55 protein-coding genes, 1 other RNA gene and 1 pseudogene (1 of these 57 only partly in view) are annotated in these 56,092 nt (G+C 61.6%); 25 read left to right on the top strand and 32 right to left on the bottom strand.

From position 1 onward, the window contains the following. Positions 1 to 185 precede the first annotated feature (185 nt). Positions 186 to 1,115, top strand: a complete 930-nt coding sequence (locus RHEC894_RS00580) for a hypothetical protein (protein ID WP_125460932.1) — start codon at positions 186 to 188, stop codon at positions 1,113 to 1,115. 4 nt (positions 1,116 to 1,119) lie between these two features. Beyond that, on the top strand, positions 1,120 to 1,722 hold the full coding sequence (locus RHEC894_RS00585) for a hypothetical protein (protein WP_085735504.1): 603 nt from the start codon (positions 1,120 to 1,122) through the stop codon (positions 1,720 to 1,722). On the opposite strand, the gene RHEC894_RS00590 is transcribed toward RHEC894_RS00585, so the two are convergent. Then, on the bottom strand, positions 1,719 to 3,146 hold the full coding sequence (locus RHEC894_RS00590; protein WP_085735506.1) for a DUF6538 domain-containing protein: 1,428 nt from the start codon (positions 3,144 to 3,146) through the stop codon (positions 1,719 to 1,721). The two genes, RHEC894_RS00585 and RHEC894_RS00590, sit on opposite strands and share 4 nt — an antisense overlap. Before the next feature lie 223 nt (positions 3,147 to 3,369). Here RHEC894_RS00590 and RHEC894_RS00595 point away from each other — a divergent pair, with 223 nt between their 5' ends. The 3 genes from RHEC894_RS00595 (at position 3,370) to RHEC894_RS00605 (ending at position 5,459) form a co-directional block, all read left to right on the top strand. Continuing rightward, positions 3,370 to 3,663, top strand: a complete 294-nt coding sequence (locus RHEC894_RS00595; RefSeq protein WP_010067460.1) for a GIY-YIG nuclease family protein — start codon at positions 3,370 to 3,372, stop codon at positions 3,661 to 3,663. A 216-nt stretch (positions 3,664 to 3,879) separates the two neighbouring features. Next, positions 3,880 to 4,602: a YoaK family protein gene (locus RHEC894_RS00600; RefSeq protein WP_085735508.1), complete on the top strand. Its 723-nt coding sequence runs from the start codon at positions 3,880 to 3,882 to the stop codon at positions 4,600 to 4,602. Positions 4,603 to 4,670: 68 nt separating this feature from the next. After that, positions 4,671 to 5,459 (top strand): YdcF family protein, encoded by a 789-nt coding sequence (locus RHEC894_RS00605; protein WP_085735511.1) that lies wholly within the window; start codon positions 4,671 to 4,673, stop codon positions 5,457 to 5,459. A gap of 19 nt (positions 5,460 to 5,478) precedes the next feature. Here RHEC894_RS00605 and RHEC894_RS00610 read toward each other — a convergent pair whose 3' ends face one another. After that, positions 5,479 to 5,952: a hypothetical protein gene (locus RHEC894_RS00610; protein ID WP_085735512.1), complete on the bottom strand. Its 474-nt coding sequence runs from the start codon at positions 5,950 to 5,952 to the stop codon at positions 5,479 to 5,481. A gap of 175 nt (positions 5,953 to 6,127) precedes the next feature. On the opposite strand from RHEC894_RS00610, the gene RHEC894_RS00615 reads away from it, so the two are divergent. Next, a complete protein-coding gene (locus RHEC894_RS00615; RefSeq protein WP_010068690.1) occupies positions 6,128 to 6,763 on the top strand; it encodes a trimeric intracellular cation channel family protein in 636 nt (211 codons plus the stop codon). 15 nt (positions 6,764 to 6,778) lie between these two features. Here the strand turns inward: RHEC894_RS00615 and irrA are convergent, their stop codons facing one another. After that, positions 6,779 to 7,198 carry an iron response transcriptional regulator IrrA gene (gene irrA, locus RHEC894_RS00620; protein WP_085738804.1) on the bottom strand — a complete coding sequence of 140 codons (420 nt, stop codon included), beginning with the start codon at positions 7,196 to 7,198 and terminating at the stop codon, positions 6,779 to 6,781. Positions 7,199 to 7,499: 301 nt separating this feature from the next. Between irrA and fabA the strand changes: the two genes are divergently transcribed. The 5 genes from fabA to RHEC894_RS00645 all read left to right on the top strand — a co-directional run bounded on the left by fabA (position 7,500) and on the right by RHEC894_RS00645 (position 10,796). Further along, positions 7,500 to 8,015 carry a 3-hydroxyacyl-[acyl-carrier-protein] dehydratase FabA gene (gene fabA / locus RHEC894_RS00625; protein WP_085735514.1) on the top strand — a complete coding sequence of 172 codons (516 nt, stop codon included), beginning with the start codon at positions 7,500 to 7,502 and terminating at the stop codon, positions 8,013 to 8,015. 44 nt (positions 8,016 to 8,059) lie between these two features. Further along, the gene (gene fabB / locus RHEC894_RS00630; protein ID WP_085735516.1) at positions 8,060 to 9,292 is read left to right on the top strand and encodes a beta-ketoacyl-ACP synthase I; all 1,233 of its coding nucleotides are present in this window, start codon (positions 8,060 to 8,062) and stop codon (positions 9,290 to 9,292) included. Positions 9,293 to 9,296: 4 nt separating this feature from the next. After that, complete coding sequence (gene fabI / locus RHEC894_RS00635) at positions 9,297 to 10,103, top strand: enoyl-ACP reductase FabI (RefSeq protein WP_010068842.1); 807 nt, start codon at positions 9,297 to 9,299, stop codon at positions 10,101 to 10,103. 91 nt (positions 10,104 to 10,194) lie between these two features. Then, positions 10,195 to 10,404 (top strand): type II toxin-antitoxin system HicA family toxin, encoded by a 210-nt coding sequence (locus RHEC894_RS00640; RefSeq protein WP_010068843.1) that lies wholly within the window; start codon positions 10,195 to 10,197, stop codon positions 10,402 to 10,404. Further along, positions 10,401 to 10,796, top strand: coding sequence for a type II toxin-antitoxin system HicB family antitoxin (locus RHEC894_RS00645; RefSeq protein WP_085735518.1), 396 nt, complete (start codon positions 10,401 to 10,403; stop codon positions 10,794 to 10,796). The genes RHEC894_RS00640 and RHEC894_RS00645 overlap by 4 nt, the downstream gene beginning before the upstream one ends. 3 nt (positions 10,797 to 10,799) lie before the next feature. Here RHEC894_RS00645 and RHEC894_RS00650 read toward each other — a convergent pair whose 3' ends face one another. The 10 genes from RHEC894_RS00650 to rimP all read right to left on the bottom strand — a co-directional run bounded on the left by RHEC894_RS00650 (position 10,800) and on the right by rimP (position 23,123). Then, entirely contained in the window at positions 10,800 to 11,816 is a 1,017-nt protein-coding gene (locus RHEC894_RS00650) for a class I SAM-dependent methyltransferase (protein ID WP_085735520.1), read from the bottom strand. 132 nt (positions 11,817 to 11,948) lie between these two features. Continuing rightward, positions 11,949 to 14,087, bottom strand: a complete 2,139-nt coding sequence (gene pnp, locus RHEC894_RS00655; protein ID WP_085735522.1) for a polyribonucleotide nucleotidyltransferase — start codon at positions 14,085 to 14,087, stop codon at positions 11,949 to 11,951. A 352-nt stretch (positions 14,088 to 14,439) separates the two neighbouring features. Further along, entirely contained in the window at positions 14,440 to 14,709 is a 270-nt protein-coding gene (gene rpsO / locus RHEC894_RS00660; RefSeq protein ID WP_029531690.1) for a 30S ribosomal protein S15, read from the bottom strand. Between the two features lie 151 nt (positions 14,710 to 14,860). Continuing rightward, positions 14,861 to 15,712: an alpha/beta hydrolase gene (locus RHEC894_RS00665; protein WP_085735524.1), complete on the bottom strand. Its 852-nt coding sequence runs from the start codon at positions 15,710 to 15,712 to the stop codon at positions 14,861 to 14,863. Positions 15,713 to 15,794: 82 nt separating this feature from the next. Continuing rightward, a complete protein-coding gene (gene truB, locus RHEC894_RS00670; RefSeq protein ID WP_085738805.1) occupies positions 15,795 to 16,727 on the bottom strand; it encodes a tRNA pseudouridine(55) synthase TruB in 933 nt (310 codons plus the stop codon). Between the two features lie 13 nt (positions 16,728 to 16,740). Next, complete coding sequence (gene rbfA, locus RHEC894_RS00675; protein ID WP_010068765.1) at positions 16,741 to 17,145, bottom strand: 30S ribosome-binding factor RbfA; 405 nt, start codon at positions 17,143 to 17,145, stop codon at positions 16,741 to 16,743. Between the two features lie 154 nt (positions 17,146 to 17,299). Further along, the gene (gene infB / locus RHEC894_RS00680; RefSeq protein ID WP_085735526.1) at positions 17,300 to 20,056 is read right to left on the bottom strand and encodes a translation initiation factor IF-2; all 2,757 of its coding nucleotides are present in this window, start codon (positions 20,054 to 20,056) and stop codon (positions 17,300 to 17,302) included. 102 nt (positions 20,057 to 20,158) lie between these two features. Next, positions 20,159 to 20,854: an RNA-binding protein gene (locus RHEC894_RS00685; RefSeq protein ID WP_206427888.1), complete on the bottom strand. Its 696-nt coding sequence runs from the start codon at positions 20,852 to 20,854 to the stop codon at positions 20,159 to 20,161. Beyond that, complete coding sequence (nusA, locus tag RHEC894_RS00690) at positions 20,851 to 22,458, bottom strand: transcription termination factor NusA (RefSeq protein WP_085735528.1); 1,608 nt, start codon at positions 22,456 to 22,458, stop codon at positions 20,851 to 20,853. The genes RHEC894_RS00685 and nusA overlap by 4 nt, the downstream gene beginning before the upstream one ends. Before the next feature lie 59 nt (positions 22,459 to 22,517). Further along, positions 22,518 to 23,123 carry a ribosome maturation factor RimP gene (rimP, locus tag RHEC894_RS00695; protein WP_085735529.1) on the bottom strand — a complete coding sequence of 202 codons (606 nt, stop codon included), beginning with the start codon at positions 23,121 to 23,123 and terminating at the stop codon, positions 22,518 to 22,520. A gap of 196 nt (positions 23,124 to 23,319) precedes the next feature. On the opposite strand from rimP, the gene RHEC894_RS00700 reads away from it, so the two are divergent. Beyond that, positions 23,320 to 24,999 carry an MFS transporter gene (locus RHEC894_RS00700; RefSeq protein WP_206427889.1) on the top strand — a complete coding sequence of 560 codons (1,680 nt, stop codon included), beginning with the start codon at positions 23,320 to 23,322 and terminating at the stop codon, positions 24,997 to 24,999. A 21-nt stretch (positions 25,000 to 25,020) separates the two neighbouring features. Continuing rightward, positions 25,021 to 25,477 (top strand): annotated as a pseudogene (locus tag RHEC894_RS00705) (GNAT family N-acetyltransferase). Between the two features lie 6 nt (positions 25,478 to 25,483). Here the strand turns inward: RHEC894_RS00705 and RHEC894_RS00710 are convergent. Continuing rightward, entirely contained in the window at positions 25,484 to 26,755 is a 1,272-nt protein-coding gene (locus RHEC894_RS00710; protein ID WP_085735533.1) for a lytic murein transglycosylase, read from the bottom strand. Positions 26,756 to 26,851: 96 nt separating this feature from the next. Here RHEC894_RS00710 and RHEC894_RS00715 point away from each other — a divergent pair, with 96 nt between their 5' ends. Beyond that, a complete protein-coding gene (locus RHEC894_RS00715; RefSeq protein ID WP_010069694.1) occupies positions 26,852 to 27,928 on the top strand; it encodes an ISAs1 family transposase in 1,077 nt (358 codons plus the stop codon). Positions 27,929 to 28,145: 217 nt separating this feature from the next. On the opposite strand, the gene recR is transcribed toward RHEC894_RS00715, so the two are convergent. Further along, positions 28,146 to 28,751 (bottom strand): recombination mediator RecR, encoded by a 606-nt coding sequence (gene recR / locus RHEC894_RS00720; protein WP_010066370.1) that lies wholly within the window; start codon positions 28,749 to 28,751, stop codon positions 28,146 to 28,148. A gap of 57 nt (positions 28,752 to 28,808) precedes the next feature. Here recR and RHEC894_RS00725 point away from each other — a divergent pair, with 57 nt between their 5' ends. Next, complete coding sequence (locus RHEC894_RS00725) at positions 28,809 to 29,426, top strand: MOSC domain-containing protein (protein ID WP_206427890.1); 618 nt, start codon at positions 28,809 to 28,811, stop codon at positions 29,424 to 29,426. Between the two features lie 12 nt (positions 29,427 to 29,438). Here RHEC894_RS00725 and RHEC894_RS00730 read toward each other — a convergent pair whose 3' ends face one another. The 3 genes from RHEC894_RS00730 to ffs form a co-directional block, all read right to left on the bottom strand. Next, on the bottom strand, positions 29,439 to 29,762 hold the full coding sequence (locus RHEC894_RS00730; protein WP_004676719.1) for a YbaB/EbfC family nucleoid-associated protein: 324 nt from the start codon (positions 29,760 to 29,762) through the stop codon (positions 29,439 to 29,441). Positions 29,763 to 29,784: 22 nt separating this feature from the next. Next, on the bottom strand, positions 29,785 to 31,641 hold the full coding sequence (locus tag RHEC894_RS00735; protein WP_085735537.1) for a DNA polymerase III subunit gamma/tau: 1,857 nt from the start codon (positions 31,639 to 31,641) through the stop codon (positions 29,785 to 29,787). A gap of 46 nt (positions 31,642 to 31,687) precedes the next feature. Further along, positions 31,688 to 31,784, bottom strand: an RNA gene (gene ffs / locus RHEC894_RS00740) — signal recognition particle sRNA small type. Between the two features lie 89 nt (positions 31,785 to 31,873). Here ffs and RHEC894_RS00745 point away from each other — a divergent pair. The 5 genes from RHEC894_RS00745 to RHEC894_RS00765 all read left to right on the top strand — a co-directional run bounded on the left by RHEC894_RS00745 (position 31,874) and on the right by RHEC894_RS00765 (position 34,845). Further along, positions 31,874 to 32,284: an HIT family protein gene (locus tag RHEC894_RS00745; protein ID WP_085735539.1), complete on the top strand. Its 411-nt coding sequence runs from the start codon at positions 31,874 to 31,876 to the stop codon at positions 32,282 to 32,284. Further along, on the top strand, positions 32,281 to 33,240 hold the full coding sequence (nudC, locus tag RHEC894_RS00750; RefSeq protein WP_010069686.1) for an NAD(+) diphosphatase: 960 nt from the start codon (positions 32,281 to 32,283) through the stop codon (positions 33,238 to 33,240). The genes RHEC894_RS00745 and nudC overlap by 4 nt, the downstream gene beginning before the upstream one ends. 4 nt (positions 33,241 to 33,244) lie before the next feature. Further along, positions 33,245 to 33,940 carry a YafY family protein gene (locus tag RHEC894_RS00755; RefSeq protein ID WP_010069687.1) on the top strand — a complete coding sequence of 232 codons (696 nt, stop codon included), beginning with the start codon at positions 33,245 to 33,247 and terminating at the stop codon, positions 33,938 to 33,940. A gap of 143 nt (positions 33,941 to 34,083) precedes the next feature. Beyond that, positions 34,084 to 34,344, top strand: coding sequence for a hypothetical protein (locus tag RHEC894_RS00760; RefSeq protein ID WP_010069688.1), 261 nt, complete (start codon positions 34,084 to 34,086; stop codon positions 34,342 to 34,344). Between the two features lie 132 nt (positions 34,345 to 34,476). After that, positions 34,477 to 34,845, top strand: a complete 369-nt coding sequence (locus tag RHEC894_RS00765) for a VOC family protein (protein ID WP_085735541.1) — start codon at positions 34,477 to 34,479, stop codon at positions 34,843 to 34,845. A 21-nt stretch (positions 34,846 to 34,866) separates the two neighbouring features. Here the strand turns inward: RHEC894_RS00765 and RHEC894_RS00770 are convergent, their stop codons facing one another. Further along, complete coding sequence (locus tag RHEC894_RS00770; RefSeq protein WP_085735542.1) at positions 34,867 to 35,721, bottom strand: prephenate dehydratase; 855 nt, start codon at positions 35,719 to 35,721, stop codon at positions 34,867 to 34,869. A gap of 123 nt (positions 35,722 to 35,844) precedes the next feature. After that, entirely contained in the window at positions 35,845 to 36,600 is a 756-nt protein-coding gene (locus tag RHEC894_RS00775; protein ID WP_085735545.1) for a 3-deoxy-manno-octulosonate cytidylyltransferase, read from the bottom strand. A 154-nt stretch (positions 36,601 to 36,754) separates the two neighbouring features. On the opposite strand from RHEC894_RS00775, the gene RHEC894_RS00780 reads away from it, so the two are divergent. Then, positions 36,755 to 37,321 (top strand): cytochrome c family protein, encoded by a 567-nt coding sequence (locus RHEC894_RS00780; protein WP_085735546.1) that lies wholly within the window; start codon positions 36,755 to 36,757, stop codon positions 37,319 to 37,321. Between the two features lie 67 nt (positions 37,322 to 37,388). On the opposite strand, the gene RHEC894_RS00785 is transcribed toward RHEC894_RS00780, so the two are convergent. After that, a complete protein-coding gene (locus RHEC894_RS00785) occupies positions 37,389 to 38,336 on the bottom strand; it encodes an AEC family transporter (RefSeq protein ID WP_010069720.1) in 948 nt (315 codons plus the stop codon). A 415-nt stretch (positions 38,337 to 38,751) separates the two neighbouring features. Here RHEC894_RS00785 and RHEC894_RS00790 point away from each other — a divergent pair, with 415 nt between their 5' ends. Continuing rightward, a complete protein-coding gene (locus RHEC894_RS00790; protein ID WP_085735548.1) occupies positions 38,752 to 39,744 on the top strand; it encodes an adenosine kinase in 993 nt (330 codons plus the stop codon). Here RHEC894_RS00790 and RHEC894_RS00795 read toward each other — a convergent pair. Then, entirely contained in the window at positions 39,737 to 40,276 is a 540-nt protein-coding gene (locus tag RHEC894_RS00795; protein ID WP_085735550.1) for an SH3 domain-containing protein, read from the bottom strand. The genes RHEC894_RS00790 and RHEC894_RS00795 overlap by 8 nt on opposite strands. A gap of 185 nt (positions 40,277 to 40,461) precedes the next feature. On the opposite strand from RHEC894_RS00795, the gene RHEC894_RS00800 reads away from it, so the two are divergent. Continuing rightward, positions 40,462 to 41,463, top strand: coding sequence for a D-glycerate dehydrogenase (locus tag RHEC894_RS00800; protein WP_010069722.1), 1,002 nt, complete (start codon positions 40,462 to 40,464; stop codon positions 41,461 to 41,463). A gap of 9 nt (positions 41,464 to 41,472) precedes the next feature. On the opposite strand, the gene RHEC894_RS00805 is transcribed toward RHEC894_RS00800, so the two are convergent. The 3 genes from RHEC894_RS00805 to recF are packed head-to-tail and all read right to left on the bottom strand — an operon-like array spanning position 41,473 to position 43,903. Beyond that, positions 41,473 to 41,961: a GNAT family N-acetyltransferase gene (locus tag RHEC894_RS00805; protein WP_010069723.1), complete on the bottom strand. Its 489-nt coding sequence runs from the start codon at positions 41,959 to 41,961 to the stop codon at positions 41,473 to 41,475. Beyond that, entirely contained in the window at positions 41,958 to 42,782 is an 825-nt protein-coding gene (locus tag RHEC894_RS00810) for a molybdopterin-synthase adenylyltransferase MoeB (protein ID WP_010069724.1), read from the bottom strand. The genes RHEC894_RS00805 and RHEC894_RS00810 overlap by 4 nt, the downstream gene beginning before the upstream one ends. Next, positions 42,779 to 43,903, bottom strand: coding sequence for a DNA replication/repair protein RecF (gene recF / locus RHEC894_RS00815; RefSeq protein ID WP_085735553.1), 1,125 nt, complete (start codon positions 43,901 to 43,903; stop codon positions 42,779 to 42,781). The genes RHEC894_RS00810 and recF overlap by 4 nt, the downstream gene beginning before the upstream one ends. 464 nt (positions 43,904 to 44,367) lie before the next feature. Between recF and RHEC894_RS00820 the strand changes: the two genes are divergently transcribed. Continuing rightward, a complete protein-coding gene (locus RHEC894_RS00820; protein WP_010068934.1) occupies positions 44,368 to 44,727 on the top strand; it encodes a helix-turn-helix transcriptional regulator in 360 nt (119 codons plus the stop codon). A 133-nt stretch (positions 44,728 to 44,860) separates the two neighbouring features. Here RHEC894_RS00820 and RHEC894_RS00825 read toward each other — a convergent pair whose 3' ends face one another. The 7 genes from RHEC894_RS00825 to RHEC894_RS00855 form a co-directional block, all read right to left on the bottom strand. Further along, entirely contained in the window at positions 44,861 to 45,061 is a 201-nt protein-coding gene (locus tag RHEC894_RS00825; RefSeq protein ID WP_010068933.1) for a hypothetical protein, read from the bottom strand. Positions 45,062 to 45,377: 316 nt separating this feature from the next. Then, positions 45,378 to 46,508, bottom strand: a complete 1,131-nt coding sequence (gene dnaJ, locus RHEC894_RS00830; RefSeq protein WP_085735555.1) for a molecular chaperone DnaJ — start codon at positions 46,506 to 46,508, stop codon at positions 45,378 to 45,380. An 85-nt stretch (positions 46,509 to 46,593) separates the two neighbouring features. Continuing rightward, positions 46,594 to 48,510 carry a molecular chaperone DnaK gene (dnaK, locus tag RHEC894_RS00835; RefSeq protein ID WP_085735556.1) on the bottom strand — a complete coding sequence of 639 codons (1,917 nt, stop codon included), beginning with the start codon at positions 48,508 to 48,510 and terminating at the stop codon, positions 46,594 to 46,596. A 385-nt stretch (positions 48,511 to 48,895) separates the two neighbouring features. After that, positions 48,896 to 51,220, bottom strand: a complete 2,325-nt coding sequence (locus RHEC894_RS00840; RefSeq protein ID WP_085735558.1) for a transglycosylase domain-containing protein — start codon at positions 51,218 to 51,220, stop codon at positions 48,896 to 48,898. A gap of 144 nt (positions 51,221 to 51,364) precedes the next feature. Continuing rightward, positions 51,365 to 51,586, bottom strand: coding sequence for a hypothetical protein (locus RHEC894_RS00845; protein ID WP_085735560.1), 222 nt, complete (start codon positions 51,584 to 51,586; stop codon positions 51,365 to 51,367). A gap of 437 nt (positions 51,587 to 52,023) precedes the next feature. Then, positions 52,024 to 52,686: an SH3 domain-containing protein gene (locus tag RHEC894_RS00850; protein WP_010064952.1), complete on the bottom strand. Its 663-nt coding sequence runs from the start codon at positions 52,684 to 52,686 to the stop codon at positions 52,024 to 52,026. 390 nt (positions 52,687 to 53,076) lie between these two features. After that, positions 53,077 to 54,465 (bottom strand): dipeptidase, encoded by a 1,389-nt coding sequence (locus RHEC894_RS00855; protein ID WP_085735562.1) that lies wholly within the window; start codon positions 54,463 to 54,465, stop codon positions 53,077 to 53,079. Between the two features lie 225 nt (positions 54,466 to 54,690). Here RHEC894_RS00855 and RHEC894_RS00860 point away from each other — a divergent pair, with 225 nt between their 5' ends. Further along, positions 54,691 to 56,092, top strand: partial view of an EAL domain-containing protein gene (locus RHEC894_RS00860; RefSeq protein WP_085735564.1) — the 5' portion only. It continues 983 nt past the right edge of the window; 1,402 of the gene's 2,385 nt are visible here — the first part of the coding sequence; its start codon is at positions 54,691 to 54,693; its stop codon lies beyond the right edge, outside the window.

The raw sequence follows: 56,092 nt of genomic DNA on the forward strand, positions 1-56,092 counted from the left end.
GAAAGCCGCTTTGCGCCTTCAGCAACTAGACAATTAGCGCTGTTGCTGTTCAACCTCGCATTATGTCTGACCAAGTGATTCTCATCAACGATAATGGCGCGCGGGTCCAAGCTAGTATCACGATGGACGAGCGGGGAATCAGCCTCCACAGTAGAGGCCGAACCATCCGAAACGTTGATTACCGGGTGGCGCTTGAATTGATGATATCTCGGCTGGACAATGCTGGGATTGATTACAATATATTTTTCGATGGCATTGCTAAACAGAACCTCCCGCTGTCTTCGCGGCAACATTTCTTTGATCGTAAGGCCACAGTTCAAGAGCGTTTTGATGCAATTGCCGAAGCCGGCGGTGCGTATCGAAGGCTATTAATCACGGCACCGGGCGTTAGCCCCGTCGAGTTGCGGGTCGCGATTGGAGCGGTGGCAGTGGCAAACGAGATTGTCCGCCTGTCTGCCCGCGATTTAAGAAAGGTTACGACGACTCACATCCAAAGTGCTGTCCAGAGGCTCCTCAACGGCGACGACGCTCCAAACTTCGCCCCGTCTCGCGACTATGATGCTTTCACCGAAACAGGCACTCCACTTGCGCCCAAAAAGGTGTTCGGTCTGGCCCTTGAGGAAGCGCTTGGAATAGAGGCTTATCCTGGCCACTTTAGCGCGGGATGGGGTCAAATCTGCTTCGAGTTGCTCGAAGAAGCTGGCCTCTGGATCACGCCGAAAAAGGAGGGCGTTGCCCGCCCCAAGCCTGACCCCAAGAAGGTCGAATCAGAGCTGGTTGGTTTTGCGCCGACAGAAGAAGAGCGCAGTTGGATCGAGGGTAACCCGAAAATCGTCTCGCACCTGCAGCGTGAAAGAGCCGCCGGTTTGGCAAAAGAAAAGCGGGACGCCTTCATTGCAGAGCATAAGCGGCTTTTCTGTGAGGATTGTAAGCTTGATCCTGTTGAGCGATATGGCACTGCAGGGGCTGCGTGCATCGAGGTTCATCACCACGGAACTCACATTGCGAACATGCAGCCTGGACACAAAACCAGTATGGAAGACCTAAAGTGCTTATGCGCGAATTGCCACCGGGTGCTACACCGCAAGCTAGCGCTTGGCATTCATTTAGGATGATGAAATGTTTTATATAACGTCACTGCCTGAAGAGCCTGAAGGCTATGTCAATATATCCACTTCTTCGCAGTGGGAACGCTGGGTCCGTCGGTCTTTGCCCGAAGGACTAGAGGTCGAAGTTCAACGACGGCTGATCTCAAATCTGAAGCACGTCCTAGTGGGCTTGGAATTAAAGGCTGCGCTAATTGTTCCTCATGCGCGCCGTGGTCCAGGCCCGTCTGTCCTATTCGAGCCTTATATGCATATAATGAGTTTCGAATTCTGTGTCGGGGCTTTTTCCGTGTTTGAGGGAATCGGATCGGCACTCTGGCTGCGTGAAAATGGCTTTGATGGTTCAGCAGCAAATCGGGTCGGCTTCGAGGAATGGAAGCCACCGCTGATTTCCACTTTTGATCCTGAAGGACAATTCTCACTTGAAGCCGGCCTCGATCGCGTTAAGAGCGTCAGGGACAAGCTGCATCAAGATCGACTTGGGGCTCGGGAAAACATCGACTGGCATGCATTTTCCTTCGAAGAAGCCTTCGTTCCCGCTTTCACAGCGCTCCAATGTCTGCTGCTACAAAGGGAGGGAGACCTTCCTGAAGGCACCAATCTTAGAGCTTTCTAGCTGAATTTCTGGGCATTAGCCTGCGAGAGACTGTCGCATGCGGCAGCGCCATCGCGCAGCACAGGAAGCTTCACCGATTGGACACATTCGCGTGCCTGTTCAAGGAGCGGCCCTCCAGAGTAAACCCCAAAGGTCATCCCTTGCCGCTTGTGCCCGACCACAACCGCTATGGTGCTCTCAGGCTGCCCCGCCTGCTCAGCTTTGGTGATGAACCAGCGTCGGAAGCTGTGAAAGTTTACTAGACCCCTGCGCTTGCCCTCGCGCCTGTCCTCCACGCCGACACTACGGCGATATTCGGTGAACTCGTTGGAGGTCTTGAAGGAGCGCTCACGCAGCGAATCCGCTTTCTTCACGCCAGGCCACTCAGGGAAAATGTCATCCTCAGGCTGCTTCCCCTTTTTCCTCCGCTCAACGATCTCGATTAGGTCAGGGTGGATGGGGCAGAGGCGCGGCCCCGGTTCTTTCTTCTGGGGCTTGAACACGAAAACCCCGTCGTCACGGCAGTCCTTTGCCTTGAGGCACACGATGGCATCCAACCGGGCACCGGATAGGGCTGCAACCCTCATAAGGTCGTCCATTTCTGGCTCAGCAGGACCTTGGAGCAAAACCCGGACCTCATCGTCGGTGAAGGGGCGTTCCTTCTGGTCAGTTGTCTGTTGGGGTTCACGCAGTCGGCGGCCCTTCCAGATATTGGATTCGACCTCATGCCTGTTCTCCAGCCAAGTCCAATAAACTGAAAGGCGGCTTACGTATTTGTTGAGAGTGACGGGGGTCAGATTGGCGGTGACGTTCGGAAGTTCGTCACAGAACCGAACGGCCTCCTTTTTGGTGATAGCCTGTAGATAGGGCGGCACACCAGCGCGGCTGCACCACTCCTTCAAGAGGTTCATCGCTCGCCTATCGTCCGCCAGGGTGCGAGCCTTCACGTGCGACATCGAAAGGAACTTCTCATGATGGAGGTCGACCGGTGTCTTTTCTCCTCGCGCCAATTGCGAAAAGTCGGTAGCGAGTCGCAAACGTTCCGGATCGAAGACATCATGCCCACGCTCATCAACCGCGAGGGGGCGACCTGCGAGAGACTCTGCCTGCCAATCGATCTCTTCATCAATTACATCTCGCCGCGCCGGATCAAAAGCGGCTCTCCGCTGCTCTGCAAATTTAATAGCCTGCTGTATGGCCTGTTCACGGCTTACGGCTCGCGCGGCCTCCAGTGAGAGCGACGGATCTTCTGCGTGTGCAATGGTCGCCTTGAGTTCTGCCAGTGCATCCCACTTGAGCCGGTTTGCCTCTTTAAGGCTATCTGTCCCGAGCGCTTTCTTTAGCTTCGTGCCAATTTTCGCATGAAGCTTCCTCGGGACATTGACGACCACGCGCCACTGGTTCCCGTGAAGCTCTAGATATTTGCGGTCGGATGAGAGGGACAAGAAAGCCTCCGAGTACCCAAGAAAGTACCCATATGTAGTCCCACAGTTAATTGATTTTCAATAACTATTTGACAGAAAATAAAAATTTATTGGGCGAGGTTGTCTCCCGCTTAGCTCCACCACGCTTCGCCCTTACGGGCTTCGCGTGGCGCAGCCGCGAGAAACCGTTAGGCCGAAGCAGTGCCCGGCATAGCCCGAAGGGCGACGACGGGCTGAAGCGCTGATGTGGTACGTCTATATTCTCCGCAGCGTCGATTTTCCCGATCAGGAATACACCGGCTCTACCGCCGACCTGAAACAGCGGCTTACTGCTCACAATACACGCAAATCCAACCACACTGCCAAATTCGCACCATGGAATTTGCTCTGGTATTGCGCCTTCCCCGACAAGCACAAAGCCCTTGAATTCGAAAAATACCTGAAATCGCATTCAGGCAGAGCTTTCGCCGGCAAGAGACTGGTCCAGCCGAACCCGGATACCGGTCGCTCGGCGGGTGGGATGACCGATTCCGATTAAGTGCTGGCTGCTGCGGTGCCGAAAGCCACTCAGTTAAGTCGTGCAGTCAACTCCGGCAGGCTTGCCCCCACACCCGCCGACGCGCCTCGTTCTCTTCACATCTCTTCCGAAGCACAGGCCGCACCCCATCCCTTCCAATCGCCTTTGCCAATTCCTCAATGAAACGAATTATCCTCGTTGCTGCAATCCCAGCGATTCGCCTCCAGGACCTCGCCCATGACCAGAGCAAGACGCCGCCGCCTCATTCGGACCCGACGAACCCTGACAGGGGTTGGCCTCGTCGGCGCGATCGCATTTCTCGCCGGCATGACCGATGCGACCGGGCTGCTGCTGACCGGCGATTTCGTGTCCTTCATGACGGGGAATACGACGCGGGCGGCCCTCGCCCTGAGCGAGGGCAATCTTCATCATGCGGCGGTGCTGATCTCGGCCATCATCGTTTTTGTGCTCGGCAATGCGGCCGGCATCGTCATCGCCCATGTTTCGCAACGGCGCATTTTCGTCGTGCTCGGCTGCGTCGGCCTCGTCCTGGCGCTCGCCTCGGTGATGACGGCGCAGGACATGTTATTCGTCCGGTTTTATCTGATCGTTTTTTCCATGGGCATGGTGAACGCCGCCGTCGAGCATATCGAGGGCCTGCCGATCGGGCTGACGTATGTCACCGGCGCCCTGTCGCGCTTCGGCCGCGGCATCGGCCGCTGGATCATCGGCGACCGCCGTGTCGAATGGACGATCCAGATCGTGCCCTGGGGCGGCATGGTGCTCGGCGCCGTCGTCGGCGCCGTGCTGACGCGACTGACCGGAGCCTATGCGCTGTGGCTGGTCTCCCTTTTTGCCATGGTGCTGGCGCTCGCCGCGATGTTCATCCCGCGGCCGCTGCAGCGGCGCTTCAACCAGAAGATCGCACCGAACCGGCACGTCGTCGCCCGCACCAAATGAAACCGTCGCATTCCTGTCATCGTCGAATCGGATAGGAAGGACCGCCGCCAATCCCCAAGGAGCAGGTCTTGTTCGTCATTTCGAAGCTTGTCTGGATTTTCGCTCAGCCGCTGTCGCTGGCATTCTTCCTCGTCTTCCTTGCCCTCATTGCCGGCCTTCTGCGCTGGCGGACCTTGAGCATTCTCGGCGCGGCCGGTTCCGCCCTCATCCTGTTCATCACGCTCTACACCACGGCCGGCAATCTGCTGATGCAGGGTCTCGAGCAGCGCTTCACAAAACCCGCCGCCGATCCGGAAAATCTGCAATGCATGATCGTGCTCGGCGGCGCTTTCGAAAACGAGGTGAACACGGCGCGCCACGGTATTGAATTCAACGCCGCGGCCGACCGCTTCGTCGAAGCCCTGCGGCTCGCCCAGAAATTTCCGCAGTCACGCATCCTTGTGTCGGGTGGCGACGGTTCCCTCTCGGGCGTCTACGAGGGCGATGCAGCGGCATCCGAGCGCTTCTTCCCTCTCTTCGGCATCGGCAAGGATCGCCTGATCGAGGAGACGCAGTCGCGTACCACCTTCGAAAATGCCGTCAATACCAAGGAATTCCTGGCAAGCCAGGGGTTGTCCCATTGCCTGCTGATCACCTCGGGCTTTCACATGCCGCGCTCCGTCGGCATTTTCCGCAAGCTCGGCATCGATACCGTGCCCTGGCCGACCGATTATCGCACCGATGGTGCGGTGAGGCCGGGGTTGGATTTCACCCAGCCGAACCTCAATGCGCAGAACATGGCGACCGCCATCCGCGAATGGTATGGCCTGGTCGGCTATTATCTCGCCGGCCGGACGTCGGAGCTCTATCCGCGCTAGATCACATTGAATTTGGGATCTATTTCTTCGAGATGGTGACGAATTTCGTGCCGCGCACACGGGCTGTGACGATGCAGGGATCACCTTCGGTGCGGTCGCAGAAACGTGGATGCATCTTCATCGCCAGCACCATGTTGCCGAAGCGCTGGACGAAGTCGTAGCCGTAGATCTGCGCCGTCGCGATCATGAAATAACCGCCTTCGGCGACCTGCAGGTAGAAATTATAGGTGCAGCCGTCGTCATTGCACTGCGGCCCCTTCTGCCCGTCGCAGGTCAGTTGGCCCTCATTGACCACCGCATCGATCAGGCCGTCATTGTTGATATCCTGGCGGGTGACGAAGCCATCGGCGAATTCGGCCGTCTTGCACTGCTCCTGGAAATGTTTCTTCTCGTAGATCTCCGGATCGGAGATCAGCGATTGCTGGCCGAAGGCCACAGCCGGCATGATAACCAGCAGGAGAATGTTCAGAACGGCGAGCACCAGCGTTTTCACGGCTTTCCTCTTTTGGACAAAGGCTCTGCAGCCTGATGCATGTCGCCCGGAAGTGCGCAGCGGTTTGGGGTGACGACATGCATCGAATAAAGACATCGGCTTTATGGCTGTACCGCCTTGCGCCGCGCTTGCCGCCGTGGTTTTTGGTGAAACATTCCGCGGTTCCGGGGCTCGCATGTCTTTGCTCGTCTATCTCGATTATGCCGGCATTGCGCTGTTTGCCGCCACAGGCGCGCTTGCCGCCTCGCGCAAGCAGCTGGATCTGATCGGTTTTCTGTTTTTCGCCATGGTGACGGGAACGGGCGGCGGCACCGTGCGCGATATCGTGCTCGGCCGCGTGCCGGTCTTCTGGGTGCTGAACCCTGCCTATATCCTCGTCTGCTGCATCGTGGGCGTCATCGTCTTCTTCACCGCCCACCTGCTGGAATCGCGCTATCGCCTGCTGATCTGGCTGGATGCGATCGGCCTTGCCGCCTATTGCGTGCTCGGCGCCGCCAAGGGCCTTGCCGCCACCGGTTCGCCGACGATCGCGATCGTGACCGGTACGCTGACGGCAACCTTCGGCGGCATTCTGCGCGATCTGATGGCAAACGAACCTTCGGTGCTCTTGCGGCCGGAAATCTACGTGACTGCGGCCCTCATCGGCGCCGGTGTGTTCACGCTCGCCAATGCGCTCGGAATGCAGCTCTATCTGGCGTCTGCCTGCGGCGTCGCCGCAGCCTTTGCGGTGCGCGGCGGAGCCCTATGGTTCGGCTGGACCTTTCCGACTTACAGACACAAGCCCGGTCGGCACCCCGACGATGTCATGTGAAGGCGCTCGAGGGCGTCAGCCCTGCTTTGCCCGCAGGCGGATCACCACGTCGACATGGGCGATCTCCATGCCCTCAGGCGGTTCGGGCAGATTGCCGATCGTCAGGTTGCTGACGGGAATGTCGAGCACCTCGTTCTGACCTTCGACGAAGAAATGGTGATGATCGGAAACATTGGTGTCGAAATAGGTCCTGGCGCTCTCGACGGCGAGAACGCGGATGAGGCCGGCTTCGGTGAACTGGTGCAGCGTGTTGTAGACGGTTGCCAGCGAAACCGGCACGCCGGCGGCAACCGCCTCTTCGTGCAGTTCTTCGACGGTCAAATGCCGGTCGCCCTTGGCAAACAGGAGGTCGCCGAGCGCGACGCGCTGGCGGGTGGGGCGCAGGCCCGCGCCGCGCAGCCTTACCTCTATTGCGATCGGGAGTGCACCCGTCATCAAGACCAACTCCGGTTATTCCTGCATAAAGCAATCATGTTTCTTCAAGCGGTATAACTTTTGCATCGGAGCCTTTCAATAGTTCAATGGGGACAAGAGCCTGATAAACCCGGCAAAAACGGGCTTTTGGCGTAAATAGGTCTGGTCGCGGCCCTGGCCTTCCTGTATTCGACCACCAAATAATGGCGTAAGCCTGGTCCGGGACGATGAAGGAAGCCGCCTTGCTCGTGCTTCATTTTCTGAGGAACTTGGACTAAATGTTGACATCCATCGGCTTCACGCGGGGGGAAAAAGAAACTTTATGACGACCAGACAGTCCAGCTTCTCGTACGACGAACTCATTGCCTGCGCACATGGCGAGCTGTTCGGCCCCGGCAATGCGCAGCTTCCCCTGCCGCCCATGCTGATGGTTCACCGTATCACCGATATTTCCGAAACCGGCGGCGCCTTCGACAAGGGCTACCTCAGGGCCGAATACGACGTACGTCCCGACGACTGGTATTTCCCCTGCCATTTCGAAGGCAATCCGATCATGCCGGGTTGCCTCGGCCTTGACGGCATGTGGCAGCTGACCGGGTTCTTCCTCGGCTGGCTCGGCGAGGAAGGTCGCGGCATGGCGCTTTCAACCGGCGAAGTGAAATTCAAGGGCATGGTCAAGCCGCATACGAAGCTGATCGAATATGGCATCGACTTCAAGCGTGTCATGCGCGGCCGCCTGGTCCTCGGCACCGCCGACGGCTGGCTGAAGGCGGACGGCGAGACCATATATCAGGCGGCCGACCTTCGCGTCGGTCTCTCGAAAGACAAGACGGCCTGAAACCGCATTTCAGGCGGTTCACGAAACAAAAAAGGTTTGATCAGATGAGACGGGTAGTTGTCACGGGTCTGGGTATCGTGTCCTCGATCGGGAACGACGCCGCCGAAGTCACCGAGTCGTTGCGCCAGGCAAAGTCGGGTATTTCCTTCTCCAGCGATTTCGCCGAGCACGGCTTCAAGTGCCAGGTTTGGGGCAGCCCCAAGCTCGGTGCGGCGGAGCTGGCCGAACTGGTCGATCGCCGCGCCATGCGCTTCCTGTCGCAGGGCGGCGCCTGGAACCATGTGGCCATGAAGCAGGCGCTCGCCGATTCTGGCCTGGAAGAGAAGGACTACGCGCAGAATGAGCGCGCCGGCATCATCATGGGCTCCGGCGGTCCGTCGACCCGCACCCTGATCGAGGCGGCCGAGATCACCATGAAGAATAACAGCCCGAAGCGCATCGGCCCTTTCGCCGTGCCGAAGGCGATGTCTTCGACCGCATCGGCCACACTCGCCACCTGGTTCAAGATCCACGGCGTCAATTATTCGATCTCGTCTGCCTGCTCGACATCGGCCCATTGCATCGGCAACGCTGCCGAGATGATCCAGTGGGGCAAGCAGGACGTGATGTTTGCCGGCGGCCATGAGGATCTCGACTGGACGATGTCCAACCTCTTCGACGCCATGGGCGCCATGTCCTCCAAGTACAACGACACGCCCGATACCGCCTCGCGCGCCTATGACGCCAACCGCGACGGTTTCGTCATCGCCGGCGGCGCCGGCGTGCTGGTGCTCGAGGAACTGGAGCACGCCAAGGCCCGCGGCGCCAAGATCTACGCCGAGATCGTCGGCTACGGTGCAACCTCGGATGGTTACGACATGGTCGCCCCCTCGGGCGAAGGCGCCATCCGCTGCATGCGCCAGGCGCTCGCATCAGTCAAAGGCGATGTCGACTACATCAACACCCACGGCACCTCGACGCCGGTTGGCGACAGCAAGGAAATCGGCGCCATCCGCGAGGTATTCGGCTCGAAAATCCCGCATATCCAGTCGACCAAGTCGCTGACCGGCCATTCGCTGGGTGCTGCCGGCGTGCAGGAATCGATCTATTCGCTGCTGATGATGCAGCAAGGCTTTATCGGCGAAAGCGCTCACATTTCCGAGCTCGATCCCGAATTCGAAGGCGTGCCGATCGTGCGCAAGCGTATCGACGATGCGAAGATCGATATCGCCCTCTCCAACTCCTTCGGCTTCGGCGGGACAAACGCCACGCTGGTCTTCCAGCGTTATAACGGATAACAAAATGACGGGAATCATGCAGGGTAAGCGCGGCCTCATCATGGGCGTCGCCAACAACCACTCGATCGCCTGGGGGATTTCAAAAGCTCTCGCCGCACAGGGTGCGGAACTCGCCTTCACCTATCAGGGCGACGCGCTCGGCAAGCGTGTCAAGCCGCTGGCTGCCGAAGTCGGCTCGGATTTCGTGCTGCCCTGCGATGTCGAAGACGTCGCTTCGGTCGATGCCTTGGTCGATGCGATCGAGCAGCGCTGGGGCAAGCTGGATTTCATCGTCCACGCCATCGGTTTTTCCGACAAGAACGAGCTGAAGGGCCTCTACGCCGACACCACGCGGGAAAATTTCAGCCGCACCATGGTTATTTCCTGTTTCTCCTTCACCGAGATCGCCAAGCGTTGCGCGCCGTTGATGGAAGACGGCGGTGCGATGCTGACGCTGACCTATAATGGTTCGACGCGCGTTATCCCGAATTACAACGTCATGGGCGTCGCCAAGGCAGCGCTCGAGGCTTCGGTGCGTTATCTCGCCGCCGATTACGGTCCGCGCGGCATTCGCGTCAACGCCATCTCAGCCGGCCCGATCCGCACGCTTGCCGGCGCCGGCATCTCGGATGCGCGCGCCATCCTCTCCTGGAACCAGCGCAATGCGCCGCTGCGCAAGACCGTGACCATCGATCAGGTCGGCAATTCGGCGCTCTACCTGCTCTCCGACCTTTCAGCCGGCGTCACCGGCGAAATCCACTTCGTCGACGCGGGTTTCAACGTCACTTCCATGCCCATCCTGGAAACGCTGCGCGGGGCGGACGTGGAGTAAAGGCTATCGCACTGCTGAATCTGGGCCGTGCGCACAATAGTGCGCACGGCCTTGTTGTTTTTGTCGGGATGAATTATACCAAAAAAGAGATTTGAGGCGCTCAGCGGAGCGAAACAGTCAGAGGATTATCGCCAGGCTGAAGCGAGAAGGCTTCGAAGTGGTTTCCATCAAAGGCTCGCACCATAAGCTTCGGCGGGGCGGTCAGAGCATCATTGTTCCGCATCCGAAGAAAGATCTGCCGATCGGCACCGCGCTTGCGATCGCAAAACAAGCCGGATGGAATGTGAGTGACAAACCATGAAGTATTTCATCGCTCTCGTGCACAAGGACATGGACAGCGCTTTCGGCATCAGCTTTCCGGATCTACCGGCGGTATTCTCCGCTGCCGATGAGGAAGAAGACCTGACTGCGAACGCCATCGAAGCGCTGCGCCTCTGGGCGGAAGATGAAACCCTGCCGACGCCTTCCTCATATGATGAGATCAGTTCTCGGCAGGATATCCGCGAGCAACTGGCCGGCGGTGCCTTTCTCACGCGTATTCCCTTTATCGAGGATACGACACGCACCGTTCGAGCCAATGTCACTTTCGACAAAGGCATGCTCGATGCGATCGACAAGGCCGCTAAAGAGCGTGGCCTGACCCGTTCGGCTTTCCTTGCGAGTGCTGCCCGCAAGGAAATCGAAGCCGCCTGAGCCTTACTTCTTCGCCCACAGTACCTTGAAGCGGGCATTCCGGCAGGTTTCGCCGCTTTCCTTGAAATTCGCCGACAGAACCGGCTCGTAGGGCAGGCCGCGATTGGCGACCAGCATCAGTCGGCCGCCGCCGCGAAGAGCGGATGCGGCGGTCTTGATCAGCGTCTGGCCGAGCGCCGGCTCGGCGGCGTGTCCTTCATGGAAAGGCGGGTTCATGATGACGAGATCGTATTTGTCCTTGACCGGCTCGCCTGCCAGATCGTGCCAGAAGAAGCGCGCAGGCGCGTTCGGGCAGTTTTCCGCCAGATTATCCTTCGCAGCCTCAAGAGCCGCGTGGTCGGCCTCGTAGAGGTCGAGACGGGTCAGTCCGCGCGATCTCTGTGCCAGCTCGACGGAGAGATAACCCCATCCGGCGCCGAAATCCGCCACGTCGCCGGTAAAATCCTGCGGCAGGCGCGAGGCGAGCAGTTCCGACCCGGCATCGATCCGGTCATGCGAGAACATGCCGGCAGTGGCATTGAAACGGCCGTCGACGCGCACCGGCGCCTTTGCCAGCTTGGAGACGATCTCGCCGGCATCGGCAGGGCGGCCGAACCAGAAGGCGACGCCGTGATATTTCGGCATATGGTCGATGGCGAGGCCGAAGCCTTCCAGGCGTTTGCGCAGCGGCTGAATGCCGTCTTCCTTGGCGCCGGCAACGACGATCAGGCCGCCCATCCGCGTGCGGGCGATGGCCGCGGCGAGATTGGCCTCGTTCTCGCCCTTGTGCTTGGTGCAGAGCACCAGGGCGGCATCGTAGTCCTCGCCGTCGATCTCGGGTTTGGCGTCGATCCGCTGGGCCAGCAGCTGCCGGTAGAGCGGCCGGAAGCCCTGGACGGCGCTGAGCGAGGCGGCGAAATCGTCGGGCAGCGCAAAGCCCGCCTCGGCGCCGAGGAAGAGCACACGCTCGCCCTCGCCGGGCGCCTGGACTGTGCCGCTGGCAAAGGGATGGAACAGGGTCTTCAGCGTCTCGCGGCTCATGGGTCTCGTCTCGTTAAAAGCAGGTCGCGCAAAAATGTGTGAGCGGTTTTGCGGCCACGACATGCGCAAAACCGGGATACAAAAAGGGCGCGGAAGATTCCCGCGCCCGGATTTCTATCTGGGAGACGCGGCTTATTCGGCCGCTTCTTCCTTCTTCTTCTCGTTCGGGATCTCCTGGCCGGTGGCCTGGTCGACGACCTTCATCGACAGGCGAACCTTGCCGCGTTCGTCGAAGCCGAGCAGCTTGACCCAGACCTTGTCGCCTTCCTTGACGACGTCCTGGGTCTTGGCAACACGCTCGGAAGCGAGCTGCGAGATGTGGACGAGGCCGTCGCGGGCGCCGAAGAAGTTGACGAAGGCGCCGAAGTCGGCGGTCTTGACAACCGTGCCTTCGTAGATCTGGCCGATTTCAGGCTCGGCGACGATCGAGTGGATCCACTTGCGGGCCGCTTCGATTTCCTTGCCGGAGGAGGAGGCGATCTTGACGGTGCCGTCGTCCTCGATGTTGATCTTCGCGCCGGTCTTTTCGACGATTTCGCGGATGACCTTACCGCCGGAGCCGATGACTTCGCGGATCTTGTCGACCGGGATGTTCATGACTTCGATGCGCGGAGCGAATTCGCCGAGCTGGCCGCGGCTTTCGGTGATGGCCTTGGCCATTTCGCCGAGAATGTGGGCGCGACCGCCCTGGGCCTGGCCGAGAGCGACCTTCATGATCTCTTCGGTGATGCCGGCGATCTTGATGTCCATCTGCAGCGAGGTGATGCCGTCGGCAGTACCTGCAACCTTGAAGTCCATGTCGCCGAGGTGATCTTCGTCACCGAGAATGTCGGAGAGGACGGCGAAACGATCGCCTTCCAGGATCAGGCCCATGGCGATACCGGCAACCGGCTTTGCCAGCGGAACGCCGGCATCCATCAGAGCAAGCGACGTACCGCAGACGGTCGCCATCGAGGACGAGCCGTTCGACTCGGTAATTTCGGAGACGACGCGCAGCGTGTAGGGGAACTGCTCAGGCGTCGGCAGCATCGGACGGATTGCCCGCCATGCAAGCTTGCCGTGGCCGATTTCACGGCGGCCCGGGGAGCCCATGCGGCCGGTCTCGCCAACCGAGTAGGGAGGGAAGTTGTAATGGAGCAGGAAGCGCTCCTTGTACATGCCCGTCAGGCTGTCGACATACTGCTCGTCTTCGCCGGTGCCGAGCGTGGCAACCACGATCGCCTGCGTTTCACCGCGGGTGAACAGCGCCGAACCATGGGTGCGCGGCAGGAGGCCGACTTCCGAAACGATCGGACGAACGGTTTCGAGGTCGCGGCCGTCGATGCGGCTCTTGGTGTCGAGGATGTTCCAGCGGACGATTTTCGCCTGCAGATGCTTGAAGATCGCGCCGACTTCCTCAGCCGTGTACTTGGCTTCGCCTTCCTCGGGCAGGAAGTGTGCCTTCACCTTGGCCTTGACGGCGTCGACGGCGGCGTAGCGGTCGGCCTTCTGGGTGATCTTGTAGGCCTGACGAAGCTCACCTTCGGCAAGGCCGAGCATCTCGGTTTCGAGAGCGGAATAGTCTTCCGGCTGGAAGTCGCGCGGCTCCTTGGCGGCAACTTCGGCGAGCTTGATGATCGCATCGAGAACCGGCTGGAAGCCCTTGTGGCCGAACATGACGGCGCCGAGCATGACTTCTTCGTTGAGTTCCTTGGCTTCGGATTCAACCATCAGCACGGCGTCGTAGGTGCCGGCGACGACGAGGTCGAGGCTCGATTCGTCCATCTCGTCGAGATGCGGATTGAGAACGTATTCGCCGTTGATGTAGCCGACGCGCGCACCGCCGACCGGGCCCATGAAGGGAACGCCGGAGAGCGTCAGCGCTGCCGAGGTGGCAACCATCGACAGGATGTCGGGGTTGTTTTCAAGGTCGTGCTGGATGACGGTAACGACGACCTGCGTGTCGTTCTTGTAGCCTTCCGGGAAAAGCGGGCGGATCGGGCGGTCGATCAGGCGGGAAACGAGGGTCTCGTTCTCGCTCGGACGTCCCTCGCGCTTGAAATAGCCGCCGGGGATCTTGCCGGCTGCGTAGGTCTTTTCCTGGTAGTTGACGGTGAGCGGGAAGAAGTCCTGGCCGGGCTTCGGCGCCTTGGCCGAAACGACGGTGGCGAGAACGACGGTTTCGCCGTAGGTGGCGAGAACGGCGCCGTCGGCCTGGCGGGCGATCTTGCCGGTTTCGAGCTTCAGCGGGCGGCCGGCCCACTCGATTTCGACTGTGTGTGTATCAAACATGACTTGTCCTTCAGTGCGGGAGCACGCGCCATCGCCGATATCAAGGCGCAGCGCACAGTCGACCGCAAGCAATGTGACGTATCACGGGCAAGACAACGAGAGGCTTTTATCTCAGCTTCCCCAGGAAACCCAGTTCCCGGGAAACTGGGCCAAAGCTCTGACAAGCCTTGGCCGAAAGCATCCGGCAATCCTGCCCCATGACAGGTCAACGGTTGGTTTGGCAGAACCGGCCCATCCGGGTCTGCCGATCTTTCCACCGCTTGGAAAATAGGGCGCGGCTGGAACATTTCATCGGGAACCGTGTCCCGAAACAGGATCCGGCGGGCGCTCGGAAAGCGCCCGCCGGACAATCTTAGCGGCGGATACCCAGGCTGGAGATCAGCTTGGAATAACGGCCTTCATCCTTCTTCTTGAGATAATCAAGAAGCGAGCGGCGGCTCGAAACCATCGTCAGCAGGCCACGGCGGGAATGATTATCCTTCTTGTGGTCCTTGAAGTGTTCGGTCAGGTTGTTGATGCGTTCGGTCAGGATCGCGACCTGAACCTCAGGAGAACCGGTGTCGCCTTCGGCGGTTGCGTATTCCTTGATCAGCGCAGCCTTGCGCTCAGCAGTAATCGACATCGGGTGATCCTTTCTAAGAGAGGAGATAAAAGTCGCCAAAAGCCGGGATGCCGTCCAGCTTTGGCCGTGAATGCAAACGGGCGTACCCGATGCTGGCGCTGCCTATAAACCAAATATGGATCGATGGAAAGAGGGGTCGTCCCCGGCGGCTTCAGCGACCCGCCATGGCACCCCGGATCATCCCGTCATAGGCTGAAGGATCCTGCAGCATGGCGAAGTGGCTCACATCTTTCAGGATCACGAGTTTGGCGCCCGGAATCTGCTTTGCCATCATTTCCGTATGGTCGAGCTTGACGGCTTCATCGTGATCGCCGATGGCAAGCGTGACCGGCACCGAGATCTTGGCAAGATCGGCGGCCGTCCAGGCCGGCTGGGTCGCCCACATTTCGGAGATCTGCTTGACGAAGGCGTCGTACTCGTTCGGCGTCGGCGAAAGCTTCCGGTACTGCTCGCCGGCGACGTTGATGTAGTTGTTGAAGGTCGTGTTGTCCATGACGTCGGGCTTGACGCCGTCCGTGGTGACATTCGCGGCCTGGGCAATGACCCGGGTCAATTTTTCCGGATGTTTCATCGCCATTTCGATGCCGATGATGCCGCCGTCCGACCACCCCACAAGCGTCACCTTGTCGATCTTCAGATAGTCGAGAAGTGCGACATAATCCGATGTCATCAGGTCGTAGCCGAAGGGCTTCTGGCTGCGCGTCGACCGCCCATGGCCGCGGCTGTCGGCAACGATGACCAGGTGATCCCTCGCGAAATCGGCGACCTGGTTGCCCCAGACCTCGGCATTTCCAAGTCCGCCGTGAATGAAAAGGATCGGCTCGCCTTCACCATATTCGGCGTAATACATTTTGATGTCGTTCACATCGGCCATGCCGCTTGTCTTGGCCGCCGGCATCGAAGGAAAGGCCGGAAGCTCGGCCCAGCGCTCGGCGGATTGAGCGCCGGCAACGGTCAGGAACAGTGAAAAGAGCGTCAGTATCGCGACAGCGTTTACGCGCATATTCTTCCCCTCAGGTGGCAATCGCCCGAAAGGAAGATATCGCATCACTGCCGGCTGACAATCGCCGTCACGAACAAATACTTCAGCCGAAAACGCGCTTGGGGCGAAACTCGCCCTGGCCGATCTCGCCGATCGCAATCAGCCTGCCGCGGGCCGTCGCATAGGCTTCGCTTTCGGCAACCGGCGCATCGCGGCCGCGCACAAGGATCGGGTTGCCCATCTTCAGCCGGTGCGCCTGGTCGTCGTTGATGACGAGATGGGGCAGGGCCGATAGCGCCTCGCAGGTGTCGATCAGCAGCGCATCGAGGGCTGCCAGCCGCTCGTCCATATCTTCGATCGCCTCCAGCGCCACGAGATTGGCGAGCGGCACCATGGCCTCTTCCGCGAAAGGCGCGACGAAGGTGCGCCGTAGCCCGGACACATGGCCGTAGCAGCCGAGCTCACGGCCGAAATCGCGCGCGAGTGCCCTGACATAGGTTCCCTTGCCGCATTCCACTTCGAAATGCGCGGTATTGGCATCCGGGCAGGCAAGCAATGTCAGGCGGAAGATATCGACCTCGCGCGAGGGGATCTCGACGACCTCGCCTTCGCGCGCCAGATCATAGGCGCGTTCACCCGATATTTTGATCGCCGAAAATTGCGGCGGCACCTGGCTGATGGTGCCGATATATCCAGGCAGGATATCACGGATCTGCTGTTCGCTGGGGCGCTTGTCCGAGCTTTCGGTCACTTCGCCCTCGAGATCGTCCGTCGCGCGTTCCTCGCCCCAGCTGACCGTGAATTCATAGACCTTGCGGCCGTCCATCACATAGGGAACGGTCTTCGTCGCATCGCCGAGCGCGATCGGCAGCATGCCGGAGGCGAGCGGATCGAGCGTGCCGGCATGACCGGCCTTCTGCGCCTTGTAGAGCCACTTGATCTTGGAAACGGCTTCCGTCGAGCCGAAATCCACCGGCTTGTCGAGGATCAGCCAGCCGGAAATCGGCCGGCCTTTGGGTTTGCGTGGTTTGGACATCAGTCTCTTCTGTTTATTGTTCGTCATTATCGCCGTCGAGGTCGCGGCGCACCTCGGGCGAGCGCAAGAGCTCGTCGATCTTCTTGTAGTTGTCGAAGCTGGTATCGTCGCGGAAGCGCACCTCCGGCATGTATTTCATCTGCCGAAGCTGCTGCCCGAGCCGGCCGCGGATAAATTTCGCATGACGGTTCAAGGCCCCGATGACGATGCTGTGGTCGGAAACGCCGAGCGGCGTCACGTAAGCCGTGGCGATCTTGAGGTCGGGCGACATGCGCACTTCCGAGATCGAGATCACGGTCGCTTCGATCACGTCGTCGCGCACTTCGCCCCGCTGCAGCACCTGGGTGATTGCGGCGCGAACCTGTTCGCCAACGCGCAGCATGCGCTGCGAAGGCGCGGAAGAAGTTGCTCTGGTCATTGTTATCTCTATTTGCCGATGCGGCTGGGAATCGAACCCGTCAAAGGAGAGCGTCCATGACTCTTTTGGCCGAAAAGGTCAAGGCGGCTGATGCCCGAAAGCCATCCGCCGGCTGGCGAATGGCTTTCGGAAAGCTGATAGCGTGCGCAGCGGTTTAGAGCGTGCGCGTGATATGCTCGACGCGGAAGCACTCGATGACGTCGCCGGCGCGCATATCCTCGTAGTTTTCGAAGGCCATGCCGCATTCCTGGCCCATCGGCACTTCGGAGACTTCGTCCTTGAAGCGCTTGAGGGTCTTGAGCTTGCCTTCGTGAACGACGACATCGTTGCGGATGAGGCGGACGCCCGCACCACGTTCGACCTTGCCTTCGACGACACGGCAGCCTGCGACCTTGCCGACCTTGGTGATGTTGAACACCTCGAGGATTTCGGCATTGCCGATGAAGGTCTCGCGCCGTTCGGGAGACAGCAGGCCCGACATCGCTGCCTTCACGTCATCCACCAGGTCGTAGATGATGTTGTAGTAGCGGATTTCGATGCCTTCGCGCTCGGCGAACTGGCGTGCCTGGGTATTTGCACGAACGTTGAAGCCAATGATGGCGGCGTTCGAAGCTTCGGCGAGCGAGATATCCGACTCGGTGATGCCGCCGGCGCCCGAATGGACGATGCGGGCGCGGACTTCGTCGGTGCCGAGCTTTTCCAGTGCGCCGGCAATCGCTTCGATCGAACCCTGCACGTCACCCTTGATGACAAGCGGGAACTCCTTGATGCCGGCGCTCTGGCGCTGCATCATCATCTGTTCCAGCGAGCCGCGCTGTCCCGACTGGCGGGCAGCCGCCTTGTCGCGGGCAAGACGCTGACGATATTCCGAGATTTCGCGGGCGCGGCTTTCGCTTTCGACGACGGCGAACTTGTCGCCCGCCTGCGGCGTGCCGGAGAGACCGAGAACCTCGACCGGGGTTGCCGGGCCCGCTTCCTTCACATGGTCGCCCTTGTCGGTGACCAGCGCACGCACGCGGCCCCAGACGTCGCCGGCGACGATGATCTGGCCCGGACGCAGCGTACCCTTCTGGACGAGCACGGTCGCGACCGAACCGCGGCCGCGGTCGAGTTGGGCTTCGATGACGGTGCCTTCCGCGGTGCGGTTCGGATTGGCCTTGAGATCGAGAATTTCCGCCTGCAGCAGGATCGCCTCGAGCAGCTTGTCGAGGTTCTTGCCGGTCTTGGCCGAAACTTCGACGTCGAGCACTTCACCGCCCATGGATTCCACGAAGACTTCGTGCTGCAGCAGCTGGTTGCGGACCTTCTGCGGATCGGCCTCGTGCTTGTCGACCTTGTTGATCGCAACGATGATCGGAACACCGGCCGCCTTGGCGTGGTTGATCGATTCGATCGTCTGCGGCATCACGCTGTCGTCGGCCGCAACCACCAGGATCGCGATGTCGGTCGCCTGCGCACCGCGGGCACGCATTGCCGTGAAGGCGGCGTGGCCGGGCGTGTCGATGAAGGTGATCTTCTGACCGCTCTGCTCCACCTGGTAGGCGCCGATATGCTGGGTGATGCCGCCGGCTTCGCCGGAGACCACGTTGGCATGGCGGATGGCGTCGAGCAGCGAGGTCTTGCCGTGGTCGACATGGCCCATGATGGTGACGACAGGCGGGCGCGAAACCAGTTCGCCATCCTCGTCGGACACGTTGAAGATGCCGAGTTCGACGTCGGATTCCGACACGCGCCTGACCGTATGGCCGAATTCGCCGGCGATGAGTTCGGCAAGGTCGGCGTCGATGACGTCGCCCGGCTTCATCATCTGGCCTTCCTTCATCAGGTACTTGATAACGTCGACGGCGCGTTCGGACATGCGCTGCGACAGTTCCTGAATGGTGATGGTCTCGGGCAGAATCACCTCGCGCGAGATCTTCTCGCGGGTTTCCTGCATCTGGCCGCGGCGGAATTTCTCCTGCCGGCGGCGCATCGCCGAGAGCGAACGGCCGCGGGCATTGTCTTCGCCGTCGACGTTGGCAGTGGAGATCGTCAGCTTGCCGCGGCGGCGCTCTTCATCGGTCTTCGGACGGGTCGTGACCGGCTTTGCCGGTTCCGGGCGAACGACGCGGCCACGGACAGGACCGCCGCGCGCTGCGCCGCCACGATCGTCGTCTTCCTTTTCGTCGCGACGGCCGCGAGCGGCGCCGGGGGCAGCAGCGCCCGCTGCCGGACGGGCAGCAGAAGGTGCTCCGGCCGCATCGGGCCGGCGAGCGGCAGGTGCCGACGAAGCGGGTTGCTGCGGACGCTGCGCGTCGGAGCGTGCTTCGGCCGGAGCCGGAGCTGCGGCTGCCGGTTCGGCAACGGCGGCCGGTGCCTCAGCCTGCCGGATGGCCTCTTCGGCGGCCCGGCGGGCAGCTTCTTCGGCTTCGGCAGCCTTGCGGATAACCTCTTCGGCGGCCCGGCGCTTTTCTTCCTCGGCGCGGCGGATCGCATCCTGGGCGTCACGCGCCTGGGCGTCGGCAAGCGCGCGGCGGCGGGCGTCCATCTCTTCCGGCGACAGATGGTTCAGCACCACCGGGCGCGGACGATCGTTCTGCCGCGGCGTCTGGTGGGACTGCTGCGGACGCTGGTTCGCCTGGCTGTTGCTCGGCTGAACCCGCGGTGCCGGTGCCGGCTGCTGCGGGCGCGCCTGCACGGGTGCGGGCGCCGGTTCGGCTGCACGCACGGGGGCCGCCGGAGCGATAGGTGTGATCGGCTTTTCGTCTTCCGGGCGCATCGGGCGCCGCTTGCGGGTCTCGACAACGACCGCCTTGGTGCGACCTCGACCCATATCCTGGCGAACGGTGCCCTGACTCATCCCCGATGGTTTCAGGGTAAGCGTCTTTTTGCCCGTCACGCTGATTGTCTTGTCGTCGTTACTATCGGTCATTCGTTCCCGTTCCTTCGGACAGGGAGCGATGACTAGATCAGACCCTGTCGTTCAAATACTGTCGATCAATGAGAATTGGACCGGCCGATGCCGGTGACCGCCTCATTGTTTTTGCCGGCCAGCGCCGCCCGCTGCCCGGGACTGACCGCCAATACGGTACTGTTCGAGCATCTTTGCGCGCTTCACTACACCTTCACCCGCCTGCCCTGCAAGCACTGCGGCATGGATAAAAGCATTCTGGCCCATCAGGCCTTCCATTTCGCTCTCCGAGAAGAGACGGAAGGAAGGTATCTCCTCCTCGGTCTCCATTCCGAGGTGCCAGGCCTTGCGGGCCTGGTCGATTTTCCGCACGCCGTCGTCGGCGGCATCGGTTGCATGGAACACCGCAAGGGCTGCTCCGCTTCTGACAGCGGCATCCACTTTCGAGGATCCGCTGACGAACTGGCCGGCTTTGCGCGCCATGTTCATCATCTGCATCAACTGCGCCGCGAGCAGCCGGTCGAGGCTCGCGCCGAGATCGTCCGCCGCCTTCACATCCATTTTCAGCGCGCGGGCGAAGAGTTTCTTCGCCACCGCCCTGTCGACCAGCGACCGGTCGATCTTCACCCAGCATCCGCGTCCCGGAAGCTCGCGCTTCAGGTCGGCGACGACTGTTCCATCGGGAGCGGCTACGAAGCGGATCAGCTCTTCCGGCGATCCGCTTTCGCGCGTCACGATGCACATGCGTCCGTTCACGTCATAACCTGCAAGATCGTCGTCCTCGTCAGGGAGAGCGTCCGGCTCATGCGCGGTCATCATGCTTCTTGTTCGGCTTCAGCGTCGGTGACCTCTTCTTCGGCCTCCTTCGCCAGATCCTCTTGCGTGATCCAGCCGGCCGAAAGGCGAGCCTGGACGATCATCTGCTCGGCCTCGACGCGCGAGACGTCGAACTTCGAGAACAAGCCTTCGAACTTCTTCGTTTCGCCGTTCTTGCGTTCCGTCCAGCCGACGAGATCGTCGGCGGCGCAACCGGCAAAGTCTTCGATCGTCTTGATGCCGTCTTCGCCGAGCGCCACCATCATCTGGGCGGTCATGCCGTCGATTTCGCGCAGCTCGTCCTGAACGCCGAGCGCCTTGCGCTTCTCGTCCATCTCGGCTTCGAGACGCTCGAGGAATTCGCGGGCGCGCTGCTGGATTTCCTGTGCCGTTTCTTCGTCGAAACCGTCGATCGAGGAGATTTCGTCGAGATCGACATAAGCCAGTTCTTCAACCGCGGCAAAGCCTTCGGAGGCCAGAACCTGGCCGACCATTTCGTCGACGTCGAGCGAATCCATGAACAGGTTGGTGCGCTCGTTGAATTCCTTCTGACGGCGTTCCGATTCCTCGGCTTCCGTCATGATGTCGATGTCCCAGCCGGTCAGCTGCGAGGCGAGGCGGACGTTCTGGCCGCGGCGGCCGATCGCAAGCGACAGCTGCTCGTCGGGAACGACCACTTCGATGCGCTCGGCATCCTCGTCGAGAACGACCTTGGCGACTTCGGCCGGCTGCAGGGCGTTGACGACGAAGGTCGCCGGATCCTGGCTCCACGGAATGATGTCGATCTTTTCGCCTTGGAGCTCGCCGACGACGGCCTGGACGCGCGAACCGCGCATACCGACGCAGGCGCCGACCGGATCGATCGAGCTGTCGTTCGAGATCACGGCGATCTTGGCGCGCGAACCGGGATCGCGGGCGACCGACTTCACCTGGATGATGCCGTCGTAGATCTCCGGCACTTCCATGGTGAACAGTTTCACCATGAACTGCGGATGCGTGCGCGACAGGAAGATCTGCGGGCCGCGCTGTTCGCGACGGACGTCATAGACATAGGCACGGACGCGATCGCCGTAACGGACGTTTTCGCGCGGGATCATCTCGTCGCGGCGGATGATGCCTTCGCCACGGCCGAGATCGACGATGACATTGCCGTATTCGACACGCTTGACGGTGCCGTTGACGATTTCGCCGGTGCGATCCTTGAATTCGTCGAACTGGCGGTCGCGCTCGGCTTCACGCACCTTCTGCACGATCACCTGCTTGGCGGACTGTGCGGCGATGCGGCCGAAATCCATCGGCGGCAGCGGATCGGCGATGAAATCGCCGAGTGCGGCGTCCGGGTTGCGGTCACGGGCAAGCTCCAGCGGGATCTGCGTCGAATAATCCTCGGCCTTGTCGACGACTTCGAGCAGGCGCTGCAGACGGATCTCGCCGGTCTTCGGATTGATGTCGGCCCGGATGTTGGACTCGGTGCCGTAACGGGAGCGTGCCGCCTTCTGGATAGCGTCGGCCATTGCGGCCAGCACGATCTCGCGGTCGATGACCTTTTCGCGCGCCACTGCATCTGCGATCTGCAGAAGTTCGAGCCGGTTCGCACTGACTGCCATTGTCTTGTTTCTCCGTCTTTACTCCAGGGTTCCCGTCCCTGGAGCGGTCTGTTGATCGGTTATTCCTGGTCGCCCGCGTCGTTCTGGTTGGCGGCCTCAGCTTTCGCCAGCTTGTCGGCGCGCAACGCGTCGCGGATCAGGTCGTCGGTCAGAATGAGCTTCGCATCGCTGAGCGCCGTGAAGGGAATGGTGACCTTCTGCTCTTCCCCGTAAGCGACCTGGTCACGCTCGAGCGTGAAACCATCTACGCCTGCTTCGACGATCTTGCCGCGGAAGCGCTTGCGATTGTCGATCAGGATCGACGTTTCGCATTTCACAAGGTGGCCCTGCCAGCGGACGAAATCGGATTTCCGCACCATCGGACGGTCGATGCCGGGCGAAGACACTTCGAGATGATACTCTTTATCAATCGGATCTTCCACATCGAGGACAGGAGAAATCGCCATCGAGACTTCTTCGCAGTCCTGAACCGTCATCGTGCCGTCGTTGCGTTCGGCCATGACCTGCATCGTCGCGCCGTTCTGGTTCAGCATCCGGACGCGGATAAGCCGGAAGCCCAGTCCGACGAGCACGGGTTCGATGATATCGGCAAGACGCTGGTCGAGCCCTGTTTCGGTAATCAGCCGCGGCTCGACTTCGTTGCCTGCGTTTGTCATGTCCGACAAGCGGTGCGCTCCTCGCAATTTCATGCTTTTTAGGGATCGCGCTAATAAAAAAGAGCGGGTCCTTGCGGCCCACTCTTCATCAAGCGATCAAGAATTTGAGAGCCATATAGTCGGGTTTTTCCGAAATTGCAAGGTCTGCGACCGATTCCGCCAATTCGCGTCCGCCGAGGCGAACAGCCTATGGCCAGCGCCGGTCTTGCGCATATATTGCCGATGCGGCGCAATAACAAAAGCGGGAGAAATCGTGGCCTACACTTCCTCGACATTGGCGCCCTTGCGGCACGATACCTACCGCACCATCTGGTTCGCCAGCCTGTCCTCCAATTTCGGCGGCCTGATCCAGGCGGTCGGTGCCGCCTGGATGATGACGACGATAACCGCCTCGGAGGATATGGTGGCGCTGGTGCAGACTTCGACCGCGCTGCCGATCATGCTGTTTTCGCTGATATCGGGCGCGCTCGCCGACAATTACGACCGCCGCCGGGTGATGCTGACGGCGCAGTGCATGATGCTGACGGTCTCAGCCCTGCTGACGGCGACAGCCCTTCTCGGCTGGATAACCCCCTGGCTGCTGCTCTTCTTTACCTTCCTGATCGGTTGCGGCACCGCGCTCAACAATCCCTCCTGGCAGGCCTCGGTCGGCGACATGGTGCCGCGCGCCGATCTGCCGGGCGCCGTCACCCTGAACAGCATGGGTTTCAACATCACCCGCAGCGTCGGCCCGGCGATCGGCGGCGTCATCGTCGCAGCAGCGGGTGCCGCCGCGGCCTTCGCGGTGAACACCGCAAGTTACCTTGCATTGATCTATGCTCTGCTGCGCTGGCGCCCGAGTACGCCGGTCTCCACTTTGCCGCGCGAGGCGCTCGGCAGCGCCATCTTCGCCGGCCTTCGTTATGTCTCGATGTCGCCCAATCTCGAGAAAGTTCTCGTCAGGGGATTGCTCTTCGGCATCGGCGCGAGTTCGATTCTGGCGCTGCTGCCGGTCGTCGCCCTCAACCTGGTTGCCGGCGGCCCGCTGACCTACGGCTTCATGCTCGGCGCCTTCGGCATCGGCGCAATCGGCGGCGCGGTGCTGAGCGCGAGAATTCGCCAGGCGTTTTCCAGCGAGACGATCATTCGCCTGGCCTTTGCCGGCTTTGCGTTGAGTGCCGTCATTGCCGCCTTCAGCCCGAGCGCCGTCCTCACCTCTGCGGGGCTGCTCGTCTCCGGCGCCTGTTGGGTCTCGGCGCTGTCGCTCTTCAACACCATCGTCCAGCTGTCGACGCCGCGCTGGGTGGTCGGCCGTGCCCTGTCGCTCTACCAGACCGTCACCTTCGGCGGCATCGCCGGCGGCAGCTGGTTGTGGGGTGTTGCCGCCGATCGTTATGGTGTCGCCGATGCGCTGCTGATGTCATCCGTCGTCATGCTGCTCGGCATTGCCATCGGCCTGCGTTTTTCCATGCCGGCCTTCGCCTCGCTCAACCTCGATCCGCTGAACCGCTTTACCGAGCCGGCCTTGAGCCTCGACATCACGCCGCGCAGCGGCCCGATCGTCATCCAGGTCGATTACGAGATCGGAGATGACGATCTTGCCGAGTTCATGGTGCTGATGGGCGAACGCCGGCGTATCCGCATCCGCGACGGCGCCCGCAACTGGGCGCTGATGCGTGATCTCGAAAATCCCGGGCTGTGGACGGAAACCTACCATACGCCGACCTGGGTCGAATATATCAGGCACAACCAGCGGCGCACGCAGGCCGATGCCGAAAACACCGATAGGCTCCGTGCGCTTCACCGCGGTGAGGGTCCGCTGCATGTCCACCGCATGATCGAACGCCAGGCCATTCCGCCGGGTGATGACGTCTTCCACAAGGCGCCGATCGATCTGCATCATTGAGGCCATATGCAGAGATCAGCCATGTATAACTTCAGGCTCGCCCGCCGATCCGATCTCGCCGCCATCATCCGGCTGCTCGCCGACGACGATCTCGGCGGCACCAGGGAGATCGTTTCGGACCCGGTCGATGCACGTTATCTCTCGGCCTTTGCCGCGATCGAGGCGGACGCCAATCAGCTGCTGGCGGTCGCCATCGACGCGGCCGAGGAGATTGTTGGCTGCCTGCAGCTGAGCTTCGTTCCGGGTCTTTCCAGAATGGGCATGTTGCGCGGCCAGATCGAAAGCGTACGTGTCGCTGAGGATATTCGCGGCTCGGGCCTCGGCCCCCAGTTTATCGAATGGGCGGTCGCCCAATGCGCCGCGCGCGGCTGCGGCCTCGTACAGCTGACAACGGACAAGACACGGAAGGACTCGATCCGCTTCTATAGAGAAGCTCGGCTTCGTGGCGAGCCATGAGGGCATGAAGCGCACACTCTGAAGCCGCCTATTTCAGCTTGCCCTTCATCGTGGCTTCGGGAAAGCAGGTCGGCTTCATACCGTTCTTCGCCTGCCACTGGCCGATCGAACGCCGCGTCTTGTAGCCCGGCAATCCGTCGGAGCCGCCGACGTCATAGCCCTGCCGTTCCAGCGCCTTCTGCATGGCGGCGACATCCGAGCGCAGCATCTTGCCGACATCGCCCCATCTGCCCTCAAAGGCGCCGCCGTTGGCGGCAATCCGGTCGGCGAGATTGCCGATATAGAGCGCGTAGAGGTCGGAGTTATTGTACTCCTTGATGACGTAGAAATTCGGCGTGACGATGAATTCCGGCCCGTCGCGGCCGGCCGGAACCAGCATCATCCCTTGAGCCTTCATCTCCGCCGACGGAAAACCCTTGCCGGAGATACGCTCGATGCCGAGTGAGGCCCAATGCGAAAGCGGCTTTGCCAGATCGGGTCCTTCCTGGGCGCAGGAGACCGCTTCGGGTATCGACACTTCGAAGCCCCAGTCGCGGTCGCGCTGCCAGCCTTTCTTGACCAGGAAGTTGGCGATCGAGGCAAGCGTGTCCGGCACCGAGGTCCAGATGTTGCGATGGCCGTCACCGTCGAAATCGACGGCATATTTCAGATAACTCGTCGGCATGAATTGCGGCTGGCCAAGCGCGCCGGCGGACGAGCCCTTGAAATCGGCAGGCGTGACGTCGCCGCCATCGAGAATATGCAGTGCCGCCACCAGCTCGGTGCGGAACATTTCCTTGCGGGTCGACATGAAGGCCTTGGTCGCCAGCACCTCGACCGCCGAATTCGGGATCTTCGCCGCCCCGAAGCCCGTCTCCCGGCCCCAGATGGCAAGCACGATCGAGCCCGGCACACCATAGGTCTTCTCGATCCGTTTCAGCGTCGAGCCATATTGCGCGGCAAACCCGCGCCCCGTTGCGGCAAGCCGCTTCAGGTGATCCTCGTTGAAATAGGGACCGGGCGAGGAAAATTCAGCCTGCGTCTGCTTCTGCTCCTTCGGTGGCGGGAAGCCGGGCGGGGCGAGATCGGGCAGGTTCCAGTTCAGGGTGATGCCGGAGAAGGCGGCCTGGAAGGTCTTTTCGGAAATACCGCCTGCCTTCGCTTCGGGCCAGAGGTCCTTCTGCACCCAGCTTTCGAACTGCGCCTCGACATCGGCTTTGGATGGGGCGGCGTGGGCGGAGAGGGGGAGGAGGGCGGTCATCAAAGCAAGTGCGAATAGTCGCAGCCGTCGTGGAACACCCCCCTCTGTCCTGCCGGACATCTCCCCCACAAGGCAGGGGAATCGCATATAGGCGGTAAGCAGTTGTTTTATTGAGGCAGATCGATTCAAAGGCTCTCTGTTGATTTGGAGGGTCGGATGGATCGATTTGCCGCCTGTTTTAAAGCTTTGCCCGACCCTCGGGGGCGCAATACGCGCCATCCGCTGATGTCGATCCTGTTCATTGCCATTGCCGCGATCGTCTGCGGCGCCGAAAGCTGTGCCGACATGGCCGACTTCGGCATCTCCAAGAAGAGGTGGCTCAAGACGATCGTGCCGCTGCCCTACGGCATTCCCAGCCATGACACGTTCTCCACCGTATTCCGCTGCCTCAATCCGGATGCCTTCGAAGCCGCCTTCCGCCGCTTTACCGAAGCCTTTGCAAAAGGCATCGAAGGCGTGGTGGCGGTCGACGGCAAAGCGGTGCGCGGCGCCTATAAGCGCGGTGCCAAGGCGACGCCGCTGCACCTCGTCAACGTCTGGGCCGCCGGTTGCGGCCTGGTCATCGGCCAACAGACCGCACCGCGCCGCAACGAGGTGCAAGGCGTGCTCAAGGCGCTTGCGCTTCTGTCGCTCGAAGGCGCCATCGTCACGGCCGATGCTCTGCATTGCCGCGCCGACACGGCCCGCGCCATCCTGGCCACCGGCGGCGACTATGCCCTGGCGCTGAAAGGCAACCAACCCGGCCTGCTGGCCCAGGCGATTGCCCGCCTTGACGATATCGAGCCGCTCGACAGCATCCAGACCGCCGCCGAGAACGACCATGATCGCATCGACAGCCGCCGCGCCAGCATCGTCGCCGTCGATGATATTGACTTTCCCGGCCTGCAAGCCATCGGCTCCGTCGAGGCCACCAGCCGCCATGCCGATGGCCGCCTGACCAGCCATGTCCGCTACTTCCTGCTCTCCACGGTCATGTCGGCCGCCGCCCTCATCGAGGTGACCCGAACCCATTGGGAGATCGAAAACAAACTGCATTGGGTGCTCGACGTCCAGTTCCGCGAGGATGCCGCCAGAAACAGAAAGGATCACGGGCCGGCAAACATCGCACTGCTGCGCAAGATCGCCCTCAACCTCATCCGATCCCACCCAGATAAGGCATCCATCCGACGCAAAATCAAAAAGGCGGGATGGGACGATCAGTTCCTTATCTCCCTTATCGCTCATATGCGATAGCCCTGCCCCACAAGGGGGGAGATCGGCTGGGGGCACCCTCTCGTCCGAACCAAACGCTGCAGATCGCCGCCGCCTGGCACGCGGTCAAGATTTCGCGACGCCGGTGAAACTTGCCGATCTCCCCCCTTGTGGGGGTCCGAAGGACGGGTCGAGACCCGCGGCTCGACCCCGGGCCCGGCAGGGCAGAGGGGGGTATCTTTCGGCATACGCGGACTCCTCATATCACCGTCCGCGCCCGTAGCGCCGCCGCCAGCGTGCCCTCGTCGAGATAGTCGAGCTCGCCGCCGACCGGCACGCCATGCGCCAGGCGGGTTATCTTCACCTCAAGCCCCTGCAACTGATCGGTGATGTAATGCGCCGTCGTCTGACCCTCGACGGTGGCATTGACCGCGATGATCAGTTCGCGGATGCCGCCTTCGCCGATCCGGTCGATCAGCCCGCGTATATTGAGATCGTCGGGCCCGATCCCGTCGAGCGGCGACAAGGTGCCGCCGAGCACGTGATAGGCGGCGTTCATCGCGCCCGCCCGCTCCAGCGCCCAGAGGTCCGAGACATCCTCGACGACGATGATGACGGACTGGTCGCGCTGGGTATCGGTGCAGACGGTGCAGGGGTCGACCGTATCGACATTGCCGCAGCGCGAGCAGATCTTTACCTTGTCATAGGCCTCGCCCATCGCATTCGACAGCGGCCCCAGCAACTGGTCCTTCTTCTTGATCAGATGCAATGCCGCCCGGCGCGCCGAGCGCGGCCCGAGGCCCGGCACCTTCGCCAGAAGCTGGATGAGTTTTTCGATTTCGGGGCCGGTGACTCGTTTTGCCATGCGCCGTTCTTAACTGATATGGAGCGGAAACGGAATCGCGGAAGGATCGGCCACCCCATGAAAATCCTGGCTCTCTGCATCGGCAATCCGGAAAGGCTGGCCGGCAAGAGTTACAAGACCGGCATCTTCAAACATGCCGTCAACGGCGCGGTGATGATCGATGCCGAAGGGCTGGTCGGCGATGCCATCTGCAACCGCAAACATCACGGCGGCGTCGATCAGGCGGTTTATATCGAGGGATCGCTGACGCTCGACTGGTGGAGCAGGGAGCTCGGCCGGCCCTACGAGCCCGGCACCTTTGGCGAAAACATAGTGATCACGGATCTCGACAATCGCGACGTTGCCGTCGGCGACCGCTTCATATCAGGCGATCTCGTCCTCGAAGTCACCGCCTGCCGTATCCCCTGCGCCACCTTCGCCGCCAGGATGAACGACCAGCAATTCGTCAAACGCTACACCGTCGCTGCCCGCCCGGGGATCTATTGCCGCGTGATCAGAGGCGGCGTAGCCAAGGCCGGAATGCCGGTGGAGCATCAGGCGTTTGTTGGAGAGAAAGTCTCGATGCCGGAACTGATGAGAACCTTCGGTCGGCGGCTTTCAGAGCCGAACCGGGCGCGATATCTCGCGTCACCGATCCACTATAAACTGCGAGCGTTGTTGGAAGCCGAAACATAGGGGTGCCGGCTATCAGAACGGCAGCTTGAAGCCGGGCGGGATCGGCAGGCCGGCGGTCAGCGCTTTGGTCTTTTCGGCGGCGAGCGCCTCGGCCTTGTCCTTGGCGTCCTTGTGGGCGGCGACGATCAGGTCTTCGAGGATCTCGACATCGTCTTCCTTGAACAGCGACGGGTCGATCTTCAGGCTCTTCAGCTCGCCCTTGCCCGAGATGACGACGGTGACGAGGCCGCCGCCCGCCTTGCCTTCGGCCGTGAGCTCGGCGATTTCCGCCTGCATCTGCTCCATCTTGGCCTGCATTTCCTTGACTTTGCCCATCATGCCCATGATGTCGCGCATCGTCTCGCTCCTTGTTGAACCTTCAGAATTCTATGTCGTCGCCGGGCAGAATGTCGCCTTCTTCGGATTCGGCGGCGGCCGGCGCTTTCGCCTCGCCTTCCTCTTCCGGTTCCGGCGCCCGCACGCGCACGTCGATGATTTTTGCGCCTGGGAAATGCGCCAGGATCGCCGCCACGTCGGGGTCCTGGCGGGCATCGATGACATGCTGTTCCCGGGTCCTGGCCTCCGCCTCCACCATCGTCGGCCCGCCTTCTTCGCGGCTGGTGCTGACGATCCAGTGGATTCCGGTCCATTCCTTGAGCTTGACGGCGAGTTCGTTGAGCAACGTCGTCGGAGCGCCCTCGGTGAGGTTCACATCCAGCCGACCGGGCTCGAGGCGGACCGGCCGCACGAAGTTGCGCACCAGGGCCTTCAATTTGACATCCCGCTTGTCGCCCGCGAGGTCGACGATATCGGCGATGGAATTGATGCGCACGAGCGGCTTCGGAGCCTCTGCGGGCCTGGCCTCGGTGCGGCCGATATTCTGTGGCTCCGGATTGGGTACGGCGCGCAACATGGCGGTCGGCCCAGAGGGCTGCAGCCGTGGTGTTGGCTCCGTTGCACGTGCCGCGACACTGCTTTGATAGGGCACCCGCGTGCCGCCGCCGGAAGGCGGCGATGAGGGCCGTGAGCCGCCATTGTCGCCGGAAAGATCGGCAAGCCGCCGTGCCGCATCCTCGGGCGCCGGCAGATGCGCCGCATGCGCAAGCCGGATCAGCACCATTTCGGCAGCCCCTGCCGTCCGCGACGAGCCTTCGGTTTCGGGAATGCCCTTCAGCAGCATCTGCCAGATGCGCGACAGCGTCGTCACCGCAACGCCTTTGGCAAATTCCGCCGCCTTGGTGCGCTCGACTTCGCTGAGCGAGGGATCGTTTGCCGCATCCGGCACATATTTCAGCCGCGTCACCAGATGGGTGAAATCGGCAAGATCGGTCAGCACCACCACCGGATTGGCGCCGGCCTCGTACTGGTTCTGGAATTCGCCGAGGGCAGCGGCGACATCGCCCTTGACGACATGCTGGAAGAGATCGACGATCCGGGCGCGGTCGGCAAGGCCGAGCATGCCGCGTACGGCTTCCGCCTGCACGGCGCCGGCGCCATGGGCGATCGCCTGGTCGAGCAGCGACAGGCCGTCGCGCGCCGAGCCTTCGGCGGCGCGTGCGATCATCGCCAGCGCGTCGCCTTCCGCCTCGATGCCTTCCTTGGCCGCGATCGTCGTGAACAACCCGACGAGGTCGGAGGCGCTGATGCGGCGCAGGTCGAAGCGCTGGCAACGCGACAGCACGGTGATCGGCACCTTGCGGATTTCGGTGGTGGCGAAGATGAACTTAACATGTTCCGGCGGCTCTTCCAGCGTCTTCAACAGGCCGTTGAAGGCCTGCGTCGAGAGCATGTGCACTTCGTCGATGATATAGACCTTGTAGCGCGCCGAAACCGGCCGGTAGCGCACCTGCTCGATGATCTCTCTTATATCGTCGATGCCGGTGTGGGAGGCGGCATCCATCTCGATCACGTCGACATGCCGGCCTTCCATGATCGCCTGGCAGTGCTCGCCGGGCACGCGCAGATCGATCGTCGGCTTGTCGATCTCCGATGTCTTGTAGTTCAGCGCCCGCGCCAGAATGCGCGCCGTCGTGGTCTTGCCGACGCCGCGTACGCCGGTCAGCATATAGGCCTGGGCGATGCGGCTGGTCTCGAAGGCGTTGGTCAGCGTGCGGACCATCGGCTCCTGGCCGACCATCAGGTCCGTGAAATCCTTAGGGCGGTATTTGCGAGCCAGCACCCGGTATCCGGTGCCCGTCGAGGCGGCATCTTTTGATTGTCGCTCGGTCTCGCTCATCGCCCTGCTTGTCGCCCGGGATCGTCGGGCATTTCGTGGAGAGAAGGTGGGAGGCTGGCACGATGACCCGTGCCGGGCTCGTTAGGGCTGCTTCCTTCCGGACCTGACCCGGTTGGCGAGTGGCTCGTCCACCACCAACCTCCCGGATGCACATATCGGCAATATCGTCATCAAAAGCAAGCCAACATCACAAAAAACTGCTAGTCGTTGGAAAAGACAGGAGGAATGCCCCTTGAATGCGTTCGAACTAGACCCCCGGCTGGAAAACGACAGCGTCAGCATCATGATCACCGGTCTCTGTGATCTCAGATTGTCGAGGGATGCCCGCTGGCCCTGGCTCATTCTCGTGCCGCGCCGGGCTGATATTACCGAAATCTTCGAGCTGACGCCGCTCGACCAGGTGCTGCTAGCCTTCGAGACGGAACTGGTCGCCAAGGCGCTCAAGCAAGTCACCGGTGCTGCAAAAATCAATATCGGGGCTCTTGGCAATATCGTCCGCCAGCTTCATGTTCATGTCATTGCCCGCTTCGAAGGCGATGCCAACTGGCCGGGTCCCGTCTGGGGCTTCGGGCGCGCGGAGCCCTACGAGGACGGAAAGAGAGACGAATTCACAGAAAAGCTGCGGGAAGCCCTTTCATCATGAGTCATTCGCTTTTCGATTCGGATGTGCCGCATCCCGAACCCAGCAATCTCACAGCCTTTGCCGCCAACGACCTCAATCGTGATTCCGAGCATCGCGACGAACGCTCCGTCGAAAAGGCGCTGGCGAGGGAGGGCACCCATATCTTCGCCTTTGCCGGGGATAAGCTGGTGCTGAAGCACGACGGCCAGGTGCTCGACCCGCTTTTTGCCCGCTACGAACTCCAGGAATTGCAGCCGGACTGGGACGAGACGGTGCTTCTCGGCTACCGCAAATCGGGCGAGCCGCGTCTTGCCGTTCCTGTCGGCGTCAACGTCGACGATCTCGCCAGTCAATATAAGCCCGCCGACGGCCGCTCGCTGTTTCGCGAAATGCTGATCGACGAGGTGCTGCTCGGCGAATTCGCCCAGGCCGCGAGCCTTATCCGCTGGAATGGCGACAACCGCTTCTGCGGCCGCTGCGGCTCGGCGATGGAGATCCATATCGGCGGCTACAAACGTGTCTGCGCCGCCTGCGAACACATGATCTTCCCGCGCACCGACCCCGTCGTCATCATGCTGACGATCGACGAGACGCGCGATCTCTGCCTGCTCGGCCGCAGCCCGCATTTCGCCCCCGGCATGTATTCCTGTCTCGCCGGCTTCCTCGAGCCCGGCGAGACCATCGAGAATGCCGTGCGCCGCGAAACGCTGGAGGAATCGGGCATCCGCACCGGCCGCATCCGCTATCACGCCTCGCAGCCCTGGCCGATGCCGCATTCGCTGATGATCGGCTGTTACGCCGAGGCCAAATCCACCGAAATCACGCGCGACGAGACGGAACTCGAGGATTGCCGCTGGTTCACCCGCGAGGAAACCATCGAGATGCTGGAGCGCCCGAGCGCGACGGGCAAGGCCACTCCGCCGAAAGGGGCGATAGCCCACCGCCTGATGCGCGACTGGGTGGAATGGAAGCGCTAGCGCCATGCCGGTCGCCCGCTCGGAACGGCTGCTGACGCTGCTCCAGACGCTTCGGCGTTACCGGCGGCCGGTGACCGGCACTGTGCTTGCCCAGGAGACCGGTGTCAGCCTGCGCACGCTCTATCGCGATATTGCCAGCCTGCAGGCCCAGGGTGCGATGATCGAAGGCGAAGCCGGTATAGGCTACGTGCTGAAGCCGGGCTTCATGCTGCCGCCGATGATGTTTTCCGAAGAAGAGCTGGAGGCGCTGGTGCTCGGCTCGCGCTGGGTCGCCCGCGCCGCCGAACCGCGTCTTGCCGGCGCCGGCGCCGATGCGCTGGCCAAGATTGCCGCCGTGCTGCCGGCCGACATGCGTGAAATGCTCGATTCGGCGACGCTCTTCGTTGGCCGCAAGCGCCAGGACGAGGACAAGGCTGATGTTTCGGCCATTCGCAAGGCGATCCGTCTGGAGCGTGTGCTCGAACTGCATTACGGCGACGAGCAGGGTCGGATCTCGCGCCGCCGCGTCTGGCCTTTCGCGCTCGGTTATTTCGAGCATGTGCGCATCATCATGGCCTGGTGCGAATTGCGCCGGGATTTCCGCCATTTCCGCACCGACCGCATCATCGATATGGCGGTCCATGAGACGCGGTATCCACGCCGCCGCACGGTGCTCCTCAAGGAATGGCGCGAAACGCAGGACGTGCCGATGGAGAGCTGAACGCTGCTGCCATAAACTGTCAGCAGACGACGTTATGATCAGTATCAATCCGCTACAGCGCCGTGCGTGTTTGGACACGCAAGGACGCTGTGGCATCCAGGTTTCGCGCATCGTGCCGATGCGCTGGGGAAGGAGTACTGATCATGGTAACGCCTCCAGTCATTCAGCAGGCCGGCGACCGCTTCGTCACCGATAATTTTGCCGATATCATTTCGGCCGAAACCTTTGCCGACGTCCGGCAGTCGGCCCGCTTCGGCCTGCTGCGCCTGGCCATGGACCTGTTCCGCATTCCCAGGGGAAACCACTCCGGCCTCGACCTCGAGGCGATGCCGGATTCCCGCAAGCGTGATCTCGGCTTCATCGATGGACGCGACCCGCGCCGCGGGGGCCGTTTCTCGCTCTAATCCGTCTCATCACCGACATTCCGCCCGACGAGACCGGGGCGTTGCGATGACAACGCCCTTGGTATGCTGCTGCCAGAACTTGTCAGCAGCGGGTCCTCGTCGACCGCATTTCACAGCAAAGGGAGAACCGAAATGACCAGCCCCAATCTGATTATCCTCTACGTCAAGGACCCGGGCGAAAGCGCCAGCTTCTACCGGAACCTCCTGAACCGCGAACCGGCCGTGGAAGCGCCGAATTTCGTCGCCTTTCCACTCGATGGCGGCTTCACGCTCGGCCTCTGGCGCCGCAGCAAGGTCGAACCGCAGCCCTCCGCCATCGGCAATCGGGGCGAAGTGGCCTTCATGGTGGCGGGAGAAAATGCCGTTGCCAGCCATTATGAGGATTGGCGACGGCGTGGCCTGCCGATTGCCCAGGAATTGACCGAACTCGATTTCGGCCCGACCTTCGTCGTGCTCGATCCCGATGGTCATCGCCTTCGCGTCTGTGAGCCGGACAAATAACTGCCGAACGACGCGGCCTGCCTAAAGCAGGCCGCGCATCACATGTCCCTTGTAGACGCCGAGGATGCGGACTTTCTCGGAGAAAAACCGCAATTCTTCCAAAGCCCGGCGCACGTTCGGATCGTTCGGATGGCCTTCGATATCGGCGTAGAACTGCGTCGCCACGAATTTTCCGCCGAGCTGGTAGCTTTCGAGCTTCGTCATGTTGATGTTGTTGGTGGCAAACCCGCCGAGCGCCTTGTAGAGCGCGGCCGGAATGTTGCGAACGTTGAAAACGAAGGTGGTGACGACCTTTTCCTCCGCCGAATTGCGTTGCGCCCATTCCTCGTCGCGCGACAGGATGACGAAACGGGTGACGTTGTTTTCCGTATCCTCGACATTCTCGGCGACGATCTCCAGTCCGTAGAGATCGGCCGCAAGGCGCGGGGCAAGCGCCGCCATCGACCGGTCGCCGGTTTCCTTCACGAGCTTTGCCGCGCCTGCCGTATCGCCGGCGATGACAGGCTTCCAGCCGTGAGAGCGCACGATCTTGCGGCACTGACCGAGCGCGTGGATATGGCTGTGCACCGTGCGGATCTCGTCCTTGGTGACACCGGGCAGCACCATCAGCTGGAAGCGGATCGGCATGAAATACTCGCCGATGATGTGGAGGCGCGATTCAGGCAGCAGATGATGGATGTCGGCGACGCGCCCGGCGATCGTGTTCTCGATCGGGATCATCCCGATATCGGCATCGCCGTTGTCGACCGCCGTGAACGCATCCTCGAAGGTCTGACAGGGCAGCGGCTCCATGGTCGGAAACATGTCGCGGCAGGCCATGTCGGAATTGGCGCCGAATTCGCCCTGGAAGGCGATCCTGTTGGTTTTGATGTTCATGATGGTTCCGTCAGTTCGACTTGGAGCATGACGCCGAAAAGTGTGAGCGGTTTTCGGACGACATCATGCTCTAACTCTTTAATTGAGAACAGGATTCAGATTTTAGGCCAACCGAGCCTAAAATCATCCTGTTCTGGCGGAAAGGATGCGCCGCGCTTTTTCGAGGTCGGCTGGAGTATCGACACCGAGCGGAACCGTGTCAACGATCTCGGCGTCGATGCGCATACCGGCCTCCAGTGCCCGCAATTGTTCCAGCGATTCGCGCCTTTCGAGCGTCGACGGACCGAGCGAGACGAACCGTTCGAGCGCGGCGCGCCGATAGGCATAGAGACCGATATGATGGAAGAGCGGCCCTTTGCCGTAAGGCGCCGTGGCGCGGGTGAAGTAGAGGCTGCGCAGGCGGGTGGCGGAAATCGGCGATCCGATGACCTTGACGATGTGTGCCGCCGTCTTGTCCTCCTCGTTGTCGATTTCGATGGTCAGCGTGCCGATATCGACCGCTTCGTCCTCAAGGGGGCGTAAAGCCGCCCGCACCGTTTCCGGCTCGATCGTCGGCAAATCGCCCTGGACGTTGACGATGAACTTCGCCTTCCCGTCCGGATCGACCTTGGTCAGCGCTTCGAAGATGCGGTCTGAGCCCGATTGATGATCCTTGCTGGTCATGACGACTTCAAAGCCGGCGGCAGAAACGGTATCGAACACCTGCTGGTCGTCGACGGCAACGACCACGCGGCCGATGGCTGCCTCCTTGGCGCGCATCGCCACCTGGACGATCATCGGCAGTCCGCAAATATCGGCGAGCGGCTTGCCCGGAAGCCGGGTGGAGGCCATGCGCGCCGGGATCAACACGAGCGCGCCGTCTAATTTTGAATCACTCATTGTTCGGGCCTTCTATTCCGGGCTGAAAAGTGTCAAAAAGTCTCACGCACAAGACCATTTAGACAGTTGCAACGATCAACCAAAAGACATAGGTTCCGCGCGATTTCAAGATGGTCCGGTTTATGGTCTGCCGGCTGCAAGGGGAGCATTGCAGATGAATTCATACGTCAATACGGCCGTGGGGGCGCTGCTCGGAACGATTTTCGTTCTGATGTCGGTCTCTATCGCGTCCGAGGGGATCTTCCATTCCGAAGCGCCGGAGAAGGAAGGTTTTGCGATCGTTGCCGAAGAGGCGTCCGCCGCTGGCGGTGAAGCTGCGCCTGCCGCTGCTGCCGTTCCGATCGCGCAATTGCTCGCTTCTGCCGATGCCAAGGCCGGTGAAACGGTCTTCAAGAAGTGTCAGGCCTGTCATGACGGCACCAAAGGGGGACCGAACAAGGTCGGTCCCAACCTCTTTGGTGTCGTAGATCGCCCGATCGCCTCGCATGAAGGCTTCGCCTATTCCGCCGCCATGAAGGATTTCTCCAAGGGCAGCAGCGAGAAGTGGACTTTCGAATTCCTCAACAAATTCCTGATGGCGCCGAAGAAGGACGTTCCCGGCACCGCCATGGGCTTTGCCGGTCTTCCGAAGGATCAGGACCGCGCCAACGTCATCCTCTATCTGCACACGCTGGCCGATTCGCCGGTACCGCTGCCGGATCCGAAGACGGCGACGCAGTAACGCTGCAGCATCTTCCGATGACACGGGAGCCCGGCCACAAGCCGGGCTTTTTCATTATGCGGGGAATTCACGCGCCGAGGAAGTAGGCCCAGAGCGAGACCGTGATGGCGCCGAGCGCCGTCGTCACGGTGATCGTCGAGGCGGCGAGGCTGTGGCCGACGCCGAAGCGATTTGCGATCAGCCAGGCGTTGACCCCTGTCGGTACAGACGAGGTCAGCACGATCGCTGCCGTCCATTCGGGGCTGAGGCCGAGCAGGCGGCTCGCAGTCCAGACGCAGCCGGGCAGCAGCAGCAGTTTGCAGGTGGACGTGACGCTGGCGATGCCGAGATTGCCGGACACGCCGTATTTCTCCAGCGCCATGCCGAGTGATATCAGCGCCGCCGGACCGGCAATGCCGGCGATCTGCCCGACGACCGATGCCATCGCCGTCGGCATGGTGAGACCGGAAAGATGCACGGCCATGCCGGCTGCAAGCCCGATCACCAGCGGATTGCGGATGAGATTGATGGCAATCTGGCGAAGGACGAACACCATGCTGCGGTCGCTTTTGCCGGCGATCTTTCGTTCGGCATGTTCCATCAGCACCGTGCCGGCGACCATCATCACGGGCAGATGCACGGCGAGCAGGATCGACAATGCCACCAGCCCCTCGTCGCCGACGGTCCGCTGGACGAGCGGCAGTCCGATGAAAACATTGTTGGCGAAGGCCGAGGAAACGCCGGCCAGCACGCCGATCCGCTCGTCGCGGCCGAAAAAGCGGGTGGCGGCGATATGGCCGGCTGCCCAGGTGATGGCAACGCCGGAGAAATAGACGATCCACAGCCGGAAAGGCGAGGCGCCGTGAAAATCCGCCTCGGCGATAGTGCGGAAAAGTAAGAGCGGCACGGCGATCTTGAAGACAAATTCGCTGAGCGCATCGCCGACATTCGACGCCATCAAGCCGCTGCGGACGATCACCCAGCCGATGAGGATCAGGATGAAGATGGGAAGGACGTCGAGAATGATGGCTGACATTGGGAGGCTGCTTTGCGCGGGGGGAGTGTCTGACCTCTAGCAGCAAACCGTCTGGATTGAAAAGGCAATCGCCGCCTATCCGCCGGCTGCGGCATCCGCAAAGCAAAAAAAGCGGGCATGGCCCGCTTTTCCGCTCCGGCGCTGCCGGAAAGATCGCGAAGCCGCCAGTTCATCCGTGGTCAGCGTCGCGCCGGTAAGATCGAAGGGATCATCCCTCGTGCGCCCGGCTGCAACTGAAAGCTGCCCATGCCGGTCTTCCTGCGAGTATATCTAGATTTTGAAGATGACAGGGACATGACGAATAAGCGGCACTTTTGCGAAGAAATAGACGGAGATGCGCCATTTATCCTTCCAAACCGCGGAAATTTCGCTAAGACCGAACCCCTGATATCACTAATCTGGGACTCCCCATTTCATGACAAGATTCGACGTTCTGACAGTCGGCAACGCAATCGTGGACATCATTGCCCGTTGCGACGACCAGTTCCTTATTGACAATCAGATCACCAAGGCGGCGATGAACCTCATCGATGCCGAGCGCGCCGAACTCTTATATTCGCGCATGGGGCCGGCGCTCGAAGCCTCCGGCGGCAGCGCCGGCAATACGGCGGCGGGCGTGGCGAACCTCGGCGGCAAGGCCGCCTATTTCGGCAATGTCGCCGCCGATCAGCTCGGCGACATCTTCACGCACGACATCCGCGCCCAGGGCGTTCACTACCAGACGAAGCCCAAGGGCACGTTCCCGCCGACGGCGCGCTCGATGATCTTCGTCACCGAGGATGGCGAGCGTTCGATGAACACCTATCTCGGCGCCTGCGTCGAGCTCGGTCCCGAGGACGTCGAGGTCGATGTCGTGGCCGACGCCAAGGTCACCTATTTCGAAGGTTATCTCTGGGATCCGCCGCGCGCCAAGGAAGCGATCCTCGATTGCGCCCGCATCGCCCATGAAAACGGCCGCGAAATGTCGATGACGCTGTCCGACAGTTTCTGCGTCGGCCGCTATCGCGGCGAATTCCTCGATCTGATGCGTTCCGGCAAGGTCGATATCGTTTTCGCCAATCGCCAGGAAGCGCTGTCGCTCTACGAAACCGACGATTTCGAAGAGGCGCTGAACAGGATCGCCGCCGATTGCAAGATCGCCGCCGTGACGATGAGCGAGGACGGCGCCGTCATCCTTAAGGGCAGCGAGCGTTACTACGTCGATGCGATCAGGATCAGGGAAGTTGTGGATACGACGGGTGCCGGCGATCTCTTCGCCTCCGGCTTCCTCTATGGCTACACGCAGGGACGCTCTCTGGAGGATTGCGGCAAGCTCGGTTGCCTTGCTGCCGGCATCGTTATCCAGCAGATCGGTCCGCGCCCGATGACCTCGCTTTCCGAGGCCGCCAAACAGGCTGGGCTTATTTAAAGGCTTCGCCGGGATAGGCACCCCAGATCTCCGACTGCGCCACCCAGCCAGAGGCGCCGTCGGTTTCGGCGCGGCACCAGTCGCCGTTGCACTCACCGATCGTCACCATCACGCCGGGTTCCAGCTTGGCGACGATCGAGGCGGAGGGCAGCGCCTCGCGGCGCAGATTGACAAAGACGCCCTTGCCCTTGGCCTTCATCCAAGGCGCGGCGATCGCCGCGCGCTGGCCCGACAGCAGCGACTGGTTGACCCAGCCTTCGGTACCGTCGGCATCGCGGATGCGGCGCCAGTTGTCGTATTCCTGGATGATCTCGACCGGCAGGCCGGATTTCAGGTACATCCATGAAACCGCGTAATCCGTTCCCGGGCCGATGCGCAGGTTGACGCGTTTGGATTTCAGCGTGACGAAGCGCGGCAATGGCAGCCCGCTTGGCCCCTTGGCGGCCTGCGCATGGGCAAATTCGACGGTTCCCATGGATGCGGCCAGAGCGATGACAAGGGCGAGGCAGGACTTCAGGAATTTGCTGCGCATGGAAGTTTCCGTTTGCTCGAATTCGCGGGCAGATCCGGCCTGCTCGCGGTCCGGGCTCTGACATTCCCACGGCTGCACCGCGAGTTTTGTTTGTCTTCGCGTGCGGGTCTGGTAGAAAATGCCCGGATGGGAAAATTATCACCCCTCTTGGTTAAAGACCTCTGAACAAGGCACCACAGCCAGCCATGACAGCGAAGAAAAAACCGAAGGTCTACATCACCCGCAAGTTGCCCGACGCCGTCGAAACCCGCATGCGGGAACTCTTCGACGCCGAGCTGAACATCGATGACACGCCGCGCTCCGTTCCAGAGCTGATCGCCGCCGTCAGGACCGCCGACGTGCTGGTGCCGACCGTCACCGATCGCATCGATGCGGCGCTGATCGATCAGGCCGGGCCGCAGATGAAGCTGATTGCGAGCTTCTCCAACGGCACGGACCACATCGACGTCGAGGCGGCGGCGCGCAAGGGCATCACCGTCACCAACACGCCGAACGTCCTGACCGAGGATACCGCCGACATGACGATGGCGCTGATTCTCGCGGTTCCGAGAAGGCTCGGCGAGGGCGCCCGCGTGCTGACCGACAAGCCCGGCGAATGGGCTGGCTGGTCTCCTACCTGGATGCTCGGCCGGCGCATTCACGGCAAGCGCATCGGCATCGTCGGCATGGGCCGCATCGGTACGGCGGTCGCCCGCCGCGCCAAGGCTTTCGGCCTGTCGATTCACTACCACAACCGCAAGCGCGTCAATCCGGCCGTCGAGGACGAGCTGGAGGCGACCTATTGGGAAAGCCTCGACCAGATGCTCGCCCGCGTCGACATCGTTTCGGTCAATTGCCCGTCGACGCCGGCGACTTTCCACCTGATCTCGGCGCGTCGTCTGGCGCTGCTGCAGCCAACGGCCTATCTCGTCAACACCGCGCGCGGGGACGTGGTCGATGAAGCCGCGCTGATCAAGTCTCTGAGGGAGGGCCGGATCGCCGGCGCCGGCCTCGACGTCTTCGAAAACGAACCCGCCGTCAATCCGAAGCTCGTCAAGCTCGCCAATGAGGGCAAGGTCGTGCTGCTGCCGCATATGAGTTCGGCGACGATCGAAGGCCGCATCGACATGGGCGACAAGGTGATCATCAATATCCGCACCTTCATCGACGGTCACAGACCGCCGAACCGGGTGCTGCCGGGGCGTTGAAGGCTTAATTCAGCCGGTGCGGGTCCGAGATGCAAGGACCTTGCGCATCTCGACGAAGGTCGTCCTGGCAAAGCCGGGATGCGCCTTCTCGGCAGTTCTGGAAAATCCCCAGGCGGCAAAGACGGCGTGATTGTCGGTGAGTTCGATGCGTGTTTCCAGCCGCAAGGCGGCAAGCCCCAGGGACGCGGCCGTCTCCTCGGCAATTGCCAGCAGCCTTTTGCCGAGGCCTTTGCCCTGCGCCTCAGGCAGAACGGCAAGCTTGCCGACATAGAGGCAATCGGCCTCCGGCCGCAGAAAAAGGCAGCCGATCAACTTTTCACCGTCGAGGGCGGCATGGCCGATCTCGGCTCTGGCCTTTTCCGCCAGTGACTCGGTCGTCAGCTTGAGCGCCGAGGACGGCGGATCGATCCTCCCGTTCATCGAAGCGAAGGCGGCGAGGATAAGCGCCAGCAATTCGTCCCAGCGTGTGAAGTCCTGGTCGAGACGGACGGTCGTCATACGGCCTGTCTCTCCCGCGTCCGGCGTCTTCTATAGCGGACGGTGTCGAAGCGGGCCGCAAGCGCGTCATAGAGCAGCAGTCGTCCGACCAGCGGCTCGCCGGTGCCGGTGACGAGTTTGATCGCTTCCATCGCCATCATGGTGCCGATCACGCCGGTCAGCGCGCCGATGACGCCGGCCTCGGCGCAGGCGGGAATGAGCCCCGCCGGCGGCGCTTCGGGAAAGAGGTCGCGATATGTCGGGTTGGGGGTCCCGTCCTCACCGCTCTCATAGGGCTTGAGAACCGTCAGCGAACCGTCGAAGCGCCCGACCGCTCCGGTAACAAGCGGGATGCGCGCTTCCTCAGCTGCATCGGCAGCGGTGTAACGCGTATCGAAATTGTCGGAGCCGTCGATCAGCAGATCGAAGCCGGAGAGTTGCCGGCGGGCAGTCTCGTGGGAAAACCGTTCCTCGAAACGGATGAGCCGGACATGCGGATTGAGTCTCGCGATGGCAAGCGCGGCGCTTTCCGTCTTCAACTCCCCGATCGTGCCGGAATCATGGATGACCTGGCGCTGCAGGTTCGACAGCGATACCCGGTCGTCATCGACGATGCCGAGCGTGCCGACGCCGGCTGCTGCCAGATATTGCAGGATCGGTGCGCCGAGGCCGCCGGCGCCGATCACCAGCACGCGGGCGGCCTTCAGCCTCTGCTGGCCTGCGCCGCCGATCTCCGGCAGCAGAATATGGCGGTGATAGCGCGCGATTTCGTCAGGGCTAAGCGGTTCCATGGCAGCGATGTTATCATGACGCCGGAGGCTGGGAAAAGCCGCTTCGGTCATTCGAACACCTTTCCGTCGGCCACTGTGAAGACCTGCGCTCTGTCGCCCAACGCCGAAAACATCGAGCGATCCGTTCCGGTCATGAAGGCCTGGCCTCCGAGGCCGTCGATGAGGTCGAACAGCGCGGCGCGCCTGTTCTCGTCGAGATGGGCGGCGATCTCGTCGAGCAGCAGGATTGGCGCATGGCCGGTAAGATTGCCGACCAGCCGTGCATGCGCAAGCACCAGGCCGACGAGCAGCGCCTTCTGCTCGCCGGTCGAGCAGCGTTCCGCCTCCATCGCCTTTTCGCGATGGTGCACGATGAGATCGGCCCGATGCGGCCCGTCGAGGGTGCGTCCCGCGCCGGCGTCGCGATAACGGCTCTCGGCCAGCATCGCCGCGTAGTCGTCCTCGAGGTCGACCGAGGGGCGCGAGAACTGGCCGTCCATGAAGCCCGAGAGCTGCAGTGATGCCGATGGAAAAGGCGAACTCTCGTGGGTCTCCTCGATCAGCCGGGTCAGCAGGCCGAGCATTTCCTGCCGGGCGAGCGCCATGGCGATGCCGAGGCTTGCCATCTGTTCCTCGATGCCGGCAAGCCAGGAGGGATCGAAGCGGCCTTCATCCAGCAACCTGTTGCGGCTGCGCATGGCGCGCTCGAAATCGCTGGCGCGGCGGCCATGGGCGGGATCGAGCGATAGCACCAGCCGGTCGAGAAAGCGGCGCCGCTCGGAGGAGGCGCCGGTAAAGAGGCCGTCCATCGCCGGTGTCAGCCAGAGAAGACGCAGATGATCGGTCAGTTCGTCTGCTGTTTTGGCAGGGGTGCCGTTGATCCGCAGCCTGCGGGCGGTGCTTTCCTCGCCGGTTTCGATGCCGGTGCCGATCTCGACGTCGCCTTCCATGCCGTCGAGCGCCGCGAAGATCGAAAAACCGCCGGCCGCGCCGACACGGGTAATGTCGCCATAGGCAGCGCGGCGCAGGCCGCGGCCAGGCGAAAGCAGCGAGACGGCCTCCATGAGATTGGTCTTGCCGGCACCGTTGTCTCCCGTCAGCACGGCATGCCGGCCGTCAAGGGTTAGCGCCGCCGACGCATAATTTCGGAAGTCTGTCAGCTTCAGACGGGAAAGAGAAACCTTGTGCGGCATCGAATGTCCGGAATCGTGAAACGTGACAGCTAAGCCTAAGCGGCGTTGATGGCAAGGCACTGAGAGCTTTGCCGCCCCGGACCGGCCACTGCTGCCGGAGGCAGGCGGCGGCAGTGGCCGGATAGGATAGGCTGCGGGCGACAAGGGACGGCACCGGACGGATTTTCGAGGTGCCTCCGTGACCGAGTCCTGTTGTCCGGTGCCTCACGGCGTAGGGGCGCTTTCCAGATTGTTTTAAAAATACAACCACCGCGCGGATAGGCTGGCTTCATCGAGCCGGTTCGGTTTACAGCTGTTATCGATCACTTCAAGCCCTGGATATCCGGGGTTTTGCCGCGTCCCTCCGCTGCTCCTGACGTAACGTAAAGCCCAAAAAAAGTCGGTTGAATTTTGCAACTGTAGAGTTGAGTTATCCCGTAAAAACGCTATGGTAAACGAACTGTTAAGTATTAGAGAGTGATGAAGTGCCAGATCCGGTTGATATTATCGTTGGTCGCAACGTAAGACAGTTTCGCGCCCTTCGCCGTGTTTCGCAGCTTGAGCTTGGCGAAGCACTCGGACTGACTTTCCAGCAGATCCAGAAATACGAAAAAGGCGCGAACCGCGTTTCCGCCAGCAAGCTGCATCAGATCGCGGTTTTCCTCGATGTCGAGATCTCTGCTCTTTTCGAGGGCGTATCGCAATTCGGCAGCCGAGTCGAACTCAGCCCTGACGCCTATGCGCTTGCTCTGACCTACGACAAACTGAGTTCATCGGCAGGCAAGGAAGCGGTCAAGACCATCCTCACCCTCATGGTTGGCGAAGCGGCCGAAACCGCCGCTTGATTTCACCGCGCATCATAGAGAGCACGACTTCGGTCCGGGTGATATCCGGACACAGGCATCTGTGCGGCAATTTGGTGGGGCATCAAGACGAAGACAGGAAGCATCTCCGGTGCGCGCGGTTTCATGCCGCGCTTTAGTGAATCTCGCATTCGTGCAACGCCATCAGCAGATCGTCCTGCGTCTGGTGGCCGGCATGATAGAGGTCGATCGCGATACTGGCGATCGAAAGGCCCTGCTGGCTGCGAAGCTTGATGTTGCGCTCGGCGCACCATGTGTAGAGGGCGCCGGCGAGAACGTCGACATCTTCGGACTGAGAGGAAAAGGCTGACGCCATGGCAGATACCCTTGATTTTTTGTTGTTCCCGACTGACGGCAGAGACTGAATTCATTTGGAAAACTTGCAAGCGGCATCATCTGGCTGCGTTAACGTAAGCCATGTTCCGCCCCGTCGCCGTGCCGATCCGGGACAGATTGCTCAGCGCAAGCACCGAGTGTTGCAAATTGGGGCAATTGCAAAGCACCCGAAGCGGGTCGCGCAAAAGTGTGCAGCGGTTTGCGACAACGACATGCGTAAAAACTGAGATGGCGAACCAAAAAAGCCGGAGACGTTTCCGTCCCCGGCTTTTCGAGATGGATCCATCGATCGCGGCTCAGCCTTCGAAGAATTCCTTCATGCGGGCAAAGAAGCCCGTTGATTCGGGATTGTTCTCCTTGGAGGAAAGCTGCTCGAATTCCTGCAGCAGCTCGCGCTGGCGCTTGGTGAGCTTTTGCGGCGTCTCGATCTGGATCTGGATGTAGAGGTCACCCGTCTGCGCCGAACGCAGCACCGGCATGCCCTTGTTTTTCAGGCGGAACTGTTTGCCGGCCTGCGTGCCCTCGGGCACGCTGACGCGCGACTTTGTGCCGTCGAGCGTCGCCACGTCGAAGGTTCCGCCGAGAGCGGCGGTCGTCATCGAGATCGGAACGGCGCAATAAAGATCGGCTCCGTCGCGCTGGTAGAATTCATGCGGTTTGACGGACAGGAAGATATAGAGATCGCCCGCCGGCCCGCCACGGGTGCCTGCTTCGCCCTCGCCCTGCAGGCGGATGCGCGTACCATCCTCGATGCCGGCGGGAATATTGACCGAGAGCGAACGCTCTTCCGTTACCCGGCCCTGGCCGTGGCATTTCGGGCAGGGATCGGGAATGATCTGGCCACGGCCATGGCAGGTCGGGCAGGTCCGCTCGATCGAGAAGAAGCCCTGTGCGGCACGCACGCGCCCGCTTCCCTGGCAGGTGCCGCAATTCTTCGGCTGCGTGCCGGGCTTGGCGCCCGAACCCGAACAGACGTCGCAGGTGATCGACGTGGGAACGCGGATCTGTGCCGTCTTGCCGGAAAAGGATTCTTCCAGCGTAATTTCCATATTGTAGCGAAGGTCGGCGCCGCGCTCCCGGCCTCCTGACGAGCGCTGGCGCGCACGCCCTCCACCCATCATCTCGCCGAAAATATCCTCGAAGATGTCGGAGAAACCGCCGCCGGCAAAGCCGCCGCCACCGCCGCCGCCCATGCCGCCATGTTCGAAGGCCGCATGGCCGTAGCGATCATAGGCCGCCCGCTTCTGCGGGTCCTTGAGCATCTCGTAGGCTTCGTTGATTTCCTTGAACTTGCGTTCGGCGTCCTTGTCATCCGGGTTCTTGTCCGGATGGTATTTCATCGCCAGTTTGCGGAAGGCGCTCTTCAGCTCTTTCTCGTCCGCCGTCTTGGCTACACCCAGAGTTTCGTAAAAGTCCGCTTTTGCCATTAAGGATTAAACCCCGGAAATGGATTTCCGGCTGCCATGGTGAGCAGCCGGATCAGGTGTTGAAGCATAACCACGCCGTCGCGGATTACGCGGACTTCTTGCGGTCGTCGTCCTTGATTTCCTCGTAGTCGGCATCGACGACATTGTCGATGCCTTCCGCGGAGGCATCCCCGGCAGCGCCGCCTTCGGCCTGTTGCGCTTCATAGATGGCCTGGCCGAGCTTCATCGACACTTCCATCAGGGTCTGGGTCTTAGCCTTGATGTCTTCGGCGTCGGCTTCGGTTGCCTCGGTCGCGGACTTCAGCGCGGCGATCGCATCCGAGATCGCGGTGCGGTCGGCTTCGGAAACCTTGTCGCCGTAATCCTTCAGCGACTTTTCCGTGGAGTGGATCAGGCTTTCGGCCTGGTTCTTGGCCTCCACGCCTTCGCGGCGCTTCTTGTCCTCGGTGGCATGGGCTTCGGCATCCTTGACCATCTTTTCGATGTCGGCGTCGGAAAGACCGCCGGAAGCCTGGATGCGGATCTGCTGTTCCTTGCCGGTGCCCTTGTCCTTGGCCGAAACCTGCACGATGCCGTTGGCGTCGATGTCGAAGGTGACTTCGATCTGCGGCATGCCGCGCGGCGACGGCGGCAGGCCGACGAGGTCGAACTGGCCAAGCAGCTTGTTGTCGGCGGCCATTTCACGCTCGCCCTGCGAAACGCGGATGGTGACGGCCTGCTGGTTGTCTTCGGCGGTCGAGAAGGTCTGGCTCTTCTTCGTCGGGATCGTCGTGTTGCGTTCGATCAGGCGGGTGAAGACGCCACCGAGCGTTTCGATGCCGAGCGACAGCGGCGTGACGTCGAGAAGCAGGACGTCCTTGACGTCGCCCTGCAGAACGCCGGCCTGGATGGCGGCGCCGAGTGCAACGACTTCATCCGGGTTGACGCCCTTGTGCGGCTCCTTGCCGAACAGCTGCTTGACGACTTCCTGGACCTTCGGCATGCGGCTCATGCCGCCGACGAGAACGACTTCGTCGATTTCGGCCGCAGTGACGCCGGCATCCTTGAGGGCTGCCTTGCACGGTGCGATCGTGCGCTGGACGAGATCGTCGACCAGGCTCTCAAGCTTGGCGCGGGTCAGCTTCAGCGTCAGATGCTTCGGGCCGGAGGCGTCAGCCGTGATGAACGGCAGGTTGATTTCAGTCTGCTGCGACGAGGAAAGCTCGATCTTCGCCTTTTCCGCAGCTTCCTTGAGGCGCTGCAGGGCGAGCTTGTCGTTTTTCAGGTCGATGCCGTTGTCGCGCTTGAATTCGCCGACGAGATATTCGACGAGACGCATGTCGAAGTCTTCACCGCCGAGGAACGTATCGCCGTTGGTGGACTTCACTTCGAAGACGCCGTCGCCGATCTCGAGGATCGAGATATCGAAGGTGCCGCCGCCAAGGTCGTAGACGGCAATCGTCTTGCCTTCTTTTTTGTCGAGGCCGTAGGCGAGCGCGGCAGCGGTCGGCTCGTTGATGATGCGCAGCACTTCAAGACCGGCGATGCGGCCGGCATCCTTGGTTGCCTGGCGCTGCGCGTCGTTGAAGTAGGCGGGAACGGTGATGACGGCCTTCTCGACCTTTTCGCCGAGATAGGATTCGGCGGTTTCCTTCATCTTCTGAAGGATCATCGCGGAAATCTGTGCGGGCGAGTAGCCCTTGCCATTGGCTTCGACCCAGGCGTCGCCATTGTCGCCCTTGACGATGGTGAAGGGAACGAGGTGCTTGTCCTTCTCGACAGTCGGGTCTTCGTAGCGGCGGCCGATCAGGCGCTTGACCGCAAAGAGCGTGTTCGTCGGGTTGGTGACCGCCTGGCGCTTGGCCGGCTGGCCGACGAGGCGTTCGCCATCATCGGAAAATGCCACCATGGAAGGCGTCGTGCGGGCCCCTTCCGCATTCTCGATGACCTTCGCATCCTTGCCGTCCATGACCGCGACGCAGGAATTCGTCGTTCCAAGGTCGATACCAATTACTTTTGCCATGTCATTCTCTCCTTGAAGCAAGCTGTCGGAACCCCCAGAAGGCATTTCCCTGACAGCCCCTTACGGGATGGGTCTACTTACGATTACGCAATCGTGATTGCGGTGATGCGGCGTATATAAGGAGCGGTTTTCGGGACTGCAAGGCGGGAAATGCCCCGGAATCCAGCAAAACGAATGTGTTGCATTCAATTTTCATCACCGCCGGGAAAGAGGTCGTCCCATGAGCGGAGGGCAGTCGATTTCCAATGCGTGTCGCGCCGAAACGTACAGCGGTCCCCGGGATAGCGCCATCCACCGAAACCATGCGCGAAAGGGCCCCGCTCGATCAAATCGGGGGCGACCCGTTTTGCGGCGTCGCGCTTGCATCGGGCCTGCAGCAAAGCTCTCACTGGCCCATGATCAGATCAAGCAGCGTCGTGCGCCGAGGCTGGACGGAAGAGGTTGTCTGCGGCGACCCGATATCGCCCGGCGGAACCCTGTTCCCGTCGCCCGAGCCGCCGCCTTCGGCAATGTCTGCAGGCGGAACTGGACCGTTGCCGGAGGTTGCCGACGGCTGCCGGACAGGCGCTTGCGGATAGCGGTTGGCATTGTCGTTGCCGCCGAAGACGCCGGAAATGATGCCGCCGATCGTCGACGGCGGTGCTTCGGCCGTGACCGGCTGTCCGCCGTCGGGTGCCGCCTGCGCCATCGGCTGGCCGTTGTTCGGATCGCCGATCAGCTGGCCGTTGCCGAAGAGCGGCGCCGGCGAAAGACCCTTGTGGGCGGCGACCATGAATTCCTTCCAGGCCTTGGCCGGCAGGCCGCCGCCGGTCACCTTCTTCATCGGCTTGCCGTCGTCATTGCCGAACCAGACCCCTGTCGTGAGGTTGCTGGTGAAGCCGACGAACAGGGCGTCGCGCGAATTCTGCGTCGTGCCGGTCTTTCCGGCCGCCTGCCAGCCGGGGATCTTGGCGCTCTTGCCGGTGCCGTTCTCGATGACGCCCATCATCATCGTGTCCATCTGGGCAGCGATCTGCTCGGAGAGCACGCGCGGCGGGCTGTCATAGGTGTTTTCGTAGAGTACCTTGCCCTCGGCGGTCGTCACCCGGCGGATGACGTGCGGCGTCGCCTTGTAGCCGCCGTTCATGAAGGCGGCATAGGAGGCGGTGAGCTCCATCAACGACACTTCCGAAGTGCCGAGCGCGATCGAGGCGTTCGGTTGCAGCTCGCTTTCGATGCCGAGCCGGTGGGCGAGTTTGATCACCTGGTCCGGCCCGTCATACATCACCAGCTGGGCGGCGACCGTATTCAGCGATTTCGCGAGTGCGGTCGCCAGCGTCACCTCGCCATTGTATTTCTTCTCGTAATTTTCGGGCGTCCAGTCGCCGATGCGGATCGGCGCGTCGTTGAAAACCGAAAAAGGCGTCAGCCCCTTTTCGAGTGCCGCGGCATAAACGAAGGGCTTGAACGAGGAGCCCGGCTGGCGCTTCGCCTTGACGGCGCGGTTGAACTGGCTTGCCGCATAGTCCCTGCCGCCGACCAGCGCCCGGATCGCGCCGGTGCCGTCGATCGACACGAGGGCCGCCTGCGAGGCGTCAAGCTTGCCACCCTCCTTGTCGAGCACGTCGACCAGCGAATGTTCGGCCTTCTTTTCCAGCGATTTGTCGATGGTCGTGTCGACGATGACGTCTTCCTTGACGTCGCCGATCAGGCCCGGCAGCTCGTCCATCACCATGTCGGCGACATAGTGGCCGGCGCCCGACCAATAGCTCTTGGCCGAAGCCGGGGTCTGCGACATCGCCGTCTTGACTTCGGAATCGGTAATGAAACCCTGCTCGCGCATTGCCGCGAGCACAAGCTGGGCGCGCGCATTGGCGGCGTCCGCATCGCGGGCCGGCGAAAGCCGCGATGGCGCCTTGAGCAGGCCGGCCAGCACCGCGGCCTCGCCGAGGTTCACGTCACGCGCCGATTTGTTGAAATAGCGGCGTGAGGCCGCCTCGACGCCATAGGCGTTCGATCCGAAGAACACCCGGTTGAGATACATCGCAAGGATCTGGTCCTTGGTGTATTTCTGCTCCAGCCAGAGCGCCAGCAGCACTTCCTGCACCTTGCGTTCCAGCGTTCTCTCGGGGGAGAGAAAGAGGTTCTTGGCAAGCTGCTGCGTCAGCGTCGAGCCGCCCTGCACCATGTGGCCGGCCGTGAAGTTGGTCACTACAGCCCGGCCGAGGCCGAGCGGGTCGACGCCGAAATGCGAATAAAAACGCCGGTCCTCGATGGCGATGACGGCTTCCGGAATATAGGGCGACATGTTTTCGAGCGACAGCGCCTCGCCGCCGGTGGCGCCGCGATTGGCGATGACGCTGCCGTCAACGGCGGTGATCTTGACGTTCGGCGGCCGTTCCGGGATCGCCCATGTGCTGGCGCTCGGCATGCGCGAACCGTAATAGAGCACGAGCCCGGCGACGCCGATGCCGGCCCAGATGAACAGCACGACGCACCAGTAGATCACGCGGCGCATAAAGCCGAAAAGGCCGCCGCTTTCGCGTTCGCGCGGTTCGCGCCGCCGCCGCGGGGCGGGGCGTTCCGGCGGCGGTTTGGAACCGCCGCGCCGCGAAGATCTGCTTCCGACAACACGGTCATCGGCATCGAGCGAAAATTCGTCATCGTCGCGTGCCGGGCGGCCGCTGAAGGACGGTTCGATTCTGTCGCCTGATCTGCCTCTGCCTGCCATCGCCGACCGGTCACACCCCATGTTCGATCGCGCCCGATCGTGCGGGCGACGTCATCATCCGGTTGAACTGTAATTGCGGCGATTTAACGGGGTATTAAGGACGGCGCGCGAAGGGATCGCAGCCCTTTCCTTCAGAGCGGACTTTCAGAACTGGCGGGCCTCGTAATCGTCGAGCGTTTCCGGATCCTGCTTATATTCCCACTCGCCCAGATGAAAGCGGCGCCAGATCTGGCCGGAAGGGTTGAGGCGTGCCCCATCAATAAGTCGCACAGGAAGGAGTGGGTTGTGTTTATGCCAGAGGGTCACATCTGTGGCGGCTGCCCGAGCGCCGAAAAGCCTTGGGAAAGCCAGGTAGTCTTGCGTCATCAGGGTCCAGCCTCGAACGGATCAAAATCAATCCGCAACGCCACAAAATTGCAACAAAGGATCCCGCAAGACAAGAGCATCACGATGCCCTCACAGCAAATTGTCGGCAACCTCCCGCAGGCATAATGCCGTTCATCGCGACTGCCTCAAATAGGCATGCATCCCGTCGGCTTGCGCCCGCCGGCGCCGCGAAAGGCCGCTTTCGGCACTCCGCCGAATATCTTCTGTCAGGTTGGCGGAACCAATAGGCTCCGCGATTGTTTAGGAACAAGCGGGACAACCCCTCACGTCCCGCGCATGATCGGCTCGTCTCCCCTCAACACGTGCCGATCGACATCAGGCTCGGTGCATCCCTCATGGGAGCGCCGGGCTTTTTTGTTCGGATTTTCCCTCGGCTTGGCAAAACTCGAAAGGGGCGTCGCCGCGCCCTTTCTGTTTCATTCGTCGCAGGAGGGATCGCCGGGGCGGCAATCGAAATCCCTGCGGTCCGGTCTGCGATCATCGCCTCTCCGGTCGTCCCATCGCCGGCCATCCCGTTGCCGGTCATCCCTTTGCCGGTCATCCCTTTGCCGGTCCCCTTGATTGTCGTCGCGCCAGTCCCGCTCACGATTGCGGTCGCGCCAATCTCTGTCGCGATCCCGGTTATCCCGATCGTGGCCATCCCGATCCCGATTGTCGCGATCGCGGTAATAATAGTCCGGGCCCCGGCTCCAGCGGTCACGCTCGCGATAGAAATCGCGATTGCGGTAGTAGCGGTCCCAGTAATTGTCGACGTTGAAGCGGATCATTGGAATGCCGAGCGGGCGGTAATATTGCGGGCCGACATAGATCCGGCGCTGCTGATAGAGGGCCTGCACATACTGGCCGGAAACCCAGCCACGGCCGCCGTAAAACTCGACATCGCACCAGTTGACCTCGGAGAGGCATCCGCGGATCTCGACGGAAGAGCCCGCCGGTATGATTGCGACGGCGGGATATCGGGTGCTTGGGCCCGCACGCATGTTGACGTTCGCCGTCGAGTAGCCCTCGGCGGCCTGTGCTATGGCGGGAGCCAGCACGAGCATGCCGATCGCTGCGATTTTAACAAAGAGATTTTTCACGCTTCTCAGTCCTTGTTGGCACGTTATTCAGCAGCGCCTGGCCGCGTTTCCGTGGCATATGCGGCTGAAACAAAAGACGGAAGTGATGCCCGCAATTGTCCGATGCGGCATCATTCATCTTATCTTTCAATAGCTTATATGCAGATCGCGATGAACGTAGCTTGAACGGTGAAATTTCTGTCGGCGCCTTGCCGCCGCAAATAGCCGAACGGTAGCCGGCTGTTAACGGTCCGTTAACCTTTCGGGGCCAGTCTCACTGCAATACCGCTTTCTCCTTGACCACGGATGAACTGGCACTGAGGCGAGCGGACGACGAAAGGCCGGTTTGCACCGGCCTTTTTGTTATAGCGATTGCATCGCGTGTCTTCGCTGAGCGCGTGCCCGTTTCCCTCAGGCGGCGAGCGCCTGAAGAATCCGCACCCAGGAGCGGATGCCCTTGTGGTAGGAGACGAGCTCGTATTTCTCGTTCGGCGAGTGGATTCGGTCATCGGCGAGGCCGAAGCCGACGAGCAGCGATTCCATGCCGAGCATCTTCTGGAAATCCCCGACGATCGGGATCGACCCGCCCATGCCGATAACGATGGCGGGTTTCGGCCATTCGTCGGAAAGCGCGGTCTTGGCCTTGGTCAGAACTGGCGAATCATAGGAGAGGTGGATCGCCGGCGAACCGCCATGCGGATGGAACTCGACCGAGCAATCGGCCGGAATCTTCGACCTGATATAGGCGCGGAAAGCCTCGCGGATGGCGGCCGGATCCTGCGTGCCGACGAGACGGAACGAAACCTTCGCCGAAGCCTTGGCGGCAATCACCGTCTTGAAGCCTTCGCCGGTATATCCGCCCCAGATGCCGTTGATTTCGGCGGTCGGCCGGGCCCAAGTGAGCTCCAGCACCGAACGGCCCTTTTCGCCGGAGGGAATGGAAAGACCGACGTCGCCGAGGAAGCTCTCGGCGGTCTTGCCGAGCGTCTCCCATGAAGCCTTGATATTGTCAGGGGTTTCCTCGACGCCGTCGTAGAAGCCGTCAAGCGTGATGCGGCCCGTTTCGTCATGCAGGCCGGCCAGAGCCTCGACGAGAATATGGATCGGATTGGCCGCAGCACCGCCGAAGAGGCCGGAATGCAGGTCGCGGTCGGCGGCCGTCACCACCACCTCCTCGCCGACGAGGCCGCGCAGTGCCGCGGCAATCGCCGGCGTGTCGCGGTCCCACATGCCGGTATCGCAGACCAGCGCATAATCGGCCTTGAGCTCGGCGGCATTGGCCTCGAGGAAAGGTTTCAGCGACGGCGAACCGGATTCTTCCTCGCCCTCGAAGAGGATGGTGATGCGGCAGGGAAGCGCGCCGTGGATCTCCTTATAGGCGCGGCAGGCCTCGAGGAACGTCATCAACTGGCCCTTGTCGTCGGAGGTGCCGCGGCCGGTCAGGATCTTGCGGCCATCGCCGACATCCTTGATTGTCGGCTCGAAGGGATCGTTTTCCCAAAGCTCGATCGGGTCGACCGGCTGAACGTCGTAATGGCCGTAGAACAGAACATGCGGCGCGTCGGTCGACGCGCCGGCATGGTGGGCGACGACCATCGGATGGCCTGGCGTGTCGCGAACGGAGGCTTCGAAGCCGAGCGTTTCGAGATAGCTGACGAGCCATTCGGCGGCCTTGCGGCATTCGGTTTTGTAGGCGGGATCGGTGGAAATCGACTGGATGCGCAGCAGCTCGAACAGCTTTTCGAGGCTCGATGAAAGATTCTGGTCCGCACGCGAAAGAACCGGTTGTATGTCGGCCATTTTCGACTCCTTTTCGAAATTTGGCCGGACGATAGACCAAAGCAGGAAAGCAGGCGAGGCGGAAAAAGGAAAAAATCAGGGCGCGCAAGCGTGCCCGAAGCGACGTGGATCGAGTCTCGCGGAGGACCGTCGCTCGATAATAAAGAGAGATCTAATTCAATTTACAGTTAATTAGCACAACCTAAATAGCATCTGCCGAAAATCAGCTGTTCGGGGGGCGCGCAGATGTTTTCGGTCATTGCCTGTATTCGCGACAATCACGATTGGCGCCTGGTCATCGTGGCGGCCGCGGTCTGTCTGGTTGGCGCCATGGCGGCGATGCTGCTGCTTTCCCGTGCCCAGGAGTGCGACGCCGGGCGGCGCAAGCTCTGGATCGGTGCGTCAGGCTTTGCTTTCGGCACCGGCGTATGGGCAACGCATTTCATCGCGATGCTCGCTTATGATGGCGGCACGCCGATCAGCTACGCGCTCGACCTGACGCTGCTTTCCTTTCTCCTGTCGGTGGTCGGCTCATGGGTGGCGATCCTTGTCGCTTCGCAACGTGAGGGAAGGTTTTCCCGTATCCGCGGCGGGGTTCTGCTGGCGTTCGGCATCGCCTCCATGCACCTGACCGGCATGCAGGCGATCGAGACACAGGCGGTCATCCTCTACGATCCGGTGATGACGCTGACGGCGGTCGTCGCCGGAATGCTGTTGTCGAGCGCCGCCTTCCATATCTTCTTCAATCTGAAGGGCATAAGGCGTCTCCTAACCTCGTCGCTGGTCTTCGTCCTCGCCATCTGCACCCTTCACTTCATCTCGATGGGCAGCATTACGCTGGTGCCGGACCCCGGCATGCAGGTTCCCACATTGGTGCTCGACACCCGGGTGCTCGCCGCGATCGTCGTGGTGGCGGCAACGGCTCTTATCCTGGTCGCGCTTGCCGTGGTCTTCGTCCAAAGCCATCTGACGGATCTGCGCGGACTTGCCAATGCCTCGCAGGAGGGGCTGCTGATCCTGCGCGACGGCCGGATCATCGATGTCAACGAGCGGTTCCAGGCCTTGTCCGGCTGGAAGCTTGCCGATCTCTCGGGCAAGGCGCCCTCGGATGTGCTGACGGTTGTTCAGGGACCCCGGGAGAACCGGCCCGGCGAGACGCTGCTGAACACCCGCGCCGGCAGAGAGATTGCCGTAGAAGCGACCTCCAGCAAGATCGTTTATCGTGGCCGCAATTGCGAGGTGCTGGCGGTGCGCGATCTCACCGAGCGCAAGCAGGCCGAAGAGATGATCGAGCATCTCGCCCATCACGACGTGCTCACCGATCTGCCGAACAGGTCGCTGTTCGACACCCGCATCCGGCAGGCGCTGCAGGTGGCGGAACGAAAGAACACCGAGGTGGCGCTGTTCTGTCTCGACCTCGATCGATTCAAGGCCGTCAATGACATCTTCGGCCACGCCGAAGGCGACCGCATTCTCCGCAAGGTTGCCTCTATCCTGCGCCGGGTGGCCGGTGAGAGCGATACAATTGCCCGACTTGGCGGCGATGAATTCGCCATCATCCAATCCGCTGGGCCGCAGCCGGCGTCGGCGCAAAAGCTTGCGGCCGATATCATCGACGAATTCGCCGCCGAGATGGACACCGCCCGTG

The organism is Rhizobium sp. CIAT894 (assembly GCF_000172795.2).
In the GTDB taxonomy this organism is placed as follows: Bacteria; Pseudomonadota; Alphaproteobacteria; order Rhizobiales; family Rhizobiaceae; genus Rhizobium.

Bases quoted from the DNA above. Each gene is read 5' to 3' on its own strand.
- RHEC894_RS00585 (WP_085735504.1), top strand. From the start codon at position 1,120: ATGTTTTATATAACGTCACTGCCTGAAGAGCCTGAAGGCTATGTCAAT.
- RHEC894_RS00595 (WP_010067460.1), top strand. From the start codon at position 3,370: ATGTGGTACGTCTATATTCTCCGCAGCGTCGATTTTCCCGATCAGGAA.
- RHEC894_RS00600 (WP_085735508.1), top strand. From the start codon at position 3,880: ATGACCAGAGCAAGACGCCGCCGCCTCATTCGGACCCGACGAACCCTG.
- RHEC894_RS00615 (WP_010068690.1), top strand. From the start codon at position 6,128: ATGTCTTTGCTCGTCTATCTCGATTATGCCGGCATTGCGCTGTTTGCC.
- irrA (WP_085738804.1), bottom strand. From the start codon at position 7,198: ATGACGGGTGCACTCCCGATCGCAATAGAGGTAAGGCTGCGCGGCGCG.
- fabA (WP_085735514.1), top strand. From the start codon at position 7,500: ATGACGACCAGACAGTCCAGCTTCTCGTACGACGAACTCATTGCCTGC.
- fabB (WP_085735516.1), top strand. From the start codon at position 8,060: ATGAGACGGGTAGTTGTCACGGGTCTGGGTATCGTGTCCTCGATCGGG.
- fabI (WP_010068842.1), top strand. From the start codon at position 9,297: ATGACGGGAATCATGCAGGGTAAGCGCGGCCTCATCATGGGCGTCGCC.
- RHEC894_RS00645 (WP_085735518.1), top strand. From the start codon at position 10,401: ATGAAGTATTTCATCGCTCTCGTGCACAAGGACATGGACAGCGCTTTC.
- RHEC894_RS00650 (WP_085735520.1), bottom strand. From the start codon at position 11,816: ATGAGCCGCGAGACGCTGAAGACCCTGTTCCATCCCTTTGCCAGCGGC.
- pnp (WP_085735522.1), bottom strand. From the start codon at position 14,087: ATGTTTGATACACACACAGTCGAAATCGAGTGGGCCGGCCGCCCGCTG.
- rpsO (WP_029531690.1), bottom strand. From the start codon at position 14,709: ATGTCGATTACTGCTGAGCGCAAGGCTGCGCTGATCAAGGAATACGCA.
- RHEC894_RS00665 (WP_085735524.1), bottom strand. From the start codon at position 15,712: ATGCGCGTAAACGCTGTCGCGATACTGACGCTCTTTTCACTGTTCCTG.
- truB (WP_085738805.1), bottom strand. From the start codon at position 16,727: ATGTCCAAACCACGCAAACCCAAAGGCCGGCCGATTTCCGGCTGGCTG.
- rbfA (WP_010068765.1), bottom strand. From the start codon at position 17,145: ATGACCAGAGCAACTTCTTCCGCGCCTTCGCAGCGCATGCTGCGCGTT.
- infB (WP_085735526.1), bottom strand. From the start codon at position 20,056: ATGACCGATAGTAACGACGACAAGACAATCAGCGTGACGGGCAAAAAG.
- RHEC894_RS00685 (WP_206427888.1), bottom strand. From the start codon at position 20,854: ATGATGACCGCGCATGAGCCGGACGCTCTCCCTGACGAGGACGACGAT.
- nusA (WP_085735528.1), bottom strand. From the start codon at position 22,458: ATGGCAGTCAGTGCGAACCGGCTCGAACTTCTGCAGATCGCAGATGCA.
- RHEC894_RS00710 (WP_085735533.1), bottom strand. From the start codon at position 26,755: ATGTCCGGCAGGACAGAGGGGGGTGTTCCACGACGGCTGCGACTATTC.
- RHEC894_RS00715 (WP_010069694.1), top strand. From the start codon at position 26,852: ATGGATCGATTTGCCGCCTGTTTTAAAGCTTTGCCCGACCCTCGGGGG.
- recR (WP_010066370.1), bottom strand. From the start codon at position 28,751: ATGGCAAAACGAGTCACCGGCCCCGAAATCGAAAAACTCATCCAGCTT.
- RHEC894_RS00725 (WP_206427890.1), top strand. From the start codon at position 28,809: ATGAAAATCCTGGCTCTCTGCATCGGCAATCCGGAAAGGCTGGCCGGC.
- RHEC894_RS00730 (WP_004676719.1), bottom strand. From the start codon at position 29,762: ATGCGCGACATCATGGGCATGATGGGCAAAGTCAAGGAAATGCAGGCC.
- RHEC894_RS00735 (WP_085735537.1), bottom strand. From the start codon at position 31,641: ATGAGCGAGACCGAGCGACAATCAAAAGATGCCGCCTCGACGGGCACC.
- nudC (WP_010069686.1), top strand. From the start codon at position 32,281: ATGAGTCATTCGCTTTTCGATTCGGATGTGCCGCATCCCGAACCCAGC.
- RHEC894_RS00755 (WP_010069687.1), top strand. From the start codon at position 33,245: ATGCCGGTCGCCCGCTCGGAACGGCTGCTGACGCTGCTCCAGACGCTT.
- RHEC894_RS00760 (WP_010069688.1), top strand. From the start codon at position 34,084: ATGGTAACGCCTCCAGTCATTCAGCAGGCCGGCGACCGCTTCGTCACC.
- RHEC894_RS00765 (WP_085735541.1), top strand. From the start codon at position 34,477: ATGACCAGCCCCAATCTGATTATCCTCTACGTCAAGGACCCGGGCGAA.
- RHEC894_RS00770 (WP_085735542.1), bottom strand. From the start codon at position 35,721: ATGAACATCAAAACCAACAGGATCGCCTTCCAGGGCGAATTCGGCGCC.
- RHEC894_RS00775 (WP_085735545.1), bottom strand. From the start codon at position 36,600: ATGAGTGATTCAAAATTAGACGGCGCGCTCGTGTTGATCCCGGCGCGC.
- RHEC894_RS00780 (WP_085735546.1), top strand. From the start codon at position 36,755: ATGAATTCATACGTCAATACGGCCGTGGGGGCGCTGCTCGGAACGATT.
- RHEC894_RS00785 (WP_010069720.1), bottom strand. From the start codon at position 38,336: ATGTCAGCCATCATTCTCGACGTCCTTCCCATCTTCATCCTGATCCTC.
- RHEC894_RS00790 (WP_085735548.1), top strand. From the start codon at position 38,752: ATGACAAGATTCGACGTTCTGACAGTCGGCAACGCAATCGTGGACATC.
- RHEC894_RS00795 (WP_085735550.1), bottom strand. From the start codon at position 40,276: ATGCGCAGCAAATTCCTGAAGTCCTGCCTCGCCCTTGTCATCGCTCTG.
- RHEC894_RS00800 (WP_010069722.1), top strand. From the start codon at position 40,462: ATGACAGCGAAGAAAAAACCGAAGGTCTACATCACCCGCAAGTTGCCC.
- RHEC894_RS00805 (WP_010069723.1), bottom strand. From the start codon at position 41,961: ATGACGACCGTCCGTCTCGACCAGGACTTCACACGCTGGGACGAATTG.
- RHEC894_RS00810 (WP_010069724.1), bottom strand. From the start codon at position 42,782: ATGACCGAAGCGGCTTTTCCCAGCCTCCGGCGTCATGATAACATCGCT.
- recF (WP_085735553.1), bottom strand. From the start codon at position 43,903: ATGCCGCACAAGGTTTCTCTTTCCCGTCTGAAGCTGACAGACTTCCGA.
- RHEC894_RS00825 (WP_010068933.1), bottom strand. From the start codon at position 45,061: ATGGCGTCAGCCTTTTCCTCTCAGTCCGAAGATGTCGACGTTCTCGCC.
- dnaJ (WP_085735555.1), bottom strand. From the start codon at position 46,508: ATGGCAAAAGCGGACTTTTACGAAACTCTGGGTGTAGCCAAGACGGCG.
- dnaK (WP_085735556.1), bottom strand. From the start codon at position 48,510: ATGGCAAAAGTAATTGGTATCGACCTTGGAACGACGAATTCCTGCGTC.
- RHEC894_RS00840 (WP_085735558.1), bottom strand. From the start codon at position 51,220: ATGGCAGGCAGAGGCAGATCAGGCGACAGAATCGAACCGTCCTTCAGC.
- RHEC894_RS00845 (WP_085735560.1), bottom strand. From the start codon at position 51,586: ATGACGCAAGACTACCTGGCTTTCCCAAGGCTTTTCGGCGCTCGGGCA.
- RHEC894_RS00855 (WP_085735562.1), bottom strand. From the start codon at position 54,465: ATGGCCGACATACAACCGGTTCTTTCGCGTGCGGACCAGAATCTTTCA.